The following is a 57,671-nucleotide window of genomic DNA, read 5'->3' on the forward strand; positions in this document are numbered from 1 at the left end:
TTGATCTTATTATTCGTGCTAGGTGATTAGAATGCGGGGTTTATGACGCGCTTACGAAAGAACAGTCTCTGGCTAAATCTATAGCCAATAAGGCGCTATCTGGAGGTGACACCGTCACTGTATTGAGTGTGATTTTCTCAAGGCTCTATACCCTTCGCAATCAATTGATGCATGGTGGTGCAACCTATAACAGCTCTGCAAATAGAGAACAAATTCGCGACTGCACTGCGTTACTCGAAAATGTTGTTCCAACAATTATTGAGATTATGATGGATGGGGCTGATGAGCTTTGGGGGGATGCGGTTTATCCATTAGTGTCACCGTAACGGGTAAAGGAGCACTATAATTGTCATCTCATATCAATCAGCCTGCGGACTCACCAAGGCTGATTGATATTATTGGCAGTGTCGAAAATTAATAGCCCGTAAGCTTTAGATTGACGATTGGTTACCATCTAAATCTTCCAGTACTGACTCGATAGCTTCATCGTCAGCGCATTCCAAAAATGCCTTTGATATTTCCTCTGCTACAACAGAGGTCAACCATAAATTTTCTGCGCTTGTAGGGTCATCGTCTTGGCTGCTGTCTTTCCCTAGTTGTTGCTGCAATTGTTCCCAACCTTCGCTATTCCATAGTTGTAACTGCTCTTCAGTAAAGCTACCCAATGAATCATCAGCAAAGTCATCGCAGATTTTAGAGAACAAGAGCTCATTGGTTTCTGCACTAATAAAGATCTCTAGGGTTTTATCGGTGTAAAATTCCACATCGACGACATTGACCAAAGAGTTGTTACAAATATTTGGATACCCATAACATTCTAACTTTTTCTTCTCCATATGGACTGAGATTTTTCGGATACACTGCATCAATATACTCTTTACAAACTTCCTCGCTTCATGGTTTTGGTAATCTCTAGCGTCGTTAACTTTGCCAATGAAGTCTTTGATGTCCTCAGGACTAATCTTAAACTGCTTCAACTCCGAATTTTGCTTGGTAAGCTCTTCTTTTTCATTTTCCAGAGCACCATAATCTTGCATAAGTTTCAGTTTGCTTTTTGAGTCCTTTACGATGCGTAATCATATCGAGCACATTCCCCATCTCGTTATCAATATCACTCAATCGTTCAGAGTTTCTAATAATATCTTCTGGTTTCACTTGAGTATTGATCAAGTTATAGTCAATATGCCTCGCGACTGACACTAAAAACGCATCTTCAATATGATCTTGTACGATACTTTTACAACAGTTCTCAGTTTCCTTGTGTTTACTACAATGTAGTCGTCTTCGAATACGATACTTTTGCCTCTGAGGTTGTGAACCAATACTGCTTCCACACTTAGCACAGAATGATTTTTCCCCATAGTCTGTTAGGAGGTAAACCAAACCACCTTTATTACTCTTATCACCTTTTTGAGCCCCTGAGCGCCTTTTCTTTGAGGCTTCCATAGATTCGAACTCATCTATTGTCATAACTTCAGGATAATACGAATCTAACGTATATGTTTCTTTTTGCTTTTTACCATCTTTAAGGTATTCAAGCTTAAACTCATGTCTTCCGCATAAGGCAGAGTTACTGAAAATCGAAGATAATGTCGAAACACCCCAGACATCTCCTCCTTTGGGTGCTTTTATCCCTAAGCTATGTAGCTCGCGGCTAATTGTTCGAAGTCCTTTACCTTGGACATGATACATATCAATTAACAAACGAATGGTTGACTCGTGCTCATTTAACTCAAATCCAGCTTTGATTTTCTTATCGGGACTTGGTTTTCTGCTAATCCAAAATGGAATAGCTCCAGCTACATCCGCAACCTCTCCATTTTCATGTTTTAAGATTTCTGAATGTATGAAATCCACAGATCTTTCAGTCTTAACTAGAGATTCGTTGTGAGCACGAATCATCTCTAAAACTGACATAATCATTGTTCCCAAAGGATCCTTCGCCATCGTCTCCTTAGAATAAATTTTTTCATCAGTCGCAGTAACAACTGTAATATCAGCGCTAACTAAAGCCGCCAATGTTGCTTGCGCCACATAAGGTTGTTCCCTACTCAATCTATCTAGCGACTCTACAATTAATACCGAACCAGGTTTTACCATTTTGTTCTCAACTGCGGCCAGAAAAACACCCAAAGCCCCTTTTGATTTATGATGACCATGAAAAGCTGACAGACCCTTGTCTGTCATTAAAAAATCATCATTCAGCGATAAATTGAATTTCTCAGCAATTTCCGCTGTGAGTTTTTTCTGCCGAGCCAAAGAGCGCCCTTTCTCCTGCCTTAAATTAGAAAACCTTCTATATGAATATATTTGGGGTTTAGCATGCGAGATGAACTGCATAATGTAGTGTTCCACTAATCTAAATTTGAAGAAAGTATGACTGTTCAATTTACATAGGTCTATACTAAAACCCTAATAAATAATGAGTGTTCATTAGACAGACGGCGCATTCGGTTACTTCCCATCTTATACATTAGGCGCGATGTACGCGGCTCAGTTCATGGCTTCAATGAAGAAAACGGTTGATGTGAACTCAGTAATTGAAAGCGGTGAGCTATCGCCTATCTTCACTTGGCTAGAGTCGAACATTTGGAGCAAAGGCAGCCTACTAACAACAGATGATTTGGTGAAAGGCGCAACGGGCGAAACCTTGAATGAGCAATACTTCAAAGATCATTTGAGAAGTCGTTATCTTTAATAGAATAAATCGATAGAGGCTGGTCAGTTTATTGATTCAGCCTTTTTAATCACATTTTCAAAACATACTTAGGTTGATTTGAAGGTTTTATCCCTTCATCGAACTTAAAAATCACGGAATATCCTGGTACCTGCTAGCACGGAATTGGACAAAAGCTTGTCAGCGACTTTGCTAAATTAGTAAGCCATCAATAACTACAGGTATAGCAAGTTTACTTTTGAAGAGCTAGTGCGATGAGTAACATCGCACCAGAAAAAGTATTGGCTGGGTGCAGACTAAGTGAACTTACGTTAAATCGACTACACATTGGCTTAATTTTTAACACCTCAATGATTAAAGAAAGGGTGGGGACATTGTGATGAAAAGTAGATCTATAAGGCCGACTACAGCAACCCAAACCAGTTTTTAGGTATTCATTCGGTTTTTCTGCAGCAACCACTTATGTTCTATTACTTCAGCCTCAGCGTTTTATTGCGATGGTTCCAGTTTCAATCACGCAAGATTCCTTCGAAACCATGACTTTTACAGAATGTTTTTCTGAAGAGAATAGTGTTTTAGCCGAAGTATTTGGTCGCCCAAGTGCAGGTGCATGCTCTTGCTTTTGATAATGAATTTCCCAATGACGGGCTTGAATGTTGTAGCGCATAAACGCAAAGCCATTCACACTCTTGATGGTGGTGTTCCCTTTTTGGTAGAAACCGTAGTCGCGAAAACTCATGTAATTGATTAATCCGTTGCGATGGTCTTTCACGTCATTGTATTGCTGATCTTCTTTGCTGCCTTCCACGTGATACACCCTGATTAGATCATCACTCCAATCATCAACAACGAAAGAGCAACCGCTGAAGTTTGGTGTGAAAACATACAAATGATCGCGATGAGGATCAGGGTGTTTAGGTATATCGAGATATTTGCCTTGCGCGACCCAGTAGGCCATCTGTGATGTTTTTTTATCGGGTTGTTGACCCGCGAATGTATCAATGACTTCAATAGTGCCTACTGTTCCATGAGCGTGTTTGTATTGCATGCCACTGAAAACAAGCTCACCACTTTCTTCTACTTCTCTCTTAGTCGCAGGGCTGAGAGATATCATCTGATGAGCAACGATCTCTGCGCTGACACATTGGTTATTAAAGCTAGAACCTAGCAGGTCTGACGGCAACATACGTGTTCCGGTCGCCTCGATCAGTTCCTTTCTTGATGCTGGCATCGGTGAAAGAATTGCATCAGGAAACTCACGATCTTCGCCCACGTGAATATGGTTTTCCTGTTCTGTCGTGGCTTCCGTGGCATTGGTTTCCTGTTTTTCTCGGCTACGACCATCAATAGTTTTATTTTTGTTCCAACCATCTGCTGGGTCATAAGCTTGTTGGGCAGCTTTGCGTTCAGCAAGAACACGATCTCTATTTTCAGCCCATCGTTTCTCATCGCTCGCGGTATATCTCAGCTCTTCCTGACGTTCTCGATGTTGACGTACTGCACGTTCTGTTGTGGTTTCTTGTCTTTCTTCTGGAGCTACAGGAGCGGATTCATATCTCATGGGAGTCGACTTCACTGATAAATAAAAAGGATAATAACAATATTTTCAGTGGTTTATTATCCTCAACAAGAGGATCTGATGATTTAACCAATTAAATAGGCAACCTGACAGGTCAAATAATCATAATGAAGGCCAAATCGTTTTGAGTTGCATTATATTGGATAACTTTTTGTAGAGTAAAATGAACGACACAGATCTTGTAGAGTATTTGGTCTAGCTGAGTTTGGGGCATTTTCGAGCTAGGAAGTGCCACGGATAAAAAATCTACCTGAGAAGCTTTTGGACATAAATCAGTTTCGGGAAATCGAACATTAGCAAAGCATGAATAACTAAAAGTATGGCAAATAGCCAAACTTGAATCCCTGGAGGCCACGTTGAGGAGCGCTATATGCCCCTTGTTGTGAGAATGAAATGATGTGCCTGGGTATCAGATACCCTAAAGACCTTAGAGACAATTAACGACAAAAGATGGGAGCGATAACTCCCTCCCTATTTCATTTTCGACACGGATAACTAAGATCTTGAAACCTCTCTTACCGAGAACAATAATATGGTCACGAATTTTTAATGTTGGTCCCCATACTCAAATTCACTGACTTTAAAGAATTTTATGCCTTTAACGTCGTGTTTTTTAAAAATATCGACTACTTTTTGATGAAAGAAGATTTTTCCTCTTGATGTATTTCCGAGCTGAAAAATTAATCGTTCGTTTTCTGGAATAGCATCCAGCACATCTTCTCGAAGTCGGTAATTATCCATATCTGGTTTAATAGAAAATCCATCAATTTCCTTACTTCCATCACCTGGCATATAAAATTGACTTCTCTTTAGATCAACACAATCTAAGTCATCAAAAGTATTCAGTGCCCAAACGCCTTCAACAGCATTATTTTGCTCATCTTGAATGATCGCAGGAAAAAACTGACTGCCGTAAAGGCCACCTTCAAGCAGCTCTTTAAGTTTATTTGTGACCACAAAGTTCGGTACGCTAAATGCTATAGTGTAATCTTGCTGCAAATAATCCAAATTATCATTATCAGAGACAAAAGTAAGTGACTTTATACCAAAACTCAACTTTTCAAACTTCCAATGAGTATTGGCCGTATATGAGGTTGGTGTGAGGTCATTGTCATAGTCCTCAAATTCATAATCCGGAAATATAAGATAATAGGATTCATCATATACATTCAAAGCAATACCTTTCTTAATCTATAATAAATAACTTGTTTAGAAGTAGAGTGAAACTCTAAACAAACTCCATTCCAAAACGATATTGACTAACTTTGAAAAAGTTTACTCCTTTGATATTCTCATCGAAGAAAACATCAACAACTCGCCTATGAACAAATATATTTGTAACGTCAGTATTATCCATCACAAAAATTAGCCTGTCATTCTCAGGTATTTCATCTAGAACTTCATGAGAAAGATGAAATGATTTAATAGAAGGCAGAACATCTATTCCTTGTAAGGACTTAGCCCCTCCAGGGTATACGGCAATTGATTTATTTCGGTCCCAACAATCCAAAGGTTTAAATAAATTTAGAGCCCATACATCCTCTCTGATTCCTTTATCTTCACCTTTTACAATGGCAGGATAAAATTTAGAACCGTATAAGCCTTCTTCTAACTTAACCTTTAACTTATCCGTAACAACAATACTGCCTATTGGGAAAAATATCTCATAATCACCGTTAGCAAAGCTCAAATCAGATGTTTCGGTTGTAAAGATTAAAGGTTTTTGTCCAAAATCAAGCTCTTCTGAGTCATAGTTGCGCTTTGCTGAAGAGTCATCAGGTTCAATGTCATATTCTTCATAGTCTGGATTTGCAAATAATAAATAGTAATCTTCATTGTAATCTTTCATTTTATCTACCGACTTCCAGCTTATATGGGACTTGTTTAAAACTACTAAACTTTGCATGATCTACATTTCGATTGCAAACTCTTGATTCACCTATACTATATTTTGCAAACAAAGCGGGACCTGAGGTTTCTCCACCACAGCCTGGTTCATTTTTCTCAAATGCTTCGTAAGCTTTTGTTAAAGGTATTTCAAAGTCACTAATTTTTGATAACACAGAATGACTATACAGGCTAATATACCTTCGCACTGTTCTCTCATTACCAGTAGCACAATTATCTTCTAACTTTTTAGTTGCATTCCTCAACATATTCGCAATGTGCTTATGGTAGGATTTAGGGTGGTCATCATCACTATCATTATTGTCTACAAAACCAGGATGATTACCTCGATGAACCTGAACCCTTAAATAACAGGCTGCATCCATTTCATTTGGCAAAGCTACTAAATTCTCTTTAACGTTAATATCATACCCATAACTAATTAACTCTTTGTCTTTTTTTGATTTGATAAAGCCCTGTTGCGACAACAAATGATGCACTTGCATTTTTATCCCATGATTAATAGGGTGTTTAGGATCTTTTTTAGCCGGATCCAGTACAATTTCTCTATATCCTTTAGCCATAGTGAACTCTATATATACTCTAACTCACCCCGTTTATAACGAGGCGTTTTATGTTGGTTGGAATGACAAAGCCTACAGCTTGCGTCTCGTTTCACTGCTTTCTTTTTCGCAGTCATAGTTGTAACGGGCTTACCTTTGAATTTCCCAAGTGGGCGTTTAACCAGTTTTTCCGCTAGCTCCTGATAATCAGACAGTACATCAATCAAGCTTTCCACTGCCTTAATAAATGAATCTAAAGCTTTAGCCGCATTTCTTATTCCTTTGACCTTCTTAGCACCAGCCGAAAAACGCGCTACTAGTGTTGCAATACGAGCCGCTGCTCCTGTACCTAACGTAAAAATAGCCAGCACAACAGTGAGAATCAGTTCTAGGATCAAATATGTGCCCGCTTTACCGCCGTAGTAGAAATAGAAGTTAGGTGGAATAGCCTCAAGCATTAAAGACAGATAAGTCACATAAGTCAGAATTGTGTCGTGGTCTTCTATTATAGCCATTGCATTAGGGAACTGCTCGTGACCCTTTATTTCCTCAGCCCACTCAGGGTCGATATCCATCAGCACAGTGTCAACAAAGGTTTCGACCGCATCAACATCACCATTTGAGATTTTCTGTGGAAGCTCTAGGATTGTCTTTCGGTGCTTAGCAATACACTCTAACTTTCGCACCACATCTTGGCTTTCCGCGTACAGTTTACTCACATCTTCAATCGCTTCATCGGCGGATTCAAAAACACTGTCTTGGAATGAGTCAAACTCTTTTCCTATTGTTTCCAATACCCAGGTAGGATTTTTAAGTTGCCCCTTCTCGTTAAGCATTGCCTTGGTGATCGAGTTGAACTTATCGACTGAATAAATCGCCAATTTATCGACAGCAGAAGAAGATAAATCTGAGATAGTGTCCGCAGCGTCTCCCCAAAAACTAGGAGACAACATATCAACAATATCAGCACCCCAAGCTTGAGCGCCGTCAATCACTCCGTCACCTAAAGTCCAGTAACCCTCTTCATCCCATTGTTGTTGGAATCCTTTCATGTCCTCAATAAGTGCGTTGTATGTACCATCAAGTGTTGCCTCAACGCTGTCTTGGATATTGACTATTTGCTTCTCAATACTTGGTTCGCCAACGAACTCTACAGTCACGCTATCTGTGTTAGGTTTTAATGTGTCAAATACCGCTACACCACCTTCAACTTTATTTGTTTCGACAGCCAAATCTATGGTTTCAGATTCCGTACTATTCAAGGGTAAAGCATTGAGTGATACGTTCTCTTCATGCACCACCGAGTTGGCAGTTATTTTCAGGTTTTTAGCATAGATAGGTGTCTGCCAACGATCGGAGTATATTGCACGAACCTTGACCCATTTCTGCTCCTCTAAATCTATTTTCGGTATCGTATTCACTACCACCTCAATCGTTCCTGCTTCGGCAGAATAAACATGATCGGGCGTTTGAATGACCGAGACAGCTGACACATCACTTATAAGTTGGTTAGCTTTCTTCTCCATACGCTTGAAAGCTTGGCTGAGGTTATCGGATAGCTTTTTAGCATAGGTATCAATGGTGCTTACATGCTTCTCATAGATATCAGAAGATAAGTAAACGTAATTCAACCGACTGGCTTCGGACTTCAGGGATTCAACACGCCCCTTTATTTTACTAAGTAGACCTTCAAGTTCAGAGTTGAGTGTATTCTTAGCCTTATCCCAAGGGTAGCTATTGATGAAAACCTGCGGGTTGCCTTTGCCACGAGCACGCATGTAAGCCAGCATACGGTCTGCGGTTTCATGCTTGGGTAAACGAAATAAGACGGAGAGGATTTCCCCTTCTTCCATCACCATTGGTAACCCGTTCGCTAGTACACTGTCAAAACTGGTATCAGAGAGACTATCAATTCCCGCGATTAGCGATTCTGCCAATACGCTGAAATGAAAATCAGGGTGTCTAAACTCGAAGTGGGCTTTCGTTTCTGCTTTCACAATATCGGCAAAATATCGGTCAGCGGTGAGGCTAGGCCCCATAGTTCCCCAGCCTTCTACTGGCGGGGCAATACGATTCGGGTGCCAGAAGGTTTGCTGTCCCTGAGCAGACCTATCAAAGAAGTCATCATCATTGTAATCGGGTAGGTAGTGTGGGTTGGCTATACGAACTGGGGTAGCAATAAACTCATCCGTACTTTCTTTAACCAGAATTTTGATTTGACCCGGCTTTAAGCCTGATACTTTGCTTTTGCCAGAGTTATCAAAGTTACTAGGAGACAGAGCGCCACCAGAGACATCGGTAATGTCAAAATCTGCGTTCTTGAGAAGTACACCATTCGGGTATCTAGCCTTGATGTAGACAGTGTAAGTGCCTTCTTCATCTTCAGTGACCGTGACGGCAGGGTTTTGAACCCCGCCTAGGCACATGGTATTGGCCTTGTTCATTGTCATTTGGTCTGACAACCTAGCCACGCCTTTCCCTTCGATGATGACACTCGGTGATGCGGAAATGAATTCGGCCTCGGCCTCTATCGTACCCGATGCTACGCCTTTCTTGTCCCCGCCCGCATCACCTGTGCTCTTGGCAAACTTACTGCCCTTTAAAGCAATACTGTTTCCGCCATCTGCTGTTACTGTCGTAGTGCCTTCCACTAAATCTGCCGACTTCGCGTTATTTCCATAAGGGATTGGTACAACAGGTTTACCGACTGTAGTAAGGCACACATCAGGCAGGGTGGCATTCGCCTCTCCTCCCGAGCCTTTATGGACAACACTGAGTCCATTTGCACTTATTGTAACTGCCATTAATATGTCCTACTTAGATTAAGTGGATTAGTTGAGTTTTACCTTAGCGCCCTGGATCTTATGAATTTTTTCAGCGCTACTACTAAGATGCTTGGCTGTTGTAGTGATACGGCCATCCGTTCCGCTATATTTGGTTTGTGTCGTTCCAGAGCCAATAAGCACTTCTTCCTCTGCATCAAGTGTTATCTTCTTTGCTTTAACAACAAGCTCTTGCTCTTCAAGCAAAGAAATATAGATATCAACCAATGTTGGAATGGTAAGATCTTCGGATAGAAAAGAGATTCGGCAATCGAGTTTATTATCGATGGCCATAAAAATTTCTGACTGAGTAAAAGCACGGCCTATTGACGCCCAGAGAGGTTGAGAAAATGGGTTATGCTCAAAGTCTACTTTGACTCGATTCTTTTCTGGATGAACTTCCACTACCCAACCAATTCGAGAGCAAGGTTTTGAAGTAGTCTTAAGAATGTCTCTTGGTGGCTCTTGATTCATGGTGGGCCCAGTGATTATTTAGAGCCTATTATTTTATCTCTGGGCGATTTGAATAGGTACTGTAGAAATGAATGGTCACTACGATTGAATAATCGACTTTAAAGGCATGAAGGCCAATCAATATAACTAGACTAGCAAATCAATTGGCTTTATCGCATGTGTTTTTCACTTTTCTACAGATTTATCTCGCACTTAAATTTGCGATTAAAGTCACGAAATTACTATCATTTTAAAACTGAGAGTATTACATCACTTGAGTAATGATAGAAACGCTATACCAAGCCAAAAAGCAATACGATGATGCCTTTTGTGTCGTTTAACTTTGACAACTGCTAATGTCAGATAACTTTTAGTAGGGGAAACACACATTAACAAGGTGTGTATGAGTAAAAGCACTAACTGGAAATGGGGCATAAATGAGCTACAGCTTCCCCTAAATTAACAATTCAGAGATAACTAAAGGTATGGAAAGTCGCTTAACATAGCGTCCAGTTTGATGGTGTAGATCACTGACAAGTATACGGGTCTTCAGACAATATGCTTTTTCAAATATTTAAAATCATGCTCTCTAATGCCTCTCAATAAAAAAGCCCAAACAAAGGATTGGGCTCAATTCAATAATCATGAAGTCATTGTCATGGTGGTTATATTCCGATTAATTCCCCCAGATTTGGCTTACAAACTCTGGATGGTCAATAAACGGATTACGATTCCCTTGAAAATCATGTACCGCCTTATTTCGGTCGATTTCTTTTTGGCTTACTGGATCTTCAGAATGCCAACGCTTTAGCATAGTAAGTAACCAAGGTTCAAAAACGGTTGTATTGGTTCCATCCAGAACCGCATCAGAGCTTGTAGAGTTCCCTTCCCAATTAGCGATTTCATTTTCATAGCGTGTTGCCATGTAGAAATATGCTCTTGCGAAATCACCTTTAAACTCATCAATTGGCTCAAACACCGTACCCACATAACCAAGAGAGTTCGCTGCACTGCCTAACTTAGAACCATTGCTTGATGTGTATGTCGCGCTACTCACCTCACCAAATGGCCAATTACTACGTTTCGAGTTAACGTAGCCGTCAGTGGCAAATAGATGGTGACCGTCAGAGTTCATTGGCTCGACTTTTCCACCAAACCAGCTTTTCGGGAATGAGTGCTCACGGTTGTAGCAATCACCTTCTTTTCTGTATTGACCACATTGATCGGCCACCTTAGTAAATTGGATTGAATCTGAGCCTGAAGGTTTCTCCGAATACATATCGAGAATCGACCCATCAGTGTCATAGTATGCGTCTAGGTCAGCCTCAGACACCAACGTCCAAATAGCGGTGTAACCCTGACTACTATGATTATCAATAATTTGATATAAGGCTGTTTTTAACGCAAAGCCCACTTTGCCTTCAGCGTCTTTGTAATACTCACCTAACACTGGTGGTTCAGTTGGTGGTGTAGTTGAACCACCAATCGTAAATTCTGTACTCTGACTTGCTTGGAAATCACCACCAGATGCCACAACGGTTCCGTTTACCGACAAACTGTATGAACCATTCCCCCCACTGCAGCACATTCCATCTCCATAAGAGTCTGAGACTTCTAAGATGTAGCTACCATCAGCTAAACACATTTCCACTTCATTGATGGTGTTATTTTTATAGTCTGAACCAGAATAAAGAGTTTGAGAAACTGAGTTTTTGAGAGACCAACTGGTTTCAGAACCATAGTTATCAGTCACTAGCGTGAGTGCGGCACTTGTGTCATTGCAGCTTTGTGTTGGCGGAGTCTCCGTCGGTTGAAAGTTATCTAAATACACCACTTCCGAACCATCAAAACCTGCATCATCATAAAATCGTATGCCCACAACGATATCTTTAGTGCTCGTAGCGCTGTACGAGTGAGTCAATGCTTGCCACTGATTCGTTAAACCATTATTCGAGTAGCCTAAATAGCCATCAATAAAAAGGCGAGCTTTCACGTTACCTTCAGTGTGGTAAACATCGACAGAGAAATCATAAGTTTTCCCTTGTTCAACACGTATCGTTTGTAGAAAATCGGTATTACTTTGAGTGCCTGTATTCACTGTTACTTGCGCAGAGAAACTGCCGTTATTTACAGGAACGCTAGAGGGTGAAACTGCAATGCCGGAGTCAATCACACTCCATCCAGATGGTACGTTTCCTTCCCAGTTTTCGAAACTTCCATTTTGCATTTGCGCATGTGCACTCGCTGAACAAAGTAATGCAACGCCACTTAGTGTTATTATTCTATTTATCATATAACCTTCTGTTTAATTGGATAAAAACCAACTAAGCTTAGAAAGTAATCAAAAAATGAATGGAGATATAAATCACATTTATAAATGTAAGCATTATGGATTTTATTAATATATGTGATGTAAAGCAATGTAACATCGACCGGTTAAATAAACGAATAGAAAAGACTGAGCAGGTTATCTGACTCAGCCTTTTTGCTTTCAAGACCTCTAACCATTAATCGCCTTTCAACATATCTAAAAAGATCTGTCTGGATTCTGGCGTGTTGTCCCTGTGGGTTTCGTACTTTATGTGTGTGTCTGCATCGACAGATTGAGACAATTTGATGCTCCAAAGCGCTTTGAGTTGGTTTGGAACAATAGAATATCGAACATCGATAACACGCAGCTCATCCGTTGGATCCTGTGCAATATAACCATTCGAGAACCAACGGAAACGTTCAATGTCTTTAGCTTGTTGGGAATTAGGATCAAGCCAGGGGAAATCCTGACTCACATTCAGTTTAGCAATAGAGTCTCCAGGATAGGTTTTAACAGAAGTGCCGACTCGAACAGCATCTACGTAGTATCTGGATTCGGTTTCGTACACCACTTTCCACACTAAGATATTCGCAAAACTCGGTTTAGCCTCTAAGCGAATAGGCGTATGTTGGCGTTCTTGTGCTAATTGCCATCCTATCGCTTCTGCCCTATCCCTCTGAATCATGCCTAACGTCGGATAAGTCAAAGCCCATAGAAACGCAATGCGAGCCAACCAAGGAGTTCGCTTCCATGTTGCAAACGCAAGCAATATTAAGATGGGCAGTGTATAGACAGGATCGATGATCGAAATGGTATTCCAAGCGTAACGTTCGTTGGTGAGCGGCCAGAACAGTTGAGTGCCATACGTAGTACAAGAATCGAGTAAAGCATGTGTGCCATAACCTAACGCGCAATACAGCCAACTCTGTTTAAACGAGAGACCACGCCTTTTTGCAATCAAAGGGTACAAAACCAGAGCGCAAATCAAGCTGCCAATAGGAATAAACAAAAGTGAATGGGTAAACTGTCGATGGAACTCCAATGCGAGTAAAGGATCACTCTCCGATCGAATAAACGCATCTAAATCTGGCGCCATTCCAGAGAGTAAACCTAAAACCCCAGCGACCACCAAATGTTGTTTTTTACTCGCCGATTGTGACAAAGAAGCGCCTAGCACGCCCTGCGTTAACGGATCCATAAATCACCCACTTTTAGCATTCCCTTGAACTGAACAAAACATTTAGCTATAGCAGTGAATCCAGTTAAACAACAAGATTTTGTCAACATACTCATAGACATAATCGTATAAGTGTAGACTGGCAAACAAAAAAGAGCAGCCTGAGGACTGCTCCTATTAGGTTCTCAGTACTCGAATCTGATCAACGTGATTGTGTCGTCTTACTCAGCAATAGCTCCCAATCAGATAGCTCAACCTGCCCTTTGCGTATATTCACCTTGTGGTAACCTTTTTCGGTTAAGGATTTCACTTCAATAAAAGAATGACCAAACAAAGACTTTTTAACCGCTAGGTTCGCCTTAATGCCATGCAAATACACGTTTCCATCGTCTAAAGACAAATGGCTTTTCGTGAGCCTTGAGGCAAACATGTAAACCAAAGTCATGAGGGTAATTGAGGTGATGAAAGGAAAAAGCTGCAATTCAGTTTGATAAAAGAAACTGATCATCAGAGATACGATCGCATAGGTTATCGTCATTGATAAAACAACGTTCCATTGCGGCCCATTACCTTTAAATGAGATTTCCCGTGCCATCATAGATTCCTTTGGGTAAGCGCTTGAGCATATTCGAGATATTTATAAAACAGGATAAGTTTATTATGAGTAGTGATGCATTTAAAGGGTAGAATTACACTATTGAAGGGCTCAGATCGCAATTAGACATTTACGTGGCGTTTCACACATAAATATCTAATTAAGTCATCAGCCAGATAGGTCATGAACTATCTGAAATTAACGAGCCACCATGCTTGCCGCGATAACAACCAACAGCACTGAGAATATCTTCTTGATGGTTGGAACGGGTAAATGGTTTGTCGCTTTGGCGCCTAACGGGGCCGTAAACCAAGACGTGCACACGATACCCAGAAGTGCTGGTAAATAAACAAAACCCGCAAAGCCATCAGTTAGAGCAAAGTGGCTACTACCCGAACTGATGTAACCAATCGAGCCAAATAGCGCGATGACAATGCCACATGCAGATGCACAACCGATCGCCTTTTTCATATCGACCGAAAAGAACGTAAGCAATGGAACGAGTAACGCACCGCCACCAATCCCTATCATGGCAGACAAACCACCCGTAATGGTTGTCAGAACCGTTAATACACCTTTATTTGGTAGCTTTCGCTCTTTAGGCGCGTCACTTTTGCTGCTTAAGAACATCTTAATCGCGATAAGAACTACGCTCACAGCAAACACGATACGAACCACCTTTTCAGGTAATAACGCCGCCATAAAACCACTAACCAAAGCGCCAAGCGCGACACCTAACATGATCCAAGGTGCAATGTTCCAAGGCACGTTGCCGTTCTTGTGGTGAGCGAGCGCAGAAGACGTTGAAGTAAATAGAATCGAGGCCAGTGAGGTCGCAATCGCAGCGACAACAACTTGGTCAGATGGTAGAACTTCTAAATACAGTAAAATGCTGCTTAACACAGGAACAATGATCAGCCCTCCACCAATGCCCAAAAGCCCGGCAAGAAAACCAACACCACTGCCTAGTAACGCACAGTAGAAAATCAACAACAGCAATTCACTCATTTCATCCATCTCTTAATTAAATTAATTATCTTAAATAACACACTATTAATGTGGCTATATTTCCATCAAGCTAATTAATATAACTGACACCGACTTGAATATTCAAACATATAGATCATGAAGATTCTTCATGATGAATGTGAAGTAATACCATTATTAATCCCACTCCCATCAACGTATAAAAACCTTAAGCAAATAACTTTATACGACACTTTTAGTGAAGACAGCCTCGATTCTTAATCCGGTCACACGCAAAAATAAAGCACTTAAATATTAAAGACCGAGAGAATCAGACAACGAATTGGGATACTAGATCAACATGAACAATGAATTTAACTTTACGATTAAGAGCATTAGCCTCGACGAAAACTACCAGCCTGCAGACAGCACGCGTATCACAACTAACTTTGCTAACTTGGCTCGTGGCGACAGCCGTCAAGCGAACTTACGTAACGCACTACAAATGATCGATAACAGTTTCAATGCGTTAGCACACTGGGACAACCCGAAGGGCGACCGCTACTCTGTTGAGCTTGAAATCATTTCTGTTGATATGGATATTGAAAGTAACGGCGAAGCATTCCCTTCAATTGAAGTGCTGAAAACCAACATTCTGGACCACAAAACGAACGAGCGCATAGAAGGTATTATCGGGAATAACTTCTCTTCTTATGTTCGTGATTATGACTTCAGCGTATTACTTTTGGATCATAATAAAGGCCAAGATAAATTCAGTATTCCAGCAGATTTTGGTGATTTACATGGCAAGCTGTTTAAATATTTCGTTAACTCTCAAGCGTACAAAGAGAACTTTAAGAAACCACCTGTTATTTGTTTGAGTGTTTCAGATAATAAAACTTATTACCGTACTGAAAATCAACACCCTGTATTAGGCTTTGAATACCAACCTAACGAGTCTTCTTTAACTGAACAATATTTCAAGAAGATGGGCTTACAGGTTCGTTATTTCATGCCGCCGAACAGTGTTGCTCCTCTGGCTTTCTATTTCTTTGGTGATCTACTGAACGATTACTCTAATCTAGAGCTTATCAGCACCATCAGTACCATGGGTACTTTCCAGAAGATCTACCGCCCTGAGATCTACAACGCGAACGCGGTTGCGGGTAACTGCTACCAACCAAACTTGAAAAACTTGGATCACTCACTGACCCAAATCGTGTATGACCGAGAAGAACGAAGCAAACTAGCTGTTGAACAAGGTAAGTTCGCAGAAGAAAACTTCATTAAGCCATATCAGTCGGTACTAGAAAACTGGTCTGCCAACTACGCGCTGTAATCGTTCTATTTTACGCGCATTAGGAAACATACGATCCACTTTGGGAATCTAAGGACAGGCAGAATTATCATGAAAACACTATTACCGACTTCAACAGCAGGCAGCTTGCCTAAGCCGTCTTGGCTAGCACAACCAGAAACACTTTGGTCTCCATGGAAACTGGAAGGCAACGAGTTAACCGATGGCAAACAGGATGCGCTGCGTGTGTCTCTGCATGAGCAACAGCAAGCCGGCATCGATATCGTGAGTGATGGCGAACAAACCCGCCAACACTTTGTGACCACCTTCATTGAACACCTGAATGGTGTCGATTTCGCGAAGCGTGAAACCGTTAAAATCCGCGACCGCTACGATGCAAGTGTACCGACGGTTGTTGGCCCAGTTTCTCGTCAGAAATCGGTGTTTGTTGAAGATGCTAAATTCTTACGCCAGCAAACAGACCAACCGATCAAATGGGCTTTGCCGGGGCCTATGACCATGATTGATACACTTTACGATGCGCATTACCAAAGCCGTGAAAAACTGGCGTGGGAATTTGCAAAGATCCTCAACGAAGAAGCCAAAGAACTTGAAGCTGCAGGCGTTGATATTATTCAGTTCGATGAGCCTGCATTTAACGTGTTCTTTGATGAAGTGAATGATTGGGGGATCGCTTGTTTAGAAAGGGCCATTGAAGGGCTTAAATGCGAAACCGCAGTACACATTTGCTATGGTTACGGAATCAAAGCAAACACAGATTGGAAAAAGACATTAGGCACTGAGTGGCGCCAATATGAAGAAGTATTCCCTAAGCTGCAGCAATCGAATATCGATATCATCTCATTAGAGTGCCACAACTCTCACGTACCACTTGAACTGCTTGAACTTGTTCGCGGTAAGAAAGTAATGGTTGGTGCGATCGATGTGGCAACCGATTCGATTGAAACACCAGAAGAAGTGGCTAGCACTCTGAGAGAAACACTTAAGTATGTTGATGCAGACAAGCTCTACCCTTGCACCAACTGCGGTATGGCTCCCCTTCCTCGTGAAATTGCCTCAGCTAAGCTCAATGCGCTAAGCGCTGGCGCAGAGATCGTTCGTAAAGAACTTTCAGAGTAACGGTTTAAACTCAAACCAAAACTAAAACCGAATTCTTGAAGCCTAAGTATCCTATTGATGCTTAGGCTTTTTCTATATTAGTACATGATCTTTATAAGCAGCGGCTTACCAAGTTTTATCTAAGTCTTGAGCATATAAAGAGATCGCGCGTTGGTACGCTTTAATCGCATCGCTATTAGTCGTAGATACCAAAAGCTCAAGTAATAGCGACGTCGCCTCTTTATGGCGACCCAAATTGTACAAACACATTGCGTAGAAAGGTTTCACCTCTATCGAGTCAGGATATTCAGCCATAGTCTGGTCGAAATAGCCTAAAGCCTCTGCATAAAGACCAAGGCTTCGATAAGTACTCGCCAAACCGAACAGCGCATCAAAACGCTCTACTGAAGAAAGCACTCCAGACAGAGATAGCACATAGTGCTCAATCGCCTGTCGCTCTTTACCTTGATTATCGTAAGACCACGCGATCTGCAAGTGCGCTTTCGCGGCATAATTTTCATCAGTGAGTAGCGTTGCCAACAAGTCACGTGACTCTTGGTACTTCTCTTCTTTTCGCAATTCGATTGCTTGTTTGATAATGGTGTCCATAGTTCTACCTAAAATCAGTTCCATTTCAACGAGTCCTTTCACTTCAGACAACTGAGTAAAACCTTTTGATTGATAAAGCTTAATAGCGGGATTCTCACTGAACACGCGCAACACCAATTGAGCCGATGATTGATTGTTCGCATGTTTAATAACTAGATCCAGACACTTCGAACCAAAGCCTCTACCTTGATATTCAGCTAATATCTGCAAGTCCCTAAGAAACGTTGTATCACTAGTGTAACTGAAGCGAATAACACCAATACGGCTATCCCCCACATAAGCCTCATAGTTATCCAGCTCACCCCAGCTGCGTAAAAACTGACTATGACCCCAAGCGATGCCACGAGCCTGATAGTAACTCGCCATATTCGTTTTGGTGATCGATTCAGCGAACTTAGGGTCTGAGGCTTTGACTAACCTTACTTCCATACTCTGTCCTTGTTTTAAATCACACCTGAGTACGGCATTGAAAAATGCCAAATATGTTGAATCATTTTAGAAGGGTTAGTTATGTACATTCATGCCAACTGTACTCCATTTGACGCGCTACTTTCGAGGAAAATTGCAGACCGTAATGTACTGATACTAAATGTAAGCTCATATCTATACCTGCAGAAATCCCTCCAGAAGTTGTAAATTTGCCTGATGTCACCCATCGTTTATCACTGATCACATCTAAACATGGAAACTGTAACGCTAAGTCAGAAATATCTTCCCAATGAGTAGTGACTGCTAATCCCTCAAGTAAACCAGCTTTAGCCAAAAGAAACGCACCAGTACAAACAGACGCTACTTGCGAGGCTGAACCTGAAACAGAAGCTAACCAATCGAGTACATTTCGTTTGTTCATTTCGTCAGTGTGCACACCACCAACGACCATTAACAAATCTATCTCTGGATGATTTTGTATCGAGTAGTCAGCCAAAACTTTAAACCCACCACGGGCAACAACTGGCTCGGCGTGCTGAGAAACCATGAATACATTTAGATCTTCAGCACCTAAGCGCTTTGCCGTACTAAAGACTTCAAATGGCCCAGAGAAGTCGAGAACTTCTGCTTGATTATAAATATAAATTCCGATGTTCATTGCACCTCCATGTACAACTTCATTAATAATTAGAATTTACCATAAACATCTTGTTCGGCTAATTCATACAACCCATTAAGGATTCTTAACTTTACCCATTTTAGTCAGGATGCCTTTGCCCTTCTCATAAACAAGAGATAAACCAAAGTAGACTGAAACCCACAAGACAAAATCAAGAGCGGCTAACTTGATATCAAGTGGATCTGAAAAGATGTTATAGGTGTGCCCAAACTTTGCTTCAATTGATTTAACTAAAATCACTGTAACGATAAAAATCACAATCCTCATGGGTTTTCCTATCTATATCTTTAAACTAAATCGTACACATGCGTGTGGAAATTGTTTAAGTTATTCCAAGTATATAATGCGTTTACGGCCCTACATGTCATTGGCTTTTTCTATAAACCAAGTGCCTTTACACGGGCCATTGGTTAAATGCCAACGACCATCAAATCTATTGCTACTGTCATGTGCTGAAAGTCGATAATCCCATTGGCTATTGCGGACTTCTAACCATTTAACGCATTACGCCAATATTGCACCGTTTTATCAGAGACAGAACCGGTTTCGTTCGCTGCTGCGATCAAGAAGCCACATAAGTTGGTTGCAACTTCCTCATTGCCCAACAAATATAAACTACGAATGGCTCGCGTTAACCTTAGTTGGTTATGATCATGGTTTTTAAGCCATACATGATTTGCGTGGCTAAGCGGTAACAACAAAGATATTTCGATACCCTCTCGCTGCATGCCCCAAAACTCAAGCATCAGGTCAAGTACTTGTAGATGAGCTGTGCGGAGCTCTTCTGACTTAGCAAAAAGCACCCTATCTTCTTGAGTAACCAACGGCGCATGTTGATTAAACTTAGTCCCTTCATCTATTGGGAAAAACACTTGAATATACTTATGGTCGTGCTCCAACCAAAAGTGATTATAAGCCAACAACTGTTCAATATTACGACCAAATTTATCTGGTGCTTCACCAGATATAAAGCGAGCAATCTCACTCATTTTAGAATCCTACTGATTATAAACCCCCACTTGTGGGCGAATGCATTATTACGCAGTAAGCCGTGAAAAGCCTAGTCCTTTACGTTGTAAGTACCGATCGGACTTCGAACTCCACATACCACGTATTAGGAATCACTTTTGAATACTTCCGAGCTTACTTTTCTAACAAACGACACTGATACTCTGCGACACATTTTAGATCTGCTGCATGTTAAGGGATTCGTTCGTGAAAAAAACATAATGCATCCGCTAGCGTGCGTATGAGTTTTAGACTTAAGCCAGCAACCAGTGTGTTAATAACTGAGTACTAAAACCTGAACGACTAAAAGAGATAGGTAATATATGCACCGAAAGATTACGTCTTTCACAGACAAAATCCTTCAGAAAGCGTCCTTCGGTGCATATAGTTTCAAGCGACTGACATTAGTGACTCATGTAAGTCGCTAACATAAATAACTAGCGTAAGCGTCTCAACACAACCTGCTGGTCGAGATCATTCTGATAGTCCGTGTAATCAAGCCCTTGATCAAATATGTACTCAGTGACAAGAGTACGAATGCATTCAACTAACGTGCTTGCTTGCCAAGGCTTTTCAAAGTAACGGTCGATACCTGCTGCATTAATCGCATTGATGGTATCGGTGTGAGTGGCCTGCCCCGTAAGAAGAATTTTCTTTGTATTCGGAAAGCGGCTGTCATGGAACACTTCAGTGAGTAACTCCACACCCGTTTTACCTGGCATCACATGATCAGACACGATGACGGTAATGTGTTCGCCTTCCGCGTCAAGTTCATCAATGAGATCAAGCACTTCTTGTGCTGATTCACAATCTTCAATATTCAGCCAACTCGCCAGCGGCTCTAAATCTTGTACCACTGCGCTCAGTACTTCTCTCTGGTCATCGACACAGATTAAATTAAGCTTCTCCATGTTCACCCTCTACTGGTAACTTGATTCTAAATACAGTTTTAGAAGCATCACTTTTCACAATGATACTTCCGCCATAACCCGCCACAATCCGCTTAACTATTGATAAACCCAAGCCCAATCCAAACGATAAACCACCTTTTTTAGTGGTGAAGTTGGGCTGAAATATCTTTCTACGAGTCACCTCGTCTATCTCAGGGCCGTTATTCGTGATCGTAACTAATATTCTTTTCTTACTTAATCTGGTTTGAATTTCGATTGCAGCATCGTCTGAATTCGACATTGCATCACAAGCATTCTTTACAATGTTGACCCAAATCTGAACGAGCTCTGTTTTCGAGCCTTTAAAAGACGGTAAATCTGCTGGGCTCAATCGCACAGATACTCTACGTAACTCACTTTGTAACAACGATAAGGCATGGTTAATGGAGTCGTTAATATCAACCGCTTCTTCGGTGTCAATATCAACTCTGCCAAGTTGTTTAACCGATTTTACGATGCCAACGGTGTGTCTAGATGCCAAACGTAAATCATGTAAATCACAGCCCATCTGCCAAAATCGAATCGCTTCTTCTGGGTTTTTCAGCCAATGTTTTGAAATAACGTCTGTTGCATGTGAAGCGTCAATTGGAATCGCCTTTGCAAGAGAGCGTGCAATGTTTTTGTCTAAACCATATTTTCTTTCAAATTGTCGCCCACGTGTTCGCGCTTCTGACGACGACGTTTTCTGACCATGCATTAACCCAAAATCGAAAAATTGACTGGCTTCTGGATGCACTTCTTCAAGTAGCTCCATGATGACCGTTTCAAGTCGGCCAGATTTACTATTTACTACACCAATAGCGTTGTTAAGCTCATGGGCAATCCCTGCAGCCAATTGACCCAAGGTCGTCATTTGCTCAGCAGTATGTAACTTCTCTAGCGCTTTTTGTTTCGCTATCGCTTCTTGTGTTGCACGGCGTTGACGACGCGACAACTCATTGACAATCACAGGTGTGAACTGTGCGGTAAGAGGGCCAAACTTACGTTCATCTTCTGCAGGCGTGTCTTTATCGATCCACGCTAACTCAACATCGGTTTTAGCAACAACCGTTGAAGATGCTGTCCAATTACCTGAAAAGAAGCTATGAACGCCTATAAAAGCCCCACTACCCGCGCTAAACACGCGTACTCGCGGTGCATTCGCTTCGGTATAAAAACCTTCCAGTTCTCCACTAAACACATAATATAAACGAGTGTTTAACGCTGATTGTTCAATAATGGTGTTACCGGCACGGCACGTCACCCGACGTTCTGTCTGATTAAAATAACGATCGATAAGTGCTTCTAGCTTTTGTTGATACACGTATCGTTATCCTATGTGACCAATTGAATGTAGCACCCACACCATAACAAAACTCAGTAGCACACCAACCACACCCAAAATAATACCAATTCTGGCCATTTGATTACTTTGCACATGGCCAGTGGCATGAGCCAACGCATTCGGTGGCGTACTGATTGGCAGTGACATACCTAATGAAGCGGCAAAAGTCACAACCAGAATTAACGTTAACTCACCGCCTAGTGGCGTGAGTGAAGCCATAGACGAACCTAATGCAGCCATAATTGGCATTAACAAGTTAGCCGTTGCGGTATGAGACATAAAGTTTGCCATTACCAAACACAAGAACGCCGCTCCGAACAACACCACATAGGGTGAGTAAGCATCAAACGGAATGCTGTGTACCACGAGCCTTGCTAAGCCAGTTTTATCGAGAGCTAAACCAAGCGCAATACCACCTGATACAAGCCACAATACGTCCCAAGAAATCTTTTTCAGGTCTTCTTTATTGATGATCCCTGTGAGTGAGAACACAGCGACAGGAATCAGAGCGACGGTATAAGAGTTCATGCCATGGCTTGAGCCCATTAACCAAAGAATAATGGTTAGCGCAAAAGTGACGTATACCGCAATGGCTTTGGGCGTTTTAAGGAATTTACCTTTGATGCTTAGCTCGATTTTCTTTTGGTCAGCTTTGTACATAAAGCCTATTAAAAACCACGCTAACGCCATCATAATAACGACAAACGGCACACCAAATGCCATCCATTCACCGAACGTAATGAGGTTATCGCCAACTAAATATTTAAGTGCGATAGCGTTCGGGGGGGTACCGATCGGGGTACCAATGCCACCGATGTTAGCGGCAACAGGGATACAAAGCGCAAACGCTATACGACCGGGGTCTTTCGGGCCAAACACAGCCAGTACCGGCGTTAAAATAGAGAGCATCATTGCTGTTGTTGCCGTGTTAGACATAAACATCGAAAAGATACCAGTGATCAACATTAAGCCGAGCATCACAAACTTCGGGTCTTGTCCAAATGGCTTCAATAATACACGGGCTAAGTTTACGTCTAATCGATACTTAGTGGCGGCCATCGCTAAGAAAAAACCGCCCAAAAACAGCATGATAATTGGGCTGGCGAATGTCGCCATGATGTCGCTGTATTTTAACAACTCACCAAAATGTTCCTGCCCATGCTCAAACCTTAAAAAGATCAGCCCTTTATCCGACAACATCAATAATTGCAGAACGATAATAACAACAGACGTCGCGTAGATCGGGATAGGCTCGAACACCCAGCACAATGCCGCTAATAAAAAGATCGCGATAACGCGTTGTTGAATAATCGTAAGGCCTTCAAATGGAAACGCTGATAGCGGCATTACGAGGATAATGAAAGGAATTAAAATAGGGATGATGTATTTAATATAGGGGCGCATAGCACAAAAACTCTTCCTGAGAAAACAACTACTTAGAAATTAGATTTAAAGTTCTAATTTAGTCCGACAACGAATTATCGACCTCTTATCACTATCTCACTATCGGCTAGATCAATGATTACGTAATCGCGATATCCCCTTTTTCGTTTCTGTGCGCTACCTCTACGTTTGTATGTCATTTACTGTTGCAATTAAATTCCGAGAAACAAAAGGCAAGCGTTCGCCTTTGCGTAGGAGATCCGTAATATGTGAGCCATATTTGACACCGAACTGGTTTTCAGAAGTAAAGAGCATAGCTGCATTATCGAGTAGCTCTTTTTTTCAATTTGAGACCTGATTCGCGTGTAAGTTGTACTTCTGCGCTAACTAGACTGATAACGTTGCATAAGTTAAGTGCAACGTCCTAATTAAACTCACTTTTCTAACAGACGACACTGATACTCGGCAATGTGCTTTAGCTCCGATGTATGTGCAGGGAATCGTTCGTGAAGATAACACAATGCATCCGCTAGCGTTATTTGGTGTAGATTCGATATATAACCCAAAACCAATCGGTGGATATTGTCATAGAGCTCATCTGAATTATCCGAGCTTTGACACTGCGCCAAAATAGCTTGATCAATCTCATCGTCAGGATCTTCCAATGGGCTATTAGCTTGTCGATAAAGATTAGAAAGCATCGAGTCATATTGCTCTTTCGATAAGTCTTCCTTACAACGCAGTATCCACGTAAGCGTAATTAGGTTATGCCCAAAGAAACCAAACTGTTTTAGGCATGCTTGTAATACCTTATCGAGCTCTACGACTTCGCTTGTGTCAGTGCTTTGGTCGCAGCCAGAGCTGGTCGATGTGACAAATTCAGTGAAGCGGTTAAGGAATGCTGGAACTTGAGACGACTCTAACTCACGGTAAACGCGATTCAACGCCAATAAGATAGTCACATTGTGGGAAAGGTATTCGCTTGTTTGAGAGGCCTGCGAAACGTAATGCGAGAAGATGTCTTGAAAGCCCTTATTCTCATGCCACTGCATTAAAGCAGCATACGCCGCTGGGTATACCCCGTTATCCAATATCCTTTGAATACGAAAATCTGAGAACTTTGGCGCTTGTAGCGTTGCAGAGTACTCGTATAAAACTTCAATCTCAGTTTGGTCTATCAGCTCACTCGTTTTAAGCCACACATTGTCGGTTGTGCTGAAATAATCATTAAGGTGATTCGCAGCCAAATAAGCTTTTAAAGAATGAGGTTGGTGGATGCTAGCACTGCTATAAAGTGCCTTTTCCAATAGTTGGTCGCTTGTCATGTTTCCTCCGGGAAACTAAGACCGAATAGGTTTGGTTGTTATATGACTAGCGTCTTTGAGAAGCAAATCGAACGGTCTACACCGACATATTTACCATACGCACTGGATTCTGAGTAAGAGTGGCGACAATAAAAGGTCACCGCTTTTGAGTTCACTCTACGTGTCGATAAAATAGCTTTTCGATACCCTTTTTCAATCGCAAGACATTCGAGTTGTTTCAATAAATATGAGCCAGCACCGGCTTTGTTAGAATACATCCGCTTAAGTTCACAAACTTCACTTTCATGATATCTAAATACCCCACATGCCACAGCGCTATCATTTAGATACACCACGATACATCCATCTTTTGATGGGTCAAAAGCGTCAGATACAAAAGAGCTTTCACCTGTGTCATTAGTAATCTGGTTGAGTGACGAATTCAGCTCAGCGATTAATGACTGAAAATCTCTATGATTTGGTTCTACTTTCCTATATTCGAATTCCATACCTGCCACATAATGCCAACTCAATCAGCATGATCAAAAATACAAGGTTGCAGAACGCCCGAAGAATAGTAAATATTGCCGTATCTCAAATTACACGTGAAAGTCGGCGTAACAAAGGAAAGCACTTAATCCAAGGCGGTAGAGCGCAAGTACGAACCGTTTTATATATGGTGATGATGACAGCCATGCAAGCGACTTATACTCGGCTTTTAGCAGCTGAAAAACCTAAAAAGTCGTAATAATCACGTATCTACGAAGATGGTTGTGACCCTTAACTATATGCTCAGAGATGGCGCCATGCGGGATGAAAACACAGCCCAAAATTAGTCATTGACGCCATAGTCGTTTGTTACACACAATTTTAGCTAAGGTTAAAGACGAGAAATAAAGTACTCGTGTGCTGAACCAGAAATATCACACCCCAAATACGTTCTAGATAAATTTTTAGCTGCAACAAGTGTTGAACCAGAACCAAAGAATGGATCCACTACAACATCATTTTCAGAAGAGCTTTGTCTAATCAGCACCTCAAGAAGGTCGACTGGTTTTTCTGTCGGATAGCCTCTCCAAACTCTCTTATGCTCAAGAACATCTGGGACACTCAAGTCATTGAGTTTCCTTTTTCCTTTCTCAAAAAAAAGAATGAATTCGTACCTGGCGCGATAGTGGTAGCCCATACCTATAGCACATTTATCCCAAACGATAGGTTTCCAGAACTTAAAACCTAATTTTTCTGCTATAGGTTTTGCAACGAACATTGTTTCTTGATCACAAAACAAGTAGAAATGAGAGCCTTTCTTTAAAACACGAAAAACTTCGGTAAACAGTTCCTCAAATCGAGTATTTGGGAAAATACTGAACCATTGATTGCTTGATGATTTACTATCTTTTAAACGAGTCGTAGTGCCTATTTTTCTGTGTTTTTCTAAGGACTCATATGGCGGATCAGTGATTAGCAAATCAACACTAGAGTCTTCTAATGTTTTTAGCCACTCCACAGCATCCATTTTATAAATTTGCGACATTTTGCTGCCTTGGTTTTAAAAATGGCTTAAGTTAACATAATAAAGCCGATACAACGAGGTCGTACCGGCTTAGGTTACTAATTACATTTAGGGTCACTGGCTTCGCAGTGCAAACGACGACATTCTCGGCAGTATGACTGTACTCGAACAGTACCGTCCCCCATATTTCTTAAACCAAATAAATGGTCTACTTGTTCTTCATTGTTTGCAACGGTATTACAACCACGGCATGGACAACTAGCTTTAGTTAGATCAGGCATAATGTTTCTCCTTGAATTAGATACCCATAACGTATATAAGGTCAAATTGGTCCTTTTCAAGAGTTATAAAGGACTTTTTTGTCTATGGCAGCCATTAAACAGAAAAATGTAGAAAAGATGAGTTCTGTATTTAGTGGTATTGTTAAAATAAGTTTACTATTGACAATAAAGACAATATCCCCACTCCCTAAACCTATCTATTTACTTATTTATAATTAAGATAAAAACAGAAAAATATCGAAGTTAACTCAGGTGCTTTCATTCTATAAATTAGAACAAAGCGGGGTTTAATAACTCCCGACCCTTCATGCGTTTACGATAAATAATAAAATTGGATTTTATAAAAACAATTTGATCAATAAGAATTTTTGTAAACTTTGAATTACATACTCTAAAAATAAATCTCCCTGATAAACTTGTCATAATTCCAAATGCTCTTCCAATCTTGATTCGCAACACATGGCAAAGATGTGTTGCATATAGACTTCCTATAAAGCCGTTGGGAAGAAGGAGTTTATATTAAAATCAGGAACGAATAATGAACCAACAACGTCAACTAAGCTGGAAAATAGCAGCTATTCTAGGTACATCTTTTGGCTTTAATGCACACGCTGCAGAAATGGTCAGAATCGATAACGATACACTGCTACAACAAAGCCTCGTCGCGCAGTCGAAGAGTGTTGCCCCACTAGAATTAGGTTTTTCTGAAGTTAAACGGGTCGTATTGCCCAATGGAAAAACAAAAGTCCGCTATCAACAAACTCACTTAGGTTTACCCGTCTTTGATACCTCCGTTGTGGCTACCCTTTCCAAGAACCAACCCACTCAGGTGTTCGGTTCCATGGCACAGGGGATCAGTGGAGACTTATCCAGCATCGCACCAACGCTGAATCAAGAGCAAGCGATTGAAGCCGCATTGTCTGCTCACCGCACGTTTACCGTCGGCAAAAAGTCGATTGAAAACAAAAATGCAAAACTGATGGTGAGATTGGATGAGAACCAAACCGCGCAAATGGTGTATCTGGTCGATTTCTTTATCGCTTCCTCTTATCCAGAGCGCCCTTTTTACTTTATTGATGCCATGACTGGCGATGTGATCCAAAAATGGAATGGATTAAACCACGCTAAATCGTCTGGTACTGGCCCTGGTGGGAACCTCAAAACCACTCGATATGAATATGGCAGTGACTTCCCTAGCTTTCCCATCGACAAAACAGGCACCACGTGTAAGTTAGAAAACGATTCGGTTAAAACGGTCAACTTGAACCACGGAACATCTGGCAGTGCAGCCTACAGCTACAACTGTACCGACGGAACCAACTATACCGATCATAAATACATTAACGGTGCTTACTCGCCTCTTAACGATGCGCACTACTTCGGTAATGTCGTTTTTGATATGTACAAAGAGTGGATGAATACGTCGCCTTTAACTTTCCAGCTGACGATGCGAGTTCATTACAGCACGGATTATGAAAATGCCTTCTGGAATGGTACATCCATGACTTTTGGTGATGGCAAAAATACCTTTTACCCATTAGTCGATATCAACGTGAGTGCTCACGAAGTCAGCCACGGCTTCACTGAGCAAAACTCCGGCCTTGTGTACCAAAACATGTCAGGCGGTATCAATGAAGCCTTCTCCGATATTGCAGGCGAAGCGGCTGAATACTACTTACGTGGCAGTGTGGATTGGGTGGTCGGAAGCGATATATTCAAATCAGAAGGCGGCTTACGTTACTTCGATCAACCTTCAAAAGATGGTCGCTCGATTGATCACGCCTCTCAATACTACGATGGTTTGAACGTTCACTTATCTAGCGGTGTTTACAACCGCGCCTTTTACCTTTTAGCGAACAAATCGGGTTGGAATGTACGTAAGGGTTTTGAGATATTCACGGTTGCCAACCAGTTGTATTGGACGGCAAACAGTACCTTTGACGCTGGAGCTTGTGGCGTAGCGAAAGCCGCAGCCGACATGGGCTATGTGGTTGCCGATGTTGAAGATGCTTTTAACACAGTAGGCGTGAATGCGAGTTGTGGTGTCACACCTCCAACTGGCAATTTACTGACGAAAGGCACACCGATTGCGAACCTAAGCGGGAATCAATCTTCAGAGAGCTTCTACACCTTCACTGTGGATTCTGCATCCAGCGTGACGGTTTCAATGTCTGGTGGTTCGGGTGATGCCGACCTTTATGTGAAATCGGGAAGCAAGCCAACGACATCGAGTTACGATTGTCGCCCTTACCGCGCTGGAAACAATGAGCAGTGCAGTGTGAGCGCTCAGCCGGGTGTGACCTATCATGTGTTACTGCGCGGATACTCAAACTATTCTGGCCTAACGTTGCGTTTAGATTGAGTTAGAACAAAAAGCTAACCGCGTTAAATGGAGATCAACAAGGCAAAACTGTTTTGCTTATTAGGTCTTGAAATAAAAAACCTCCGGTTACGTAGGCGTGACCGGAGGTTTATTGGATAAGTTGTCATTGATACTGCAAGTAAGATAAAGCGAGTAAGATACAACTAATAATCGAGCAGTGATTAGAACTCTTCAGTATCAATTTCACGTTGAGTTGCCGCGTTATAACGTCCACCAGCTATCTTGTTTTGAGGAATAATATCGTCTATCACGCGCAACAATTCATCAGAAACCGATAACTGCTGTGCATTCCAGTTGTCCTCTAAGTGTTGGAGGCTTGTAGTACCCGGTAATGCGATAGAGTTCGGTGCTTTTTTCAAAGTCCAAGCCAATGCCAGTTGTGCCAGAGTCGGAGTTGAACCGCGATTGTCATTAATCGAAAAGCCGTTCTCTTCTGCAAACAACGGCAACACAGACTCAAACTGTCGTACTAAAGACAAATTAGACTCGAAGTGTTCATCAGAGAAACGTGGCATGGCTAAGCGAATATCACCAGCGACAAACTGATTATCTTTTACTTCGCCCGTCAACATACCGCGACCAACAGGGCTAAACGACACAAAGGTCGCATCTATCTTTTGGCATTGCTCGATAACCGCGATTTCAGGGTTACGTGACCAGAGCGAGTATTCCGATTGTACGGCTGCTATCTTATGAACCGCATTAGCTTTGGCAATGGTGTCGGCAGAAACTTCTGACAAACCTATGTGTTTGATCTTACCCTCTTCGACTAAACGAGAAAGTTCACCAATGCTCTCTTCAATCGGAACGCTTTTGTCCCATCGATGCAGGTAGTACAAATCAATGACGTCAGTATTCAAACGTTGTAGTGAATCTTCACACGTTTTACGAATCGTTTCTGGCCGCCCATCAATCGCTCGCTTGCCATCAGGCCCTTTGAACATTCCACATTTACTGGCGAGGAAAAACTCATGACGACGATGACCAACCGCCTCAGCTAACAGTGATTCATTCGCACCAAAGCCATACAACGCAGCCGTGTCGAGCATGTTATAGCCCAAATCCAGCGCTTGATTGAGTAACTTAATGCCATCCGATTTCTGTGGTGGGGTGCCATAAGCATGCGACAAGTTCATACAACCTAAAGCCACTGGCGCTAATGTCTGCCCACCAATACTAGCCATCATCGTTTATCCTTTTACTGCTAAAAATACCAACTGTTCACTAACACGACTTTAAAGAACTTATCTCCTTTAAGTCACTACTGAGTAGCTAAAAACTTGCTACTCAGTTTTTAACTACTCAGCTTCAAGTAACTGTTCAAGCTTGTCTAATGTTTCCATTGCAGGAAGGCAGCTCGCCACACTTGAATTTGGCTCACGACCCGTTTTGATTGAATCGAAGAATTCACGGTCGATAAGTTCAATACCATTATTAGAAACCGCAACACCTTCTAGTGAGATAGGGTTTTCTTTGCCGTCATAAAGGTCATCATAGCGCGCTAGGTAAGTGCCCTCTTCACAGATGTAACGGAAAAACGTACCAAAAGGGCCATCATTGTTGAATGATAGTGAAAGCGTACAAATTGCACCTGATGGCACTTTCATACCAATGCTCATGTCCATTGCGATACCCAAGTCTGGGTGAATTGGACCTTGAAGCGCTTGCAGCTTAGTTGCCTGTTCACCGGTTTGGTATTGGAAAAGGTCAACCGTATGACACGCATGATGCCAAAGCAGGTGATCGGTCCAACAACGAGCTTCACCTTTAGCGTTGGTGTTTGTGCGGCGGAAAAAGTACGTTTGAACGTCCATCTGCTGGATATGGAGTTCGCCGGCAGCAATCTTGTTCTGAATCCATTGGTGGCTTGGGTTGAAACGACGAGTGTGGCCAGCCATTGCGATTTTGCCAGATTTCTTTTGAGCTTCTACCACACGGTAGCTATCTTCGATGTTGTCCGCCATTGGGATTTCAACCAAAACATGTTTGCCTGCTTCCATACATTCAATCGCTTGTGCTGCGTGCATTTGTGTTGGCGTAGCAAGAATTACTGCTTCCACTTCATCAAGTGCAAGTGCGTCAGATAGGTTGGTAAAGCCCTTTGAATCATGACCATACTCTGTGATCAGTTGATCAAGCTTATCTTGCTCTGGAGAAACCATCGCAGTTACGCGAACGCCTTCAATTTCACGGATAGCATCCAAGTGTTTACGTCCAAAGGCACCTGTCGCGCCCACAACACATACGTTCATATTCATTCCTTTAATTTAGTACCCGCCCTGTTTGGCCGGTGTTGCTTAATGCTTTTTACTTAATGTTTGATTACTTAATGAATTACTTAGTTGCTTAATTGCTTAATAATCGATGGCTTCTACGTTTAACCCAGTTCCGCATTCAGCTACTCACAACATTCGCTTGCTGAGATTTTCGATTTTTTGGTTATGCCGTTATTCATTCAATGCGCGAGTTCCAGTATTGGCCAATTGCCCTAATACCAAATCACTCAATGTAGATAGGTCTTGCCCTTGATACTCGACTGGCATCTTACCGAGTGCGCTATGCCACTCCATCGCACCATTCACCATCGAGCCATTCAAATTTAGTTCGCTTAAGGTATTAGATACCTCTTTAAGCTCGTTAGAACGTCGCTCCCCATGAGATAACATACGTTCCAAGTGATATTGGCCGAGATTGTTCAATGGCAGAGCTGGATACGTTGTACTGAGTGATTCGAGCACATGATTTTCAACCCCCGCTTTACGCGCTGCCAACAAACATTCCGTAGTGAGAGCTTCAAGTCCTTTTACCATCACAGAACGGATCATTTTGATGCTTGATGCCTCACCCACTTGGTCAGACACCACTTCAACTTTGAAGCCAAGTGTGGTCAATATTGGTTCAATCTCTAATGCTTTTTTTCCAGAGATCAACAATGGGATCGCAGATGTTTTCTCCAACACCGGGGCCATAATTGCAACATCAAGGTAGCTTGCACCACATGCTTCAATAAGCTCAGCATTCCTTTGTTTTACTTGGGGTGAACATGAATTACAGTCCAAGAATATCTGTTTGGACGTGAATGTTTTCGCTACGTTTTTCGCCACAGCTTCTGCTTGATCGGCCGTCACCAATGAAAAGACTAACTCAGCACCATTTATCGCCTCGTGAGCTTCAAATGCACCTTGAACGCCATGCTTAATGTATTCAAGGAGAATGCTTTCGCGGTGCTGTGCATGGTTACTTTTGATATCGAATCCACTGATCACTTCTGGTGCTTTATCACCCCAGCTCACCAAAAATTCTTGTGCAGCTTCACCAAAACCAATGAACGCAGCTCTTGTTATCGTCGCCATAATTCTCTTTTTACCTGCCAACTTATCTGCGTTTTTCATGACAGTTACCTTAGCATTGGCACCTACAGAGCGATAATCAAATAAATATAAGGGGTATTCAATTTTGGAAAAATGCCTTCACTTTTAGATCGCACTTGAGTGTCATGATTTAAGTTGAAAATAGAAAGCCAAACAGAAAACACAACAAGCCGAACTGAACTCAACTGAGAATAACTAAAGCTGTACACCTTTCTCACGTAACAACGTCAGAAAATGGTTTTGAACCGAGGTAGCAAACCAGTTTTTCCGCATGGTTAAACCGATTGGGCGCGACTGCTTTTTGCAATCAAATGGCAGAATGGTGAAGTGCCCCTCCTCAAGTTCGCGAGTGATCTGGTGCTGAGAGAGAATCGTTAATCGATCGCTGCCTAAAAGCAGTTCCCTTACCAACATCTGTGAACTCGCCTCAACAATACGAGTGGGTACATCGCGTTCCTGAGATGTGAAAATGTCTTCAAACATTCTACGTCCAGGTGTGTTTACATTAGATACAACCCAACTCGAACCTTGTAAATCATCAAGTGTTATTTGCTCTTTCAAGCTCAATGGATGATCGTTTCTAGAGAGGATTTTGTTATGCGATTGAAACAGAGTTTCTTGGCGAATATCGGTGCTCGGTGATGGGAAACGCAGCGCACCAATGAGGATATCTAGGTCACCGTGGCGTAAGTGATTGAGCAAGTCTTGATACGGGCCGTCGATCACATGAATTTGGCAATCAGGGAACTTACGAGAAAACTCATTGATGGTGTTTGGTAGTAAACATGTACGAGCAAGAGGCAAACAGCCAACCGTAATCACACTGTTATGGCGGTTACTCAATAAGCCAACCTCTTCGATGCCTTGCTTGATTTCTACGAAGGCTAATTTACTCGACATCACCAGAGCGCTACCAGCTTTACTAATCGTAATACCCGTGCTGTTTTTTTCGAATAAAGTGATACCAAGGATCTCTTCAAGATCTTTAGATGCACGATAAACTGACGACTGCGACACTTCCAAAATTCGACTGGCTTCAGTAAAGCTTTGACCGTTAGAAACCGCGATCAATGCTTTCAATTGAGTGGTTGTTATATTGAACAAATAGCGCTGAACACTGCTTTTTCGCTGGCCTTTCGCGACTTTTAGTGAATCAGCAATGCCTTTACTGATGTACTCTAACGCACGTTCAATTCGAAATGAAAACGCTTCTCCTTGTTCGGTCGGTTTCATGCCATCGGTGGTGCGTTCGAACAGCTCACTATGAATGTTTTTTTCCAGTTTCGCTATCGCTTGTGTGATGGCTGGCTGAGACAAAAACACCACTTCCGAAGCCTTGCTAATGCTTCCAGTATTCACCACTTCTGATATCGCTCTTAGGTGTCTCAAGTTTGGAATATTTAACATGTTATCGCCTCAAAAGTGCTGTCAAACTGCCATTTACATTCAAATTACAAATACAAATGACACCTTCAAAAACGGCGCTAAATGACTCATTTAAACCCCGTCAACTATCGAACACATTCAGCACATTTTTTGAATACTCTTCCAGCAGAAAAGCTGAAATATGTGAGTTGATGTAGATAAAATGTAACTTCACCAAGGTAAAGATGTGACTTCATTCTCCAAAAAAGAAATACACAAAAATTCATTTTCAATCCCCTTTTTCAATACATAACTCACAGCTATATATCAGTAACCTGCTGTTTTATAGTGCAATACAAATGGGATATCAAACCGTAACCCCAGCGCGAATAGTTAATGTTATCTCAAAATTGAATAACACTTTCACTATATGAATTATCGGTTGTTAATTTTAGGTGATAACTTTATCGACGTAGAAACAGGAGGTTCACAAATGAAAACAATAACTAAACTTACACTCGCTCTATCGCTTGCATATGCAGGTTCTGCTGCTGCTCTGGACATCACTATTGGGCATGTAGATTCACAAGATTGGACGATCTCTAAGAAAGGCGCTGCAACACAGGTTTTCAAGAACCTTGTAGAGGCTGAATCTGGTGGTCGAATTAATGTAAATATCTACCCTTCAGGTCAACTTGGTGGCGAGACAGAGCTACTTCAGTCGACTCAAGAAGGCATGCTAACCATGACTATGGTTTCTGGTGCTTACTCTAAGCTTTGTAAGGAAGCGAACGTACTAGAAATCCCTTACCTGTTCCCTTCAGCGCCTGTTGCTTGGGAAGTGCTAGATGGTGAATTTGGTCAAAAGTTGAATGACCAATGTTTGAAAACAACGGGTCTACGTAACCTCGCTTATGGCGAAACAGGTTTCCGCCATTTCACAAACTCAAAACGTGAGATTACTACGCCGCAAGACTTAAACGGTCTTAAAATCCGCGTAATGACAACACCACTTTACGTTGAAATGATGAAGTCATTGGATGCAGAGCCTACACCTATTGCATTCCCTGAAGTTCCTGCCGCTCTGACCACTGGCGTTATCGACGGACAGGAAAACCCTGTCAGCGTAATCAACGCGAACAAATTCTATGAACTTCAGAAATACATCACTCTAGACGGTCACGTTTATGGTACTGATTTCTTATTAATGAATGACGATTTCTACACATCTTTGAATGCCGAAGACCGAGCCATCATTGATCGTGCTGCAAAAGTTGCAGGCACAGTAGGTCGAGCTATTCAGCAAGTGAATTCAGCAGAAGGCTTAGAAGTACTTGCTCAAAAAGGCATGAAGATTACTTCGCTAACGCCAGAGCAACAGAAACAATTCCGCGATAAGACACAGCCCGCTGTGATCAAATGGTTATCAGGCACTATCGATTCAAAATGGATTGATGATGCACTAGACGCAGTAGAAACCGCGACTAACTAATTCATAACCGAATAATCAATACAAAAACCCTACAGCAGTACTTATAAGAAATGAGTCGTTATACCTCTGATGTATAACGACTCTTCCCAAGGAGACAGGGAACATGATTGAGCAATATAAAAAGCTACTTGCGATTCTCGCCGGGGCTTCACTCTTCAATTTGTTTGCAGTGATGTTGATCACCACAATCAGCCGTTACTTTTTTAATACCTCTATCCTATGGGGCGAGGAGCTAAGCAAATACTCAATGATTTATGGCGTTATGTTCGCTACATCATTGTGTTATTTAGAAGGCTTACACATCAAATTTTCTATTCTTGATTCAGTGAAATCAAAAGCATTTCAAAAAACGCTGGAAGTCATTGTCGACCTATCTGTTTTGTTATGTTCGGTGATCTGGACTTACTCAGCGTACCTATTTGTGATCAAACGCGGAGGCATTGAGTCAGCTGGTATTGGAGTCTCTATGTACTACTTCCAATCAGCATTGATTGTTGGCGGCGCTTGCCTATTTATAGCCGCTACACTGCGTTTAATTCAGCACGTGAAATCAGCGCGTGTATCCACAAGAACTCAAGCTATCCAAAGCGACGTATAAGGAATCGTTATGCCTTCAATTGCCTTAATGGGATCCATGCTAATTTTTGGTATTCCTCTCGTATTCAGCATCATCTTGGCGATGTCGTTCTACGTCTCTAGTACTCCCATCTCTATCAGCCTAATAGCCCAACGTATTTTTAGTGGTTTGGATTCTTACTCTATCCTTGCGGTTCCTCTGTTTGTTCTTGCGGGTGAACTAATGAACAAGAGTGGTATCACTAGCCGTATCATTGATTTCGCTAACGCATTAGTGGGTCACTTTCGTGGTGGCTTAGCTCAAGTGAATATCTGGTCTTCAGTGATGTTTGCTGGTATCTCTGGCTCTGCAGTTGCTGATACCTCCGCACTTGGCCGCGTGTTCATTCCTCAAATGGAAAAAGAAGGCTACAGCAAAGAGTTTTCTTCAGCGTTAACGGCAGCGTCTTCGGTTATTGGGCCGATGATTCCACCTAGTATTCCAGTGATCATTTATGCGCTTATTGCGAGTGGCGTATCTGTCCCTGCCCTATTCTTAGCGGGTATTGTTCCTGGCGTATTGTCTGCGGTTGCTCTGTCTATTTTCGTGTTTATTTACGCGACTCGTCACAACATAAAAAGCAACGTGGTTCGTCAAAGCCGCCGTAAAGCGTTGGTAAAAGCGTTTGTTCCGCTAACAATGCCAATCTTCATCCTTGGTTCAATCTTGATGGGTATTGTGACGCCAACTGAAGCAGCGGCGTTCGCAGCTTTCTATGCGCTACTAGTTGGTATGTTCGTGTATAAATCTCTAAGTTTCAGTGACCTACCAGAAGTGTTCATGCGTTCAATGCGCGACTCTTCAATTGTCTTGATCCTGATTGCCGTTGTATCTGTAGCGAACTGGATTCTTACTTTCTCCCGCGTTCCTCAGTTCATCAGCCAACAGATTTTAGGCAGCATCAGCGACCCAATCATGTTCCTGATTATGGTAAACGTTATCTTGTTGGTTGTTGGGTTATTCCTTGAAGGCATTGCTGCAATGCTGATTCTTATCCCAATCTTTCATCCGATTGCGATGAGCTTTGGTATCGACCCTGTTCACTTCGGTATCGTAGTTATCTTCAACCTAATGATTGGCTTGATTACACCACCAATGGGGATTTGTCTGTTTGTGTCCAACACCATTTCCAAGGTCGGAATCGCTGCAATTTCTAAGCAAGTGATTCCACTGTTCCTACTTGAAGTATTGGTGTTGTTCTTCATCACTTTTGTTCCGCAAAGCGTGCTGTTCTTGCCACAGCTATTCGGATACTAGAGCACACACAAAACCATGTCTGTATATGAAATATTGCTGCCGCTGATACTGATTGTCGCGGCAGGCTTTCTCACGACTAAAAATGGCTTTTTCACTCGCCATTTCATCGGTGACGTAAGCAAATTCGTTCTTTATATCTCACTTCCTGCGGTCATTTTTGGCAGTGTCACTCAGTTAAATTTGAGCGAAGCCATCAACAAGAACTACATGTTGATCTATGCCGTAGGCGGTTTGCTGTGTATGACCATCGCAGTGTTGTATAGCCGATTAATCATGAAGTTGAAGTGGCAAGATTGCTTCATCAACGCTTTAGGTAGCGGGATGCCAAACAGCGCATTCATAGGCTTCCCTATCGTGTTGTCGATTTTTAATGGTCAATACGCAGAAGCGTTTCTAATGAGCGTATTGATTGAAAATCTCGTGTTTATTCCAGTGTGTTTGGTGTTCCTGGAGTTCTCGAATGAAACCGACTCATCGCTCAAAGATCAACTTATCGAGATTGGAAACAGGCTAAGAAAGAACCCAATCATCATTTCGATCACTTTAGCGTTGAGCATCAACCTATTAGGTATTCAGCTGCCATTCGTGATTGAAGAAAGCGTTGGTATTCTCGCCAAAACTTCAGTCGCTTTAGCACTGTTTGCGATTGGTGGAGTTTTGGGGCAATCACTGGTGCTAAACCAAAAATCACGCATTGCGCTGGTTACTAGCATCAAATTAATTTGCTTCCCAATTATTGCGCTCGGTTTACTTTTGGTCTGGCCGGTAGAAGGAGATTTGAAATATGTGCTGCTTATCTTTTGTGCATCACCAATGCTCTCGATCTACCCCATTCTTGGCGGGATCTATAAGCAACAAAACTTCTGCGCAAACACATTGATTATAACGACGCTGGCCTCTGGATTTACCTTGTCTATCGTTGTTTCGCTCATAACTCATAACTCATAACTCATAACTCATAACTCAAATAACAATAACTAAAATGTTCACTCATAAGGTCTTAAACATGGAAAAAGTTAAAATTGCTGTTGCTGGAGCAGGCTTAATCGGGAAAACACACATCAAACTCATTGTTGAAAATGAACAATGCGAACTGGCTGCTATCGTTGATCCGTTCCCAGCGGCGAAAGAGATTGCCGATGATTACGGTGTGCCCGTTTATGAGAGCTTAGAAACGCTGTTTTCCGATGCAAAGCCAGACGGTGTGATCCTCGCGACCCCAAATAAGTTACACGCTCTGCAAGCACACGAATGTATTGCCGCTGGTGTGGCAGCTATCGTCGAAAAGCCAGTGACAGATTCTATCGAAGATGCGATTGAGTTATTGAAACACGCAAAACACGAGAACAGTAAAATCCTAGTTGGCCATCACCGCGCTTATAGCCCGCTTTTGGAAACCGCTAGAAAGATCATCGACAGTGGTGAGCTCGGCAAACTGGTTTCTATTATGGGCAGTGCAGCATTCTACAAGCCAGATTACTACTTCGACGAAGGCGATTGGCGCAAAGTAAAAGGCGGCGGCCCTATCCTTATCAACATGATTCATGAGATAGGCAACCTGCGTCACCTTGTTGGCGATATTGTCGGTGTTCAGGCTATGAGCTCAAGCAGTGCACGTGATTTTGAAGTGGAAGATACAACAGTCATCTCTCTGCGCTTTGAAAACGGTACGCTAGGATCTTTCCTTCTGTCAGATGCGTCAGCAAGCCCACGCAGTTGGGAACAAACCTCACAAGAGAACAAATCTTACGCGACGTACGAAACCGAAGATTGCTACCACGTGGCGGGCACCAATGGTTCCCTTTCTATACCAACCATGCAGGTTAAATCATTCGCGAAAGATGTTACGCCCTCTTGGTGGAACGAGATGCTTGAGCGCAAAGAAGAAATTCATCGTGAAGACCCTTTAAAACGTCAGCTTGAACACTTCTGCGCATTGATTCGCGGCGAAGAGAAGACACCGAAGGTCAGCATTTGGGATGGCCTGCAGAATCTATTGGTTATCGACGCGATCATCAAAGCTTGTGAAACCGAGCAATACGTACCCGTTCAAGACGTAACACCGCAGCTTAAGTAAGGAGCCACCATGAAATATTCAATCGCGACTGTGTGCTTGTCTGGCACGCTAGAACAAAAAATGCATGCAGCCGCTAAAGCGGGCTTTCAAGCTATTGAGATCTTTGAGAATGACCTCACTCAATACCGCGGTTCAGCTTCTGACGTTAAACGTATCGCAGACAGTCTTGGCTTAGAAATTCTTGTACTACAACCGTTTCGCGACATGGAGGGCATGCCTGCTCACCTTCGCCAGAAAAAGTACAACATGCTTGAACGTAAAATGGACCTAGCCCACCAGCTAGGCACCAGCCGCTTGATGATGTGCAGTAACGTGCATCCTCAGTCATCTCCAAACGTTGAACAGTGCGCTGAAGACTTATACGCATTAGCAGAACTGGCAAAACGTGAAGATATGCAATTAGGCTATGAAGCTCTAGCATGGGGTCGCCACATTGCCGATTATGATGACGCTTGGAACCTAGTGAAAACGGTCGATCACCCTAACCTTGGTGTGGTTCTCGACACCTTTCACATGTTTGCACGCGGAAACACATTGGACACGTTGAAGAACGATATTCCGGTCGACAAGATCGCTCTAGTTCAAGTGGCCGACGCACCCAAAATGCAGATGGATATTCTTCAATACAGCCGCCACTATCGTTGTTTCCCTGGTCAAGGTGACTTCCCAGTTATCGATTTCGTAAAAACGCTTAAAGGCAAAGGCTACAACGACTATTTATCTCATGAAGTCTTCAACGATGAATTCCGTTCATCATCGCCAATCGAGAAAGCGATCGATGGCGTGCGTTCTTTAAAATGGCTAGAAGACCAAACTAACGATGCGTTCAATGCACCTAAGATCCACGACCTTAGTTTTATTGAATTCGCAGTTAAAGAGCGCGAGAACAACCCTTTCTCAGATGTGATTGAGTATCTTGGTTTCCGAAAGACCCATTGCCATAAGAGTAAGAATGTTGATTTGTACCAACGCGGTGACATCAACTTCATCTTCAACTACGAGAAAAACTCGAACGCACAAACTTACCGTGAAGGCCATGGTGAGTCGGTCTGCGCGCTCGGTGTTATCACTGAAGATTCAAGCCGTCTTGTTGAGCTGGCAAGCCGCTACAATAGCCCAACCATTCATCAGACGCGCCAAGAGAATGAGTTAGACATCCCTACTCTCAAAAGCTCTGGCAACTTGCTGATTCACCTTCTTGAAGAGAACGAAGCGTCTAAGTTTTACGAAGTGGATTTTGAATCCGTAGCAGATCACGCTCCGATGAACGACAACTTCACCCGCATCGACCACATGGGTCAAGTTGTAGCGCCTGACGCACTGCTGTCTAACCTGTTCTTCTATAAGTCCATCTTCGGCTTTGTACCAGAAGAGAGCTTTGACCTGCCAGATGTGAACGGCCTAATCACTAGCCGTACCATCAAGAGCGCCAACAGTAAGATCAAGATCGCATTGAACAGTACAAGTGCTAAACAAACCTCTGCTCAACGCTTCTTGAACGATTCGAATGGCGCGAGCATCAACCAAATTGCCATGGAGTGTAAAGACATCTTCTTAGCGGTTCAGGATCTCTCTCCTATCTATCAGTTGAAGATCCCGAACAACTACTACTTGGATATTCAAGCGCAATTTGATTTACCAGATGAGTTGATTCAACGCCTAAGTGAAAACAACATTCTGTACACGGAAGACGAAACAGGCAGCTTCTTCCATTTCTACACCAAAGAGATCAATGGCTTGTTCTTCGAAGTGGTTCAGCGTGTAGGAGATTACAGTAAATACGGCGAGACTAATGCGTTCATTCGTCTAGCGTCACAAGCAAATCAGTTCTAACAGGCATTGTTGCCTAACTCTTTTCACCAAATATATCTGTCGGATACAACCTCACTTGTATGGCGACAGATATATTAACTTGCTATTTTTCTTCTTGAGCTTTGCTGCACTTTACTCATCTTCGGTAAGTGCAGCTTTTTTGTATAGTTGGGGGAAGCAGTTAGAGACGGTTGTCATTACTGAGGGGGTCTAACAAGCTTTTGGACAGTAAAAACGCGTTAGATCAAAAAATCTAATTAACTTAACTGATATTAGAAAAAATATCTTGAAACCTTAAAGCTGAGAGGTTGATACAGCGATGTTGAACAATGAGTCTTAGATCTCTAATCAGTCACGTTAGTATGAGTGAAGCCGGAAGTGATAGACTTAGAAAACGTATTAATAATAACCAACAAAAGTCTGGTGAGTGTGTTACCTTGGTTGTTATCCCTACCGCTTAGTAGGGACTTCTTTTCTTTTCCGAACTCGCAAATCGGCACTCCTTAGTCGCCCTCCTAAGCCATACTGCAGGCTTTAATTATGTCCATCTCAACCGAAAAGTTAAGAAATATATTCAAACTCTCTAGAATTGAAAATGTAGATACCAACAACGTACCCCATATAGCTCCTTGGTTACCACTTGCTCAAAAAGTAAATCCGGTCATCCCTTCTGCAATTATATATTGCGAAGGTAATTTTGGTAAAATTGATGGTAAAACCGCTAATGGGTTAGTGAGGCATTCGTTAAGCTATCGTATTCTATCGGTTATTGATAGTGAGTCTGCTGGCTTAGATGCTGGTGAAGTTCTTGATAACAAAGCCAATGGAATACCGATCCTTGCCAATGCTGAAGAAGCTATCATTCACGCGGAAAGCATTCCCGATTATTTCATTTTTGGCATTGCGCCATCAAGTGGTTTTTTATCTGACTTAGATAAAAGCATCATTTTAAATGCCATGTCATTAGGAATGAACATCGTAAATGGCTTACATGAATTTCTAACCGACGATCCTCTGTTTTTAGAAGCCAGTTTAAAGAATAACGTTCGAATATTCGATACTCGCAAACCCAAAAGTAAAGGCGATCTGAAAACGTTTAGCGGGAAAATACACAACGTTAAATGTCCGAGAATTGCTGTAATGGGGACGGATTGCGCGCTAGGAAAACGAACAACAGCAACAATATTGGCGAATGAACTGACTAAAAAAGGCCTTAACGTCGTTCTGATTGCCACTGGTCAAACAGGTATTATGCAAGGCGCACAATACTGCGTTGCACTCGATGCAGTCCCTTCACAATTTTGTGCCGGTGAATTGGAATCTGTCATTGTACAGGCCTATGAAAAAGAAAATCCGGACCTGATTATTATTGAAGGGCAAGGAGCCTTGAGTCACCCTGCGTTTTCAACCAGCGCTTTTATCTTACGTGGCAGTTGTCCAACGGGTGTGATACTGCAACATGCCCCTAAACGTTTATATCGTAGTGATTTTCCTGATTGCCCAATGCCTTCGATTGCCTCAGAAATCAATCTTATCGAAACGTTTTCTAATACCAATGTTATTGGACTAACACTGAATCATGAAGATATGTCGTTGGATGAAACACGTTGTGCGATAGACACTTACACTACCGAATTTGGTCTACCGGTTACTGATGTCTTGTCACAGCCTGTTGAACATCTACTGCACATCGTAACGTCAGCCTTCCCTATAATAGCAAGTAAACTGGCCGAAAAAGGGTGAACTACCCTAGGTTAGACATCGATTGTGGGAAAGTTCATCATAACGCTCAGTTCCTGATTTCTCAGCTATCACTGAAAAATATATCCGTTACGCCTGTAACAAAAGTCTTCCTCGGCCACCCTATCATCGCACAAGTTCTTATTGATGCTGGCGCAACAATGTTAGCCGATTCAAGAATCGAAAATCTTCAAAAGATGACTGAAATTGGCATTGCTATCCCTAAAATGCTGATACGTACACCCATGCTCAGTCAAGTGGCAAGCGTAATAAAATACAGTGATATGAGTTTAAACTCTGAAGTTGAAGTGATTCAGAGGCTTTCACATGCAGCGGAACAACAAAATTGCTGTCACGGTATCATTATTATGGTTGAGCTTGGCGATCTCAGAGAAGGTGTGATGCCAAATCGCGTGATTGATTTTATCCGAGAGATTATTTCTTTACCAAACATCACGATAAAAGGAATTGGTACGAATTTAGCCTGTCGGTATGGTGTCGCTCCAGATGATCAAAATATGAGTATTCTTTCTGAGCTTGCCGATGGAATTGAAGCTACATTTGGGGTCAGTCTAGAAATTATTTCAGGGGGTAATTCTGCTTCAGTTAACTGGGCTCTTCAGAGAACAGGCTTAACTCGAGTCAATAACCTTCGTATAGGAGAAGCAATTTTTTTAGGCTGTGAGCCTTTAGAGCACGAAAATATCAAAGGCTTACATACGGATGCGGTTTCTTTGACCGCTGAAGTGATTGAATCCAAGACTAAACCGACTTTGCCTTGGGGGAGTCGGGGGTTAAATGCTTTTGGTGAAAAAGAAAACCTTCAAGATAGAGGGGAGGTCTCACAAGCTATTCTAGCATTAGGCCGCCAAGATGTTTGTGTCAGCGGGCTTAAGGCTCCGAATGGGATTAAGATCATGTCTTCAACCAGTGATCATCTTGTCCTTGAATCCTCACAGAAACCACTACTTGTAGGGGAAAAAGTCACATTCAGTTTAGATTACAGTGCGCTCTTATCTTCTATGTCTTCACGTTATATCCATAAATATTTTAAGGCACCTAAAGGGAGAAGAAAGGAAGAAGGAGCGCATAATGCTACGAACAACTGTAATTCTCTTCGTCAGTGTCATGCTTAACGGTTGTCAGATAAGCCCAATAAAATCTAATGGACTTGCCGATTATAGAACGACAGTTATTTCAAGCCAACTTCCACAAGAGTTAGGCTCAATCACACTCGTAAATGCTCAGTCAGAGGGCAATAGTGTCACTCTTGTTTTCATAAAAAAGAAAACTTTGAATATGGACCGCTTAGTAGAAAAAGTCGCCGTTAGTTTTTGTGACAACATCGAAATAAGACCACTATTAGAGAGTGGGATCTCTTATCGAATCATTACCTTAGGAAAAAATGAGAAAGTAGAAAGCCTTAACGTCATTTCTCTAGCTAAGTGCTCTAATTGAATGCTTAGCAGTCGAATGGATAAAAGCCAATACGAGTTGTTCAATGTACTCAATGACACTATTTTATTGAGGTTTGACCGCCTTACGCCTTGGGAAAAAAACTTTATCACGGACCTACACCACAAAGCTTTAACTAAGCAGGTCATTTCAACTAAACAAGAACAACTTGTGTTGAAAATTTCAATGAAAGCTCACAAGTCAAAGAAAAAACACACACATTCCAAGATTTAATTTAAGACTGTGTATACCTAATCTGTTCAAGGTACTCTAAACCTTGGACAGATTAGTAGTATTTGTACTTAACGTATTGAAAATAATCAAGTGTAGAGGTGAATGGGTATGAGTACTTATGTGGATGGGATAGTAAGACTCGAAAATTGTATACACTTTTCAGATTGGAATAATTTAGCCAATATTCAGCCCTAAGGTAGTTAGTGATAATTGTATCTAAAACGTCTTGGGGCATTTTCAAACTAGAAAATGCCACGGGTAAAATGTGAGCACCAAGCGATATATTATTTCAAAACTCAGAACCAGCCTTATTCTATGGTGTCATATGTTTTAACTGTATTCAGGCAAACTCCCTCTCTTCCAGGCTGCGATAAAATCATCTTCTTTTAAGGGTTTAGATAGCAAGAAGCCTTGTACTTCCTGGCATCCTTTGTTGCGAACGTAATCTAACTGACTCACTGTTTCTACGCCTTCTGCAATGATATTGAGGTCGTAAATTTTGGCCATTTCTATGATCACTTCAATAAGCTGTTTGTCTGTTGATTCAGAGTCAATTGCGTTGACAAACATACGGTCGATCTTAAGCGTATCAATAGGATAATTTATTAGTTGGCTAAAGGCCGTATAGCCGGTACCAAAATCGTCAAGAGAAACCTTCACTCCAAGTTCTTTCAACGCCTTAAGTCTCTCAATATTTTGTTCATCACCGGGTATAAAGCAGGTTTCGGTGATTTCCATTTCAACCATGTGGGCTGGAATCTCATAGCGCGTCAGTAACCCAGAAAGTACATTGACAAAGTCGGAATTGGAGAGTTGCCAAGATGAGAAGTTAATCGCTAATGTACCATCAAAATTCAGCTCTTCTATCCAGACGGACAGTTTCTGAAGAGCATTTTCAAAAACCCAATAATCAATATGTTTAATTAAGCCTGACGATTCTGCTACAGGTATAAAATCCGCTGGCCCGTAGGAGATTAAAGACTCGTGGCTCGTTCGTATTAGAACTTCTGCCCCCTTTATCTTACCTTTTTCGATATCATAAACAGGCATATAGGTTAGATAGAACTCGTTAGATTTAATCGCATCTTTCAAGTCTTCATTAATTTGAGTCTGACGCTTTATTTCTCTATCCATCTCTTTTGAGTAGAATTGATAATGGTTTCTTCCCGCAACATTTTTGCAGGCATACATCGCTGAATCAGCATTGTTAACCAGTTCGGTGACAGATTTAGCGTCATCAGGGTAAACGGAAATACCGACACTGACCCCAATATCAAATTGAGTACCATCCACTTCAAAGCCATCCTCAAAGAGAGAAAGAATTCGATGGGAAAACTCGGTAAGTATATCTAAGCCGTCCAATCCACCAACTATGATGGCAAACTCATCCCCAGATAGCCTGGCGAACTCAAACTCAGAGATAGTTAGACTCTCCCACTCAAAATCAACAAAGCTCTCGACAAGGCGTTCTGCAAACACTACGAATAAGTGGTCACCAACATGATGTCCGTACTTGTCATTTACGTATTTAAAGTTATCAATATCAAAGTAGATAACGGCGCACTTTGTATCTGTTTCGGTGCAGTTATTCATTATACGCGTGATATCTAAATTGAATTTTTTCCTATTTGGTAAGCCCGTCAGAGAGTCTCTTTTTGCCAGATCATCGAGATCAGTAATCAGATTAATGTACTTATTGGTAAGGATGGAGACTTCGTCGTTACTTTTGGAACGTTCTATGTAGACTAAGTCATCATGATTTACGGACTCTACTTTCTTAGTCAGTCTCTCCACTGGCTTGATGATCTGTTTTACGATAAGCCACTTTAGTAGTAAGAAAGTGATAGCCGTTACTGACAAAACAATAACAGCGTAAAGAAGTTGAAAAGGTTTATACAATTCATTGAGGTGTATTTGAGATAGGCAAATTTTGATAGACCATAAGTCATGTATTAACTGAAAACCCAATTCATAGTCTGGCAGGGTAATATCTTTTATCTGTTCTTCGTTCCCCAGCGAGTGCGAGGTAGTATTAGGTCTAAGTATCAGTTGAGCGCCAGGATCAAGCTTACTTTTCACAGACTCTTGAAATTCATTGTAGTGCCTAATTTTGGAGCGAACTACTGCAGTAAGTAATGTCTGCCCATAAGAAAAGGTTGGGACAGTAAAACTCTGCTCGGGTGTAAATGTCTTTACAACTAAAAATTCAGGGCCTTCAACACCATCGTTCAGTTTGTAGGTAGAGGCATTAACGCGAGCTACACCTTTCAAGTCTAATGCTTGTTGAATCGCAGCAAGGTGATCCGTCACAACCGTATCAGCAGAGTATTTTGCAAATGGGTCCGACGTATTAAAGTAGATAAGTTCTTCGCCATTAATATCCACTAGAGCAAAGCTCTCGATCATACCGTGATTGAGCTTTAATTGATTTATATACCCCGCCAGCTCTTTCTCCGTGTAGTACTGAGCGGTGTCATCATATATTTCAATAAGATACTTTTGAATATAGTAGTTCTCTAGACTCATTCTAATCGCAAAATCGAGCTCTCTAAGTGCTTCATTAAGGTCATGAGAGATATGAGTCAGTTCACTTTGTAATTGTTCCGATAGCGACGAGTTCAGTTGCATTTTTTGACTGGTGTACGAAAAAACTCCAGCGATGGAGAAAATTACCACCATAACAGGAAGTAGAATATAATTGATTTTTAGAGACAATTTCATTTGTTTGTTTTATCTCTTTGGCTATGAATAACAAAGAGTATTTGGCTTCTCAGGTCTGAAGCTTCTTTGCTTAGTGTCTTATAGGTAAACGATGAACCGCTGTTTAATCGCTTTGGGAACAACTCTTCATCTAACAGATAGTCATCAGTTGCTAAGTCCAAGACGTGTTTGTTTGAACTTGCGAACCACATCTCTTCAGCGTTTAATACTGATTTTTCAGGTGTGTTAATAAAGTTAAGGAACTCTATTGACGCTTTGCTAATAGGCCTGTCTTTATGGACACTAAAGCATTCATGCCACATCAAAGTGCCTTCTTGAGGAATGGTGTAGATCCAATCATCTTGCTCTGTATACGACGCTATTTGCTCTTTTTCTCCTGAATAGATAACGGCAACTTCCATTTTAGAGCCAGATTTTGTGTCTAGAGCATAGCTAACCCCCGCTCTTATTACTAATAGCTGTTCACGGACCTTCATCAACAGTTTGTACGCTTGTGCTAATTCGACTTCATTTTCGGTCATAGGATCAAACCCTAACGCCAATAATGCGATTGCAATGGTATCTACATCGTCATCAGGAATCACAACAGTTTGAGGGTGCTCTAATGCGTAGTCGAAAACGTCCATCCAAGAGGTTATACCTTCGGTAGCTCTTGAAGACCGAAATGCGACCCCCATGGTACCATTAGCGTACGGAATGCCATACACCCCACAAGCTCTGCGAGACACCTCTGTAAAGTTTGAATTACCTTCCTTCAAAGTATTAGACAAATCCCCTAAAGTGCCTGCTTTGCCCAGTTCGCCAATAGTTAGCCCATCAATGATAAACAAATCATAGGCTAGGGCTTTACCTGAATACACAACAGCATCACGCAACATTTCATTTTCAAAATAAACTTGAGAAACAGTATGACCGTACTGTTCTTCAAACTCTTCTATCAGAGTGTCAGAGATATAGTCTTCCCAAGTGAAAATTTTTAGCTCTTCAGAAAAACTCTGTGTTGACAAAAAAATAGAAAAAGTTAAAGAAAAACAAGTTATGAAACGCATCAGATACCTATTACTAATTGTTTTCGATGGTGTTTAACCATGACGTTGGTTTTGGCCTATTTATAAAACATAGGCGTAATTGTGCCTCATTATTCAATATATTAGTGAGATGTATATTAGATATCGTGCAAATAGTTAATTTGTGGGACTAGAGTAGACATAGAGAATTGATGTCGTTTGTACCATAAGGCATTTTGCATAGAAAGTGAGTTCAAATGTAATGCAATCGCGTACGGTTGGTGTTTTATCCTGCTCCGGAAAACCAACTCGAAAAAAGCCCCTAACGATGCTAGAGGCTTGATGTTGAGGTTTGTATTCGACTAGAGGTATTAGTCGTCTAACAGGAACTGAATCGCTAAGCCGTAACCTTTAGTTCCCATACCAATCACTGTGCCTGCGGCTACAGGCGATATGTAAGAGTGATGACGGAATGCTTCGCGCGCGTGAACATTTGAGATATGCACTTCAACAACGGGAACATCGACGCCTTTGATAGCATCATGCAAGGCAATTGACGTGTGAGTATAAGCACCTGGGTTAAATACCACGCCTACACATTCATCGGCAGTAAATTCACGACCTGCTTTGTGTACGGCATCGATCAACTGACCTTCAGTGTTACTTTGAAAGCACTCGACTTCGCAATCATATTTAGCGGCTAACTTGCGGCAGTTTTCTTCTACGTCTGCCAGTGTTTCATGACCATATTGTTGAGGCTCACGAGTTCCTAGTAGGTTTAGGTTTGGTCCGTTCAACACTAATAATTTTTTCATTGTTCCTTTCCTTACTTCTATCCTTAGACGGGATTTGAAAATTGATTTTGACGAAATTGAGATAACTCTTGAGGTGTTAATTCACGGTCGGTGAACAGTTGAAACGCATCAACCGCTTGATGAAAAAACAGTTCAAAGCCCGTTAAAACCGCGAGGTTCGCCCCCATCGCAGCTTTGATAAATTCAGTTTCAATTGGCGTGTACACAGCGTCAAATACCCACTGTTGGTTCTCTATCCAATCACTTGAGATAGGTATGCCCGGTGTCTTGTAATGCCCTATTGGAGTGCAATTAAGAAGGCCATCCGCCTCTCTAACGTGCTGCTCTAATGTTGTCTCTGTAAGACAAGTTACCTTAACATTTCTTTTTTCTAGCAGCTGAGCTAAACCATGCATTTTTTCGGTATCACGGTCATAAAGCGCGATATGTTCGGCTTCTAATTCTGTTAAAGCCGCAGCCACCGCTTTACCCACACCGCCACAGCCTATAAGCACTGTTTTACCGGGCTTACAATGCCGAAAAACATGGTAGGCATTAATGAAACCAGAAAAATCAGTGTTGTAAGCAAACGTACCTTCTGGGCGAAAGATTAATGTATTGGATGCTTCAACTATTTTCGCTGAAGTATCCGAAAAGTCGGCCACTTGAACCGCCATCTCTTTATAGGGATAAGTCACATTAGTAGCGTGAATATTACTTTCTTCCATTTGAGATGAATGCGCTCGAAAATCGGATATATCTCCACTCTCTAATGGGCTTAATTGATAATCGAGATCTATATTAAGTTGTTCTGCTAATAGGTTATGGAACTCGGGTGACTTGGATTTATCTATATTGGCACCAATAAGTCGACAGTTGATCATTTCGCTCCACCTTATTCTGGACTTTATTCAACGCTACCAGAATCGCGTTATTTAACGCCAATCACTTTTATTCAACACCCATTCATTTTTTATTTTCTATGGCTCCAACCCATGTGGAGTATCGCTTTTTCGCTGTCGTTATTGCACCTCTCTATCTCAAAATCTTATACCTTCGAAATAAATTGAAATAGTCGAGAATAAGCCTTGGTCGTTATAGTTGTTAGCAACAAAAACAACAAAGGACTGCCGAGATGATTATCGACTGCCATGGACACTACACAACCACACCGCCTCAGGTGGGCGACTACCGCGAAAGCCAAAAAGCTGCGCTAGCTGAAAACCCAAACCACATTGGTAGCAAAGGTTCAATTCACATTTCAGACGATGAGATTCGCGAAAGTATCGTAAACAATCAACTTCGTTTACAGAAAGAACGTGGCACGGATCTAACGATTTTCTCTCCTCGTGCAAGTTGGATGGGGCATCATATTGGCAACGAACACACAAGTCGCTTTTGGACAGAGCATCAAAACGACTTAATCCGCCGTGTGTGTGACCTATTCCCTCAAAACTTTGCCCCTGTTGCTCAGCTGCCGCAATCACCAGGCATTAACCCTTCAAAATCGGTTTCTGAATTGGTTCGTTGTGTTGAAGAAATGGACTTCATCGGCTGTAACCTGAACCCAGATACAACGGGTGGTTTTTGGAAAGATGCCTCTTTGGGCGACCGTGCTTTCTACCCACTGTATGAAAAACTGGTAGAGCTAGATGTACCCGCGATGATCCATGTTAGCGGCTCTTGTAACTCGTGCCTGCACACCACAACTTCGTATTACTTGGGCGCGGACACGACGGCTTTCCAACAATTAATGACGTCTGACGTATTCAAAGACTTCCCTGAACTGAAAATCATCATCCCACACGGTGGCGGCGCAGTACCTTATCACTGGGGTCGTTTCCGCGGTATCGCACAAGATATGGGACTGCCACCGCTTGAAGAAACCGTATTGAACAATATCTACTTTGATACTTGCGTTTATCACCAGAAAGGCATCGACCTACTGCTTGATATATTGCCAGCGAAGAACATCTTGTTCGCTTCAGAAATGATTGGCGCAGTGCGCGGTGTTGACCCAGAAACGGGCCACTACTACGACGATACTAAACGCTACATCGATGCCAGCGATAAAGTAACAGCAGAAGAGAAATCAATGATTTTTGAGGGCAACGCTCGTCAGGTATTCAGTCGACTAAAAACGTCTTAATGCCACTCTGCCCATTTTAAGAATGGGCACTTCAAACAAACTTTCTCTAAAGAAAAAGAAGCATAAGCAAAGAGCAAAAGGAATTCATCATGAGTCAGAACATCGTTGTTCAACACATTAAACGTGCAGACAAAGAGATCATTGAAGGCTTACGCAAATGTGGCGTAGCAACCATTCATGAATCACAAGGCCGCCGCGGTTTATTGGCCGATTACATGCGCCCTATTTTTCAAGGTGACGCCGTTGCAGGTTCAGCGCTGACAATCTCAGGAGCTGCAGGCGACAACTGGATGATGCACGTTGCCATCGAGCAAGCGAAAGCGGGTGACTTTTTGGTGTTCGCCCCGACTTCACCTTCAAACCACGGCTTCTTCGGTGATTTACTAGCAACGTCAGCTCAGGCACGTGGTGTTGTTGGGTTAATAATCGAAGGCGGCGTTCGCGATACCCGTGACCTGCGTGAAATGAATTTCCCTGTGTGGTCAAAAGCGGTGTTTAGCCAGGGCACCATCAAAGAAACCCTAGGTTCCGTCAATGTTCCTATGACGTGTGCTGAAGAAATCGTTAACCCTGGTGACATCATGGTCGCAGACGAAGACGGTGTGGTTGTCATCCGTCGCGAAGAAGCAGAACAAGTGCTGCATGCTTCACTAGAACGTATGGAACGTGAAGAAGCAAAACGCGTGCGTCTTGCTAATGGCGAACTTGGGCTAGACATCTATGATATGCGTGGTCGATTAGAAGAAAAAGGCCTGAAGTATGTCTAATCAAGCACCATGCATGTGGATGAGAGCAGGCACTTCAAAGGGTGCCTACTTTCTGAAAGATGATCTGCCAACTGATGCCAATGAACGTGACGCTTTTTTACTGTCGGTAATGGGCTCGCCAGATGAACGCCAAATCGATGGTATAGGCGGGGCTGATCCTCTGACATCTAAAGTCGCGATCGTTGAACCATCGAGTCGAGAAAATGTAGACATTGACTACCTATTTCTACAGGTGTTTGTCGACCAAGCATTGGTTAGCGGCAAACAAAACTGTGGAAACATCCTTGCAGGTGTCGCTCCTTTTGCTATCGAGCGTGGGTTAGTTGAAGCCGAAGAAGGAACAACATCAGTTCGTATCTTCATGGAAAATACACAGCAGATCGCTACGGTTGAAGTGCAGACTCCCGACAAAAAAGTGACCTATCAAGGTGATTGTCATATCGATGGCGTACCCTCTTCATCGGCGCCTATTGCAATCACATTTGAAGACACGGCAGGTTCAACGTGTGGAGCTCTGCTTCCATCTGGTTCTATTATTAACACAATAGACGGTATCGACGTCACTTTAATTGATAATGGAATGCCTGTTGTTGTGATGCGTGCGAAAGATCTCGGCATTACAGGTGACGAATCACGTGAACAACTCGACAATAACCAAGCATTAAAACAACAGTTGGAGTCAATAAGACTTCAAGCTGGTCCATTAATGAACCTTGGCGATGTTTCTGAGCTCTCTGTACCCAAGATGTCTTTGGTCAGTGAGCCTCAATATGGCGGTGCTATCTCGACTCGCACATTCATCCCTCACCGCTGCCACGCGTCTATTGGGGTGCTTGGCGCTGTGAGCGTCGCGAGTGCATGCATGCTCGACGGTTCACCGGCCAAACAACTTGCTCAAATCACCTCATCAAACCCAGATAGGCACATCCAATCAAGCCGTAAAATTGCGGTTGATGTTGAACACCCAATAGGAAAAATGAGCGTGGTTTTAGATATCGAAAATAACCAAGTTCAATCAGCTGCCATTCTTCGCACTGCGCGAAAACTGTTTGATGGCACAGCGTTTGGACACCAGTAACGACAAGGAAGAATGATGGACGCTGATTACCTACCGTTTCACCCAAACCCAAGCAAACCTAAGTTTGTTGCCCCTGCTGGCGCTGTCGACGCGCACTGCCATGTATTTGGCCCAGCGGCGCAATTCCCATATTCACCTAAGCGTAAATACACGCCTTGTGATGCTTCAAAAGAACAACTGTTCGCATTACGTGATTACCTTGGCTTTAGCCGTAATGTGATTGTACAAGCTTCTTGTCACAGCACCGATAACTCAGCATTACTCGACGCTCTAGACAGCGCTGGTGAGCTGGCTCGTGGCGTCGCATTTGTTGATGAAACCGTTACCGATGAAGAACTGCAAATCATGGACGCAGCTGGCGTTCGCGGTATTCGTTTTAATTTTGTAAAACGCTTGGTCGATACCACACCAAAAGATGTGTTGAAACAGATCGCCGATCGCGTTCGTCCAATGGGGTGGCACATTGTGGTCTATTTTGAATCACAAGATATCGATGACATCGCCCCTTTCCTCGACGAACTTGATATGACGGTTGTTGTAGACCACATGGGTCGACCAGACATCGCACAAGGTATCAATAGTGAAGCCTTTGATAAGTTCATTCGCCTTATGGAAAACAATCCAAACATTTGGACAAAGGTCAGCTGCCCAGAGCGTTTAACACTGACTCCACCAAACTACAGCGATGTTGTACCGTTTGCTAAAACCTTGGTCGAAAAATTCCCAACACGCGTACTTTGGGGCACAGACTGGCCGCACCCTAACATGAAATCGCACACACCAGATGATGGTCATTTAGTTGATGTAATTCCACAAATTGCAGAAACCGCAGTCCTTCAACAAGCACTGCTCGTCACCAACCCTATGAATCTTTATTGGCCGGAGAGTAAGTAACAACGATGACTTATTTAAAGAATAAAGGAAATATCCCAGGCACCGTTATGTTTGATGGATCAATGGCCATAAAAGGCTATGGCTTAAACAAAATGTGTTACACGCTAAATGGTCAGGCTGGTCGTGATGAGTTCAAAGCAGACGAACAAGCATACTGCGACAAGTTCGGCCTAACTGACGCACAAAAAAAAGCGATTGCTGAACGTGATGTACTAGCGCTACTTAACGAAGGCGGTAGCATTTACTACCTAGCAAAGTTTGTAGGAATGCTAGGGCTAAACATGCAAGACATCGGCGCAATACAAACCGGTATGAGCGTAGAAGAATTTAAACAAATGTTGGTTGAGGCAGGGAAATAATCATGGCTAAAGTTATTGGCGGTATCAGCACTTCACACATTCCCTCTATCGGCAAAGCGATTGAAAATAATCTTCAAGAAACGGAATACTGGCAGCCGTTTTTCAAGAACTTTCCAGGTATTCACGCTTGGTTAGAACAGGAACAACCCGACGTTGCGGTCGTTTTTTACAACGATCACGGACTCGAATTTTTCCTAGACAAGAAGCCAACATTCGCCATTGGTGCTGCAGCTAGCTACATCAACGCTGACGAAGGTTGGGGAATCCCTACCATTCCAGCAATTCCTGGTGACCCAGAGTTTTCATGGCACATTTGTAACCACTTAGTAGAGAGTGAATTCGACATCACTATCTGCCAAGAGATGAAAGTCGATCACGGTCTGACCGTGCCGATGCAGTTGATGTGGCCAAACAACAACTATTCACACATGAAAGTGATTCCAGTGTGCTTGAACGTAGAACAACACCCAATGCCATCACCAAAACGTTGTTATAACCTAGGTAAAGCCATTGGTGAAGCCATTGATTCTTACGACAAAGATCTTAAAGTTGTGGTACTGGGTACTGGCGGACTATCCCACCAGCTAGATGGCGAGCGTGCAGGCTACATCAACAAAGAGTTTGACCTTTACTGCATGGAGAAGTTAATCAGTGATCCAGACGAGCTAACTAAACTGACAATTCACGATCTTGTCGCTAATGCCGGCGCTCAAGGGCCTGAGTTCATCATGTGGATGGGCATGCGTGGCGCGCTGAATGGTGAACTAAATGTCCTGCAAAGTGACTACCATGCTCCAATATCAAACACAGGTGCGGGCACTATGTTGATTGAAAATAAGTAGTTGATCGACAACTCTAGATTTGATCACTATCGAGCTTTTTCTGCCTACTCTTTCATGAGTAGGCTTTTTTGTATCACGACGCCAACTTCAGCACTCCGCTAGTAAACAGTTCGCGCAGCCACAAGTTCACGATGTCGTCATTACGGTTGCTGTGCCAATACACGCTCAATGATGGTGTAAGGTATTCAAATGGCACTTCTAACAGCTTTATCTTGTCTTTATCAAAATACGCGTCCGCGACCCCTTTTGGGAAAGTTGCAATCCAATCACTGTTATAAATGGTGTCCGAAAAGTCAGCGATGGAATTGAGCTTTCTCGCCACCTTTCTTTCGGAAAAGATCGGGCTGTGAAGCTCGGTTAACTGGTTCACTCGATAGTTATCATGTGTCAACATCACGTGCTTTTCAGCTAAGTAGCGCTCTAAAGTTATCTGTTCTTCTATCTGCGAGTGGTTTTGGCTGCATACCACGCACAGTTCATCACCCCAAATCTCTTGGCTCTGCAGTGTTGGGTGAGCATTAGTAAGGTCGACGACAAGGTCGATCTTCTTCTCTCGAATATCTGTCACCATATCTTCTTTGATGTTCACCACTTCGATAACACAGTTGGGTGCTTCTTTTTGAATTCTATCCAAGATACGAGGCAGGATGACACTACTTGATATGCTCATCGCAGCAATTCTGAAGGTATAATTGCACTCTTTCGGGTCGAAATCGTGAGTTTCAGGGAGTGAGTGTGAAACCAGCTTGTGAGCTTGCTTGAAGATTGGGTACAGGTCGTTCGCGACTGGCGTAGGCTCGAGTGTGTATGATTTTCTAACGAAGAGTAGATCTCGATATTCGTCTCTAAGCTGCTTTAGGTGAGCACTGAGACTAGGTTGAGATATATTGAGCCTTTCTGCTGCGTACGTCAGGTTTCCTTCTTCATATATCGCGATAAAGTAATATATGAGGTTGAGGTTAAATCGTTTCATTCGAGCTCTTCAGGCAATCATGTATTTAAATAAGCGATATAAATAATATCGTTTAAATGACTGTGAATTATCGCTTTCCATTCCCATATTTTAGTTATGGTTATGACAGAACATTGTTAAAACGGCAAACCAAAATAACGCGAACTAGTACGGTAGTATTCAAGGGGCGAGTTCCAAATATAGATAACAGCCTGGTTTTTATAAAGATATAGGTTTTCCTGATATCTAGTATAGGCATGGCGTTATATTAGAAGACGCTTGAGTTTGACATAATTCCCGGTTCCTAAATATACACATATAGAAATAGAGAATGATGAACCGATTTGTAAAACCGATAATAATCTCAGCAAGCCTAGTGACTTTATTTGGCTGCGTAGGTAGCAACGCAGTAACAGGTAAACTAATGGAGTTTAACGTGAAAGCCGTTGATAACCGTTACGCTCGTGGTGGCCTAAACATGTTACTTGTCCCTGCTTACGGTATTACCGTTGCTGCCGATTACATCGTGTTTAACTCACTGGAATTTTGGACGGGTAAGAACCCAATCAACAAGAAGCCACACATCTTCGATTCTAAGGTTGATACTTACATTGATGTTAATGACCAACTGGATGACAGCTTAACGGAAGCACCTATCGACCCATTGGCAAAGCATGTAATTGACCACAGTGAAATGAAAGTACTTAACCAAGACGAAATTGCAATTGAGCTAACCTATAACGACGGTACTCGCGCGACTCTAACAGGTCAACGTTTCGGTGATGAAGTTCACTACTCTATTGATAACCAAGTTATCGCTAAAACAAGCCTGGAAGAGATGCAGATGTACATGGCATCAACTGAGCAGTCTTAAGCAACTAAGTAAGCAAGTAAGCAAGTAAGCAAGTAAGCAAGTAAGCAACATAGCATTAACTGATACCCCCCAATCAATTCAGTTAGTCAGTACCAATAAAAAGAGAGGTTAGCTTAGTCGCTAACCTCTCTTTTTCGTTTGTAGTTTTTGTTTTGGCCAATGGCGAATAACCGCCATTAGTAAGCGAAATAAGGGGAGAAACGTTTAATGTTGAGCTGACGAGTCATGTTACTCAGCTGCTCTTCTCGGGTGTCTTGGAATTCATCCAATCTCTGGTAAATCGTGAAGTATCGATTGATGTTGGCGACGTATTTTACAGGCTCTTGGCTAATATTTTTTCTTGCGACCACTTCAACATAATTAAACCATTTATTTGGGTTGTAGCCTTGCTTGGCGGCAAGAATGCGCATTCGTCTGATCTTAGCTGGCCCAGCATTATAAGCGGCTAAGCTAAAATGAATCTTGTCGATATCCGAGATTTCCGGCAAATCGAAATATCGGTCATA

General features: G+C 42.2%; 54 protein-coding genes and 3 pseudogenes (1 of these 57 running past the window's edge). 23 read left to right on the forward strand and 34 right to left on the reverse strand.

Annotation, left to right across the window (positions count from 1 at the left end):
• Positions 1 to 122 precede the first annotated feature (122 nt).
• Positions 123 to 326, forward strand: coding sequence for a hypothetical protein (locus ACED45_RS08200; protein ID WP_371713720.1), 204 nt, complete (start codon positions 123 to 125; stop codon positions 324 to 326).
• 105 nt (positions 327 to 431) lie between these two features.
• Here ACED45_RS08200 and ACED45_RS08205 read toward each other — a convergent pair whose 3' ends face one another.
• Both ACED45_RS08205 and ACED45_RS08210 read right to left on the reverse strand, forming a co-directional pair.
• Positions 432 to 1,037, reverse strand: a complete 606-nt coding sequence (locus tag ACED45_RS08205; protein WP_371713721.1) for a hypothetical protein — start codon at positions 1,035 to 1,037, stop codon at positions 432 to 434.
• Entirely contained in the window at positions 1,009 to 2,340 is a 1,332-nt protein-coding gene (locus tag ACED45_RS08210; RefSeq protein WP_371713722.1) for a recombinase family protein, read from the reverse strand. The genes ACED45_RS08205 and ACED45_RS08210 overlap by 29 nt, the downstream gene beginning before the upstream one ends.
• Positions 2,341 to 2,437: 97 nt before the next feature.
• Between ACED45_RS08210 and ACED45_RS08215 the strand changes: the two are divergent.
• Positions 2,438 to 2,698 (forward strand): annotated as a pseudogene (locus ACED45_RS08215) (carboxypeptidase M32); the annotation flags it as partial.
• Between the two features lie 460 nt (positions 2,699 to 3,158).
• Here the strand turns inward: ACED45_RS08215 and ACED45_RS08220 are convergent.
• The 10 genes from ACED45_RS08220 to ACED45_RS08265 form a co-directional block, all read right to left on the reverse strand.
• Positions 3,159 to 4,238: a cytotoxin gene (locus ACED45_RS08220; RefSeq protein ID WP_371713723.1), complete on the reverse strand. Its 1,080-nt coding sequence runs from the start codon at positions 4,236 to 4,238 to the stop codon at positions 3,159 to 3,161.
• Between the two features lie 564 nt (positions 4,239 to 4,802).
• Positions 4,803 to 5,429, reverse strand: coding sequence for an imm11 family protein (locus ACED45_RS08225; RefSeq protein WP_371713724.1), 627 nt, complete (start codon positions 5,427 to 5,429; stop codon positions 4,803 to 4,805).
• 55 nt (positions 5,430 to 5,484) lie between these two features.
• On the reverse strand, positions 5,485 to 6,105 hold the full coding sequence (locus ACED45_RS08230) for an imm11 family protein (protein WP_108193852.1): 621 nt from the start codon (positions 6,103 to 6,105) through the stop codon (positions 5,485 to 5,487).
• A gap of 1 nt (position 6,106) precedes the next feature.
• Positions 6,107 to 6,727, reverse strand: coding sequence for an AHH domain-containing protein (locus tag ACED45_RS08235; RefSeq protein ID WP_108193853.1), 621 nt, complete (start codon positions 6,725 to 6,727; stop codon positions 6,107 to 6,109).
• A gap of 8 nt (positions 6,728 to 6,735) precedes the next feature.
• A complete protein-coding gene (locus ACED45_RS08240; protein ID WP_371713725.1) occupies positions 6,736 to 9,510 on the reverse strand; it encodes a PAAR-like domain-containing protein in 2,775 nt (924 codons plus the stop codon).
• Between the two features lie 27 nt (positions 9,511 to 9,537).
• Entirely contained in the window at positions 9,538 to 10,002 is a 465-nt protein-coding gene (locus ACED45_RS08245) for a hypothetical protein (protein ID WP_108193855.1), read from the reverse strand.
• A gap of 655 nt (positions 10,003 to 10,657) precedes the next feature.
• On the reverse strand, positions 10,658 to 12,274 hold the full coding sequence (locus tag ACED45_RS08250) for an endonuclease (protein ID WP_371713726.1): 1,617 nt from the start codon (positions 12,272 to 12,274) through the stop codon (positions 10,658 to 10,660).
• Positions 12,275 to 12,488: 214 nt separating this feature from the next.
• Positions 12,489 to 13,490 carry a metal-dependent hydrolase gene (locus ACED45_RS08255; RefSeq protein ID WP_371713727.1) on the reverse strand — a complete coding sequence of 334 codons (1,002 nt, stop codon included), beginning with the start codon at positions 13,488 to 13,490 and terminating at the stop codon, positions 12,489 to 12,491.
• Between the two features lie 181 nt (positions 13,491 to 13,671).
• Complete coding sequence (locus ACED45_RS08260) at positions 13,672 to 14,067, reverse strand: hypothetical protein (protein ID WP_371713728.1); 396 nt, start codon at positions 14,065 to 14,067, stop codon at positions 13,672 to 13,674.
• A 195-nt stretch (positions 14,068 to 14,262) separates the two neighbouring features.
• Entirely contained in the window at positions 14,263 to 15,072 is an 810-nt protein-coding gene (locus ACED45_RS08265) for a sulfite exporter TauE/SafE family protein (RefSeq protein ID WP_371713729.1), read from the reverse strand.
• A 319-nt stretch (positions 15,073 to 15,391) separates the two neighbouring features.
• On the opposite strand from ACED45_RS08265, the gene ACED45_RS08270 reads away from it, so the two are divergent.
• Both ACED45_RS08270 and ACED45_RS08275 read left to right on the forward strand, forming a co-directional pair.
• A complete protein-coding gene (locus ACED45_RS08270) occupies positions 15,392 to 16,369 on the forward strand; it encodes a DUF1852 domain-containing protein (protein ID WP_017630558.1) in 978 nt (325 codons plus the stop codon).
• A gap of 69 nt (positions 16,370 to 16,438) precedes the next feature.
• Positions 16,439 to 17,467, forward strand: coding sequence for a methionine synthase (locus tag ACED45_RS08275; protein ID WP_371713731.1), 1,029 nt, complete (start codon positions 16,439 to 16,441; stop codon positions 17,465 to 17,467).
• 105 nt (positions 17,468 to 17,572) lie between these two features.
• On the opposite strand, the gene ACED45_RS08280 is transcribed toward ACED45_RS08275, so the two are convergent.
• From ACED45_RS08280 to ACED45_RS08325, 10 genes and pseudogenes are all read right to left on the reverse strand, one after another.
• On the reverse strand, positions 17,573 to 18,055 hold the full coding sequence (locus tag ACED45_RS08280) for a tetratricopeptide repeat protein (RefSeq protein ID WP_371713772.1): 483 nt from the start codon (positions 18,053 to 18,055) through the stop codon (positions 17,573 to 17,575).
• Positions 18,053 to 18,484 (reverse strand): annotated as a pseudogene (locus tag ACED45_RS08285) (GNAT family N-acetyltransferase); the annotation flags it as partial. The gene ACED45_RS08280 and the pseudogene ACED45_RS08285, both read right to left, overlap by 3 nt.
• Before the next feature lie 79 nt (positions 18,485 to 18,563).
• The gene (locus tag ACED45_RS08290) at positions 18,564 to 19,142 is read right to left on the reverse strand and encodes a DJ-1/PfpI family protein (RefSeq protein ID WP_102319733.1); all 579 of its coding nucleotides are present in this window, start codon (positions 19,140 to 19,142) and stop codon (positions 18,564 to 18,566) included.
• A 75-nt stretch (positions 19,143 to 19,217) separates the two neighbouring features.
• Positions 19,218 to 19,430, reverse strand: a complete 213-nt coding sequence (locus ACED45_RS08295) for a hypothetical protein (RefSeq protein WP_017070650.1) — start codon at positions 19,428 to 19,430, stop codon at positions 19,218 to 19,220.
• A 221-nt stretch (positions 19,431 to 19,651) separates the two neighbouring features.
• A complete protein-coding gene (locus tag ACED45_RS08300; RefSeq protein ID WP_371713733.1) occupies positions 19,652 to 20,152 on the reverse strand; it encodes an opioid growth factor receptor-related protein in 501 nt (166 codons plus the stop codon).
• 456 nt (positions 20,153 to 20,608) lie between these two features.
• Positions 20,609 to 21,082 (reverse strand): response regulator, encoded by a 474-nt coding sequence (locus tag ACED45_RS08305; protein WP_009846553.1) that lies wholly within the window; start codon positions 21,080 to 21,082, stop codon positions 20,609 to 20,611.
• Positions 21,069 to 22,424, reverse strand: coding sequence for an ATP-binding protein (locus ACED45_RS08310; protein ID WP_371713734.1), 1,356 nt, complete (start codon positions 22,422 to 22,424; stop codon positions 21,069 to 21,071). Before ACED45_RS08310 ends, ACED45_RS08305 begins: the two co-directional genes overlap by 14 nt.
• Before the next feature lie 6 nt (positions 22,425 to 22,430).
• On the reverse strand, positions 22,431 to 23,849 hold the full coding sequence (locus ACED45_RS08315) for an SLC13 family permease (protein WP_004733551.1): 1,419 nt from the start codon (positions 23,847 to 23,849) through the stop codon (positions 22,431 to 22,433).
• 413 nt (positions 23,850 to 24,262) lie between these two features.
• Positions 24,263 to 25,153 carry a hypothetical protein gene (locus tag ACED45_RS08320; RefSeq protein ID WP_371713735.1) on the reverse strand — a complete coding sequence of 297 codons (891 nt, stop codon included), beginning with the start codon at positions 25,151 to 25,153 and terminating at the stop codon, positions 24,263 to 24,265.
• Positions 25,154 to 25,191: 38 nt separating this feature from the next.
• Complete coding sequence (locus ACED45_RS08325) at positions 25,192 to 25,641, reverse strand: GNAT family N-acetyltransferase (RefSeq protein WP_371713736.1); 450 nt, start codon at positions 25,639 to 25,641, stop codon at positions 25,192 to 25,194.
• Between the two features lie 74 nt (positions 25,642 to 25,715).
• Here ACED45_RS08325 and ACED45_RS08330 point away from each other — a divergent pair.
• Positions 25,716 to 25,968 (forward strand): annotated as a pseudogene (locus ACED45_RS08330) (IS110 family transposase); the annotation flags it as partial.
• A 44-nt stretch (positions 25,969 to 26,012) separates the two neighbouring features.
• Here ACED45_RS08330 and ACED45_RS08335 read toward each other — a convergent pair.
• Positions 26,013 to 26,666, reverse strand: coding sequence for a DNA-methyltransferase (locus ACED45_RS08335; protein WP_210449314.1), 654 nt, complete (start codon positions 26,664 to 26,666; stop codon positions 26,013 to 26,015).
• Positions 26,667 to 26,743: 77 nt separating this feature from the next.
• The gene (locus ACED45_RS08340) at positions 26,744 to 26,926 is read right to left on the reverse strand and encodes a hemagglutinin (RefSeq protein ID WP_210449313.1); all 183 of its coding nucleotides are present in this window, start codon (positions 26,924 to 26,926) and stop codon (positions 26,744 to 26,746) included.
• Between the two features lie 538 nt (positions 26,927 to 27,464).
• Between ACED45_RS08340 and ACED45_RS08345 the strand changes: the two genes are divergently transcribed.
• The gene (locus tag ACED45_RS08345; protein WP_371713737.1) at positions 27,465 to 29,288 is read left to right on the forward strand and encodes a M4 family metallopeptidase; all 1,824 of its coding nucleotides are present in this window, start codon (positions 27,465 to 27,467) and stop codon (positions 29,286 to 29,288) included.
• Positions 29,289 to 29,470: 182 nt separating this feature from the next.
• Here ACED45_RS08345 and ACED45_RS08350 read toward each other — a convergent pair whose 3' ends face one another.
• The 4 genes from ACED45_RS08350 to ACED45_RS08365 form a co-directional block, all read right to left on the reverse strand.
• Positions 29,471 to 30,496: an aldo/keto reductase gene (locus ACED45_RS08350; protein ID WP_371713738.1), complete on the reverse strand. Its 1,026-nt coding sequence runs from the start codon at positions 30,494 to 30,496 to the stop codon at positions 29,471 to 29,473.
• A 111-nt stretch (positions 30,497 to 30,607) separates the two neighbouring features.
• Positions 30,608 to 31,561: a Gfo/Idh/MocA family oxidoreductase gene (locus ACED45_RS08355; protein ID WP_371713739.1), complete on the reverse strand. Its 954-nt coding sequence runs from the start codon at positions 31,559 to 31,561 to the stop codon at positions 30,608 to 30,610.
• Between the two features lie 195 nt (positions 31,562 to 31,756).
• Positions 31,757 to 32,701 (reverse strand): DUF1932 domain-containing protein, encoded by a 945-nt coding sequence (locus tag ACED45_RS08360; protein ID WP_371713740.1) that lies wholly within the window; start codon positions 32,699 to 32,701, stop codon positions 31,757 to 31,759.
• 174 nt (positions 32,702 to 32,875) lie between these two features.
• Positions 32,876 to 34,087: a LysR family transcriptional regulator gene (locus tag ACED45_RS08365; RefSeq protein ID WP_146489930.1), complete on the reverse strand. Its 1,212-nt coding sequence runs from the start codon at positions 34,085 to 34,087 to the stop codon at positions 32,876 to 32,878.
• Between the two features lie 451 nt (positions 34,088 to 34,538).
• Between ACED45_RS08365 and ACED45_RS08370 the strand changes: the two genes are divergently transcribed.
• The 10 genes from ACED45_RS08370 to ACED45_RS08415 all read left to right on the forward strand — a co-directional run bounded on the left by ACED45_RS08370 (position 34,539) and on the right by ACED45_RS08415 (position 44,728).
• Positions 34,539 to 35,537 carry a TRAP transporter substrate-binding protein gene (locus ACED45_RS08370; protein ID WP_146489929.1) on the forward strand — a complete coding sequence of 333 codons (999 nt, stop codon included), beginning with the start codon at positions 34,539 to 34,541 and terminating at the stop codon, positions 35,535 to 35,537.
• A 103-nt stretch (positions 35,538 to 35,640) separates the two neighbouring features.
• On the forward strand, positions 35,641 to 36,135 hold the full coding sequence (locus ACED45_RS08375) for a TRAP transporter small permease (protein WP_371713741.1): 495 nt from the start codon (positions 35,641 to 35,643) through the stop codon (positions 36,133 to 36,135).
• Between the two features lie 9 nt (positions 36,136 to 36,144).
• A complete protein-coding gene (locus ACED45_RS08380; protein ID WP_082241965.1) occupies positions 36,145 to 37,410 on the forward strand; it encodes a TRAP transporter large permease in 1,266 nt (421 codons plus the stop codon).
• 15 nt (positions 37,411 to 37,425) lie between these two features.
• The gene (locus ACED45_RS08385; RefSeq protein ID WP_371713742.1) at positions 37,426 to 38,358 is read left to right on the forward strand and encodes an AEC family transporter; all 933 of its coding nucleotides are present in this window, start codon (positions 37,426 to 37,428) and stop codon (positions 38,356 to 38,358) included.
• A gap of 58 nt (positions 38,359 to 38,416) precedes the next feature.
• A complete protein-coding gene (locus ACED45_RS08390) occupies positions 38,417 to 39,487 on the forward strand; it encodes a Gfo/Idh/MocA family protein (protein WP_371713743.1) in 1,071 nt (356 codons plus the stop codon).
• 9 nt (positions 39,488 to 39,496) lie between these two features.
• Positions 39,497 to 41,320, forward strand: a complete 1,824-nt coding sequence (locus ACED45_RS08395; protein WP_371713744.1) for a bifunctional sugar phosphate isomerase/epimerase/4-hydroxyphenylpyruvate dioxygenase family protein — start codon at positions 39,497 to 39,499, stop codon at positions 41,318 to 41,320.
• 519 nt (positions 41,321 to 41,839) lie between these two features.
• A complete protein-coding gene (locus ACED45_RS08400; protein ID WP_017061826.1) occupies positions 41,840 to 43,042 on the forward strand; it encodes a DUF1611 domain-containing protein in 1,203 nt (400 codons plus the stop codon).
• Positions 43,039 to 44,175, forward strand: a complete 1,137-nt coding sequence (locus ACED45_RS08405; protein WP_371713745.1) for an alanine/ornithine racemase family PLP-dependent enzyme — start codon at positions 43,039 to 43,041, stop codon at positions 44,173 to 44,175. The genes ACED45_RS08400 and ACED45_RS08405 overlap by 4 nt, the downstream gene beginning before the upstream one ends.
• Complete coding sequence (gene gspS2, locus ACED45_RS08410) at positions 44,132 to 44,497, forward strand: type II secretion system pilot lipoprotein GspS-beta (protein ID WP_371713746.1); 366 nt, start codon at positions 44,132 to 44,134, stop codon at positions 44,495 to 44,497. Before ACED45_RS08405 ends, gspS2 begins: the two co-directional genes overlap by 44 nt.
• Positions 44,498 to 44,728, forward strand: a complete 231-nt coding sequence (locus ACED45_RS08415) for a hypothetical protein (protein ID WP_371713747.1) — start codon at positions 44,498 to 44,500, stop codon at positions 44,726 to 44,728.
• A 330-nt stretch (positions 44,729 to 45,058) separates the two neighbouring features.
• On the opposite strand, the gene ACED45_RS08420 is transcribed toward ACED45_RS08415, so the two are convergent.
• The 4 genes from ACED45_RS08420 to ACED45_RS08435 all read right to left on the reverse strand — a co-directional run bounded on the left by ACED45_RS08420 (position 45,059) and on the right by ACED45_RS08435 (position 50,134).
• Positions 45,059 to 47,449 carry a putative bifunctional diguanylate cyclase/phosphodiesterase gene (locus ACED45_RS08420; protein ID WP_371713748.1) on the reverse strand — a complete coding sequence of 797 codons (2,391 nt, stop codon included), beginning with the start codon at positions 47,447 to 47,449 and terminating at the stop codon, positions 45,059 to 45,061.
• Entirely contained in the window at positions 47,446 to 48,498 is a 1,053-nt protein-coding gene (locus tag ACED45_RS08425; RefSeq protein WP_371713749.1) for a polyamine ABC transporter substrate-binding protein, read from the reverse strand. Before ACED45_RS08425 ends, ACED45_RS08420 begins: the two co-directional genes overlap by 4 nt.
• Before the next feature lie 329 nt (positions 48,499 to 48,827).
• The gene (gene aroQ / locus ACED45_RS08430) at positions 48,828 to 49,271 is read right to left on the reverse strand and encodes a type II 3-dehydroquinate dehydratase (RefSeq protein WP_371713750.1); all 444 of its coding nucleotides are present in this window, start codon (positions 49,269 to 49,271) and stop codon (positions 48,828 to 48,830) included.
• A 23-nt stretch (positions 49,272 to 49,294) separates the two neighbouring features.
• Entirely contained in the window at positions 49,295 to 50,134 is an 840-nt protein-coding gene (locus ACED45_RS08435) for a shikimate dehydrogenase family protein (RefSeq protein ID WP_371713751.1), read from the reverse strand.
• 251 nt (positions 50,135 to 50,385) lie between these two features.
• Between ACED45_RS08435 and ACED45_RS08440 the strand changes: the two genes are divergently transcribed.
• The 6 genes from ACED45_RS08440 to ACED45_RS08465 all read left to right on the forward strand — a co-directional run bounded on the left by ACED45_RS08440 (position 50,386) and on the right by ACED45_RS08465 (position 55,339).
• Positions 50,386 to 51,399 carry an amidohydrolase family protein gene (locus ACED45_RS08440; protein ID WP_371713752.1) on the forward strand — a complete coding sequence of 338 codons (1,014 nt, stop codon included), beginning with the start codon at positions 50,386 to 50,388 and terminating at the stop codon, positions 51,397 to 51,399.
• An 89-nt stretch (positions 51,400 to 51,488) separates the two neighbouring features.
• Complete coding sequence (locus ACED45_RS08445) at positions 51,489 to 52,166, forward strand: 4-carboxy-4-hydroxy-2-oxoadipate aldolase/oxaloacetate decarboxylase (protein WP_371713753.1); 678 nt, start codon at positions 51,489 to 51,491, stop codon at positions 52,164 to 52,166.
• On the forward strand, positions 52,159 to 53,244 hold the full coding sequence (locus ACED45_RS08450) for a 4-oxalomesaconate tautomerase (RefSeq protein ID WP_371713754.1): 1,086 nt from the start codon (positions 52,159 to 52,161) through the stop codon (positions 53,242 to 53,244). The genes ACED45_RS08445 and ACED45_RS08450 overlap by 8 nt, the downstream gene beginning before the upstream one ends.
• Before the next feature lie 12 nt (positions 53,245 to 53,256).
• Positions 53,257 to 54,138: an amidohydrolase family protein gene (locus ACED45_RS08455; protein WP_371713756.1), complete on the forward strand. Its 882-nt coding sequence runs from the start codon at positions 53,257 to 53,259 to the stop codon at positions 54,136 to 54,138.
• A gap of 5 nt (positions 54,139 to 54,143) precedes the next feature.
• A complete protein-coding gene (locus tag ACED45_RS08460; protein WP_146489919.1) occupies positions 54,144 to 54,497 on the forward strand; it encodes a protocatechuate 4,5-dioxygenase subunit alpha in 354 nt (117 codons plus the stop codon).
• Positions 54,498 to 54,499: 2 nt separating this feature from the next.
• Entirely contained in the window at positions 54,500 to 55,339 is an 840-nt protein-coding gene (locus ACED45_RS08465) for a class III extradiol dioxygenase family protein (protein WP_146489918.1), read from the forward strand.
• A 73-nt stretch (positions 55,340 to 55,412) separates the two neighbouring features.
• On the opposite strand, the gene ACED45_RS08470 is transcribed toward ACED45_RS08465, so the two are convergent.
• Positions 55,413 to 56,312, reverse strand: coding sequence for a LysR family transcriptional regulator (locus ACED45_RS08470; protein ID WP_146489917.1), 900 nt, complete (start codon positions 56,310 to 56,312; stop codon positions 55,413 to 55,415).
• A 310-nt stretch (positions 56,313 to 56,622) separates the two neighbouring features.
• On the opposite strand from ACED45_RS08470, the gene ACED45_RS08475 reads away from it, so the two are divergent.
• Positions 56,623 to 57,165 carry a DUF3332 family protein gene (locus ACED45_RS08475; RefSeq protein ID WP_371713757.1) on the forward strand — a complete coding sequence of 181 codons (543 nt, stop codon included), beginning with the start codon at positions 56,623 to 56,625 and terminating at the stop codon, positions 57,163 to 57,165.
• 176 nt (positions 57,166 to 57,341) lie between these two features.
• Here ACED45_RS08475 and ACED45_RS08480 read toward each other — a convergent pair whose 3' ends face one another.
• Positions 57,342 to 57,671, reverse strand: partial view of a transglycosylase SLT domain-containing protein gene (locus ACED45_RS08480; protein WP_371713758.1) — the end only. It continues 1,140 nt past the right edge of the window; only the last 330 of its 1,470 coding nucleotides appear in the window; the start codon falls outside the window, past its right edge; the stop codon is at positions 57,342 to 57,344.

It is taken from the genome of Vibrio crassostreae (assembly GCF_041439375.1).
Taxonomy (GTDB): Bacteria; Pseudomonadota; Gammaproteobacteria; order Enterobacterales; family Vibrionaceae; genus Vibrio; species Vibrio crassostreae_D.

Coding starts and splice junctions, on each gene's coding strand:
- ACED45_RS08440 (WP_371713752.1), top strand. CDS start 50,386: ATGATTATCGACTGCCATGGACACTACACAACCACACCGCCTCAGGTG.
- ACED45_RS08370 (WP_146489929.1), top strand. CDS start 34,539: ATGAAAACAATAACTAAACTTACACTCGCTCTATCGCTTGCATATGCA.
- ACED45_RS08385 (WP_371713742.1), top strand. CDS start 37,426: ATGTCTGTATATGAAATATTGCTGCCGCTGATACTGATTGTCGCGGCA.
- ACED45_RS08395 (WP_371713744.1), top strand. CDS start 39,497: ATGAAATATTCAATCGCGACTGTGTGCTTGTCTGGCACGCTAGAACAA.
- ACED45_RS08380 (WP_082241965.1), top strand. CDS start 36,145: ATGCCTTCAATTGCCTTAATGGGATCCATGCTAATTTTTGGTATTCCT.
- aroQ (WP_371713750.1), bottom strand. CDS start 49,271: ATGAAAAAATTATTAGTGTTGAACGGACCAAACCTAAACCTACTAGGA.
- ACED45_RS08360 (WP_371713740.1), bottom strand. CDS start 32,701: ATGAAAAACGCAGATAAGTTGGCAGGTAAAAAGAGAATTATGGCGACG.
- ACED45_RS08465 (WP_146489918.1), top strand. CDS start 54,500: ATGGCTAAAGTTATTGGCGGTATCAGCACTTCACACATTCCCTCTATC.
- ACED45_RS08415 (WP_371713747.1), top strand. CDS start 44,498: ATGCTTAGCAGTCGAATGGATAAAAGCCAATACGAGTTGTTCAATGTA.
- ACED45_RS08345 (WP_371713737.1), top strand. CDS start 27,465: ATGAACCAACAACGTCAACTAAGCTGGAAAATAGCAGCTATTCTAGGT.
- ACED45_RS08230 (WP_108193852.1), bottom strand. CDS start 6,105: ATGAAAGATTACAATGAAGATTACTATTTATTATTTGCAAATCCAGAC.
- ACED45_RS08305 (WP_009846553.1), bottom strand. CDS start 21,082: ATGGAGAAGCTTAATTTAATCTGTGTCGATGACCAGAGAGAAGTACTG.
- ACED45_RS08390 (WP_371713743.1), top strand. CDS start 38,417: ATGGAAAAAGTTAAAATTGCTGTTGCTGGAGCAGGCTTAATCGGGAAA.
- ACED45_RS08375 (WP_371713741.1), top strand. CDS start 35,641: ATGATTGAGCAATATAAAAAGCTACTTGCGATTCTCGCCGGGGCTTCA.
- ACED45_RS08455 (WP_371713756.1), top strand. CDS start 53,257: ATGATGGACGCTGATTACCTACCGTTTCACCCAAACCCAAGCAAACCT.
- ACED45_RS08270 (WP_017630558.1), top strand. CDS start 15,392: ATGAACAATGAATTTAACTTTACGATTAAGAGCATTAGCCTCGACGAA.
- ACED45_RS08450 (WP_371713754.1), top strand. CDS start 52,159: ATGTCTAATCAAGCACCATGCATGTGGATGAGAGCAGGCACTTCAAAG.
- ACED45_RS08400 (WP_017061826.1), top strand. CDS start 41,840: ATGTCCATCTCAACCGAAAAGTTAAGAAATATATTCAAACTCTCTAGA.
- ACED45_RS08365 (WP_146489930.1), bottom strand. CDS start 34,087: ATGTTAAATATTCCAAACTTGAGACACCTAAGAGCGATATCAGAAGTG.
- ACED45_RS08335 (WP_210449314.1), bottom strand. CDS start 26,666: ATGTCGCAAATTTATAAAATGGATGCTGTGGAGTGGCTAAAAACATTA.
- ACED45_RS08320 (WP_371713735.1), bottom strand. CDS start 25,153: ATGACAAGCGACCAACTATTGGAAAAGGCACTTTATAGCAGTGCTAGC.
- ACED45_RS08445 (WP_371713753.1), top strand. CDS start 51,489: ATGAGTCAGAACATCGTTGTTCAACACATTAAACGTGCAGACAAAGAG.
- ACED45_RS08460 (WP_146489919.1), top strand. CDS start 54,144: ATGACTTATTTAAAGAATAAAGGAAATATCCCAGGCACCGTTATGTTT.
- ACED45_RS08300 (WP_371713733.1), bottom strand. CDS start 20,152: ATGAGTGAGATTGCTCGCTTTATATCTGGTGAAGCACCAGATAAATTT.
- ACED45_RS08250 (WP_371713726.1), bottom strand. CDS start 12,274: ATGATAAATAGAATAATAACACTAAGTGGCGTTGCATTACTTTGTTCA.
- ACED45_RS08355 (WP_371713739.1), bottom strand. CDS start 31,561: ATGAACGTATGTGTTGTGGGCGCGACAGGTGCCTTTGGACGTAAACAC.
- ACED45_RS08235 (WP_108193853.1), bottom strand. CDS start 6,727: ATGGCTAAAGGATATAGAGAAATTGTACTGGATCCGGCTAAAAAAGAT.
- ACED45_RS08425 (WP_371713749.1), bottom strand. CDS start 48,498: ATGCGTTTCATAACTTGTTTTTCTTTAACTTTTTCTATTTTTTTGTCA.
- ACED45_RS08350 (WP_371713738.1), bottom strand. CDS start 30,496: ATGATGGCTAGTATTGGTGGGCAGACATTAGCGCCAGTGGCTTTAGGT.
- ACED45_RS08435 (WP_371713751.1), bottom strand. CDS start 50,134: ATGATCAACTGTCGACTTATTGGTGCCAATATAGATAAATCCAAGTCA.
- ACED45_RS08265 (WP_371713729.1), bottom strand. CDS start 15,072: ATGAGTGAATTGCTGTTGTTGATTTTCTACTGTGCGTTACTAGGCAGT.
- ACED45_RS08290 (WP_102319733.1), bottom strand. CDS start 19,142: ATGAACATCGGAATTTATATTTATAATCAAGCAGAAGTTCTCGACTTC.
- ACED45_RS08245 (WP_108193855.1), bottom strand. CDS start 10,002: ATGAATCAAGAGCCACCAAGAGACATTCTTAAGACTACTTCAAAACCT.
- ACED45_RS08325 (WP_371713736.1), bottom strand. CDS start 25,641: ATGGAATTCGAATATAGGAAAGTAGAACCAAATCATAGAGATTTTCAG.
- ACED45_RS08315 (WP_004733551.1), bottom strand. CDS start 23,849: ATGCGCCCCTATATTAAATACATCATCCCTATTTTAATTCCTTTCATT.
- ACED45_RS08340 (WP_210449313.1), bottom strand. CDS start 26,926: ATGCCTGATCTAACTAAAGCTAGTTGTCCATGCCGTGGTTGTAATACC.
- ACED45_RS08220 (WP_371713723.1), bottom strand. CDS start 4,238: ATGAGATATGAATCCGCTCCTGTAGCTCCAGAAGAAAGACAAGAAACC.
- ACED45_RS08275 (WP_371713731.1), top strand. CDS start 16,439: ATGAAAACACTATTACCGACTTCAACAGCAGGCAGCTTGCCTAAGCCG.
- ACED45_RS08260 (WP_371713728.1), bottom strand. CDS start 14,067: ATGATGGCACGGGAAATCTCATTTAAAGGTAATGGGCCGCAATGGAAC.
- ACED45_RS08470 (WP_146489917.1), bottom strand. CDS start 56,312: ATGAAACGATTTAACCTCAACCTCATATATTACTTTATCGCGATATAT.
- ACED45_RS08295 (WP_017070650.1), bottom strand. CDS start 19,430: ATGAGGATTGTGATTTTTATCGTTACAGTGATTTTAGTTAAATCAATT.
- ACED45_RS08240 (WP_371713725.1), bottom strand. CDS start 9,510: ATGGCAGTTACAATAAGTGCAAATGGACTCAGTGTTGTCCATAAAGGC.
- ACED45_RS08255 (WP_371713727.1), bottom strand. CDS start 13,490: ATGGATCCGTTAACGCAGGGCGTGCTAGGCGCTTCTTTGTCACAATCG.
- ACED45_RS08475 (WP_371713757.1), top strand. CDS start 56,623: ATGATGAACCGATTTGTAAAACCGATAATAATCTCAGCAAGCCTAGTG.
- gspS2 (WP_371713746.1), top strand. CDS start 44,132: ATGCTACGAACAACTGTAATTCTCTTCGTCAGTGTCATGCTTAACGGT.
- ACED45_RS08420 (WP_371713748.1), bottom strand. CDS start 47,449: ATGAAATTGTCTCTAAAAATCAATTATATTCTACTTCCTGTTATGGTG.
- ACED45_RS08280 (WP_371713772.1), bottom strand. CDS start 18,055: ATGGACACCATTATCAAACAAGCAATCGAATTGCGAAAAGAAGAGAAG.
- ACED45_RS08205 (WP_371713721.1), bottom strand. CDS start 1,037: ATGCAAGATTATGGTGCTCTGGAAAATGAAAAAGAAGAGCTTACCAAG.
- ACED45_RS08210 (WP_371713722.1), bottom strand. CDS start 2,340: ATGCAGTTCATCTCGCATGCTAAACCCCAAATATATTCATATAGAAGG.